45 protein-coding genes (1 of these 45 running past the window's edge) are annotated in these 57,671 nt (G+C 57.2%); 28 read left to right on the top strand and 17 right to left on the bottom strand.

Annotated features, from left to right (window positions below; all coding sequences use genetic code 11):
• The 3 genes in view from I9188_RS16810 to I9188_RS16800 are tightly spaced (at most 34 nt apart) and all read left to right on the top strand, a layout consistent with a single transcriptional unit that may run on beyond the window.
• A protein-coding gene (locus I9188_RS16810; protein ID WP_209507439.1) for a lipopolysaccharide biosynthesis crosses the window boundary here: on the top strand, positions 1-1,118 show its 3' portion. The gene continues 421 nt to the left of window position 1, outside the view; 1,118 of the gene's 1,539 nt are visible here — the last part of the coding sequence; its start codon lies beyond the left edge, outside the window; the stop codon is at positions 1,116-1,118.
• Between the two features lie 34 nt (positions 1,119-1,152).
• Positions 1,153-1,986, top strand: a complete 834-nt coding sequence (locus I9188_RS16805; protein WP_209507440.1) for a CpsD/CapB family tyrosine-protein kinase — start codon at positions 1,153-1,155, stop codon at positions 1,984-1,986.
• Positions 1,967-2,851 carry a glycosyltransferase family A protein gene (locus I9188_RS16800; protein ID WP_209507441.1) on the top strand — a complete coding sequence of 295 codons (885 nt, stop codon included), beginning with the start codon at positions 1,967-1,969 and terminating at the stop codon, positions 2,849-2,851. Before I9188_RS16805 ends, I9188_RS16800 begins: the two co-directional genes overlap by 20 nt.
• A 66-nt stretch (positions 2,852-2,917) precedes the next feature.
• On the opposite strand, the gene I9188_RS20305 is transcribed toward I9188_RS16800, so the two are convergent.
• Positions 2,918-3,427 carry a VPLPA-CTERM sorting domain-containing protein gene (locus I9188_RS20305; RefSeq protein ID WP_245223740.1) on the bottom strand — a complete coding sequence of 170 codons (510 nt, stop codon included), beginning with the start codon at positions 3,425-3,427 and terminating at the stop codon, positions 2,918-2,920.
• Positions 3,428-3,702: 275 nt separating this feature from the next.
• Entirely contained in the window at positions 3,703-5,691 is a 1,989-nt protein-coding gene (locus tag I9188_RS16790; RefSeq protein WP_209507442.1) for an acyltransferase family protein, read from the bottom strand.
• A 953-nt stretch (positions 5,692-6,644) separates the two neighbouring features.
• On the opposite strand from I9188_RS16790, the gene I9188_RS16785 reads away from it, so the two are divergent.
• Positions 6,645-7,886 carry a hypothetical protein gene (locus I9188_RS16785; RefSeq protein WP_209507443.1) on the top strand — a complete coding sequence of 414 codons (1,242 nt, stop codon included), beginning with the start codon at positions 6,645-6,647 and terminating at the stop codon, positions 7,884-7,886.
• Entirely contained in the window at positions 7,883-8,908 is a 1,026-nt protein-coding gene (locus I9188_RS16780; protein WP_209507444.1) for a glycosyltransferase family 2 protein, read from the top strand. Before I9188_RS16785 ends, I9188_RS16780 begins: the two co-directional genes overlap by 4 nt.
• A 36-nt stretch (positions 8,909-8,944) precedes the next feature.
• Here I9188_RS16780 and I9188_RS16775 read toward each other — a convergent pair whose 3' ends face one another.
• From I9188_RS16775 to I9188_RS16760, 4 genes are all read right to left on the bottom strand, one after another.
• Positions 8,945-9,754 (bottom strand): FkbM family methyltransferase, encoded by an 810-nt coding sequence (locus tag I9188_RS16775; protein WP_209507445.1) that lies wholly within the window; start codon positions 9,752-9,754, stop codon positions 8,945-8,947.
• 62 nt (positions 9,755-9,816) lie between these two features.
• Positions 9,817-11,781 (bottom strand): hypothetical protein, encoded by a 1,965-nt coding sequence (locus I9188_RS16770; protein WP_209507446.1) that lies wholly within the window; start codon positions 11,779-11,781, stop codon positions 9,817-9,819.
• Between the two features lie 232 nt (positions 11,782-12,013).
• Complete coding sequence (locus tag I9188_RS16765) at positions 12,014-13,360, bottom strand: sensor histidine kinase (RefSeq protein WP_209507447.1); 1,347 nt, start codon at positions 13,358-13,360, stop codon at positions 12,014-12,016.
• The gene (locus I9188_RS16760; protein WP_209507448.1) at positions 13,350-14,081 is read right to left on the bottom strand and encodes a response regulator transcription factor; all 732 of its coding nucleotides are present in this window, start codon (positions 14,079-14,081) and stop codon (positions 13,350-13,352) included. The genes I9188_RS16765 and I9188_RS16760 overlap by 11 nt, the downstream gene beginning before the upstream one ends.
• 104 nt (positions 14,082-14,185) lie before the next feature.
• Here I9188_RS16760 and asnB point away from each other — a divergent pair, with 104 nt between their 5' ends.
• The gene (gene asnB / locus I9188_RS16755; RefSeq protein WP_209507449.1) at positions 14,186-16,102 is read left to right on the top strand and encodes an asparagine synthase (glutamine-hydrolyzing); all 1,917 of its coding nucleotides are present in this window, start codon (positions 14,186-14,188) and stop codon (positions 16,100-16,102) included.
• A gap of 3 nt (positions 16,103-16,105) precedes the next feature.
• On the opposite strand, the gene I9188_RS16750 is transcribed toward asnB, so the two are convergent.
• The gene (locus tag I9188_RS16750) at positions 16,106-17,590 is read right to left on the bottom strand and encodes an NAD(P)/FAD-dependent oxidoreductase (RefSeq protein WP_245220682.1); all 1,485 of its coding nucleotides are present in this window, start codon (positions 17,588-17,590) and stop codon (positions 16,106-16,108) included.
• A 671-nt stretch (positions 17,591-18,261) separates the two neighbouring features.
• On the opposite strand from I9188_RS16750, the gene rfbF reads away from it, so the two are divergent.
• The 8 genes from rfbF to I9188_RS16710 all read left to right on the top strand — a co-directional run bounded on the left by rfbF (position 18,262) and on the right by I9188_RS16710 (position 27,295).
• Positions 18,262-19,035 (top strand): glucose-1-phosphate cytidylyltransferase, encoded by a 774-nt coding sequence (rfbF, locus tag I9188_RS16745; RefSeq protein WP_209507451.1) that lies wholly within the window; start codon positions 18,262-18,264, stop codon positions 19,033-19,035.
• Complete coding sequence (gene rfbG, locus I9188_RS16740; protein ID WP_209599687.1) at positions 19,017-20,111, top strand: CDP-glucose 4,6-dehydratase; 1,095 nt, start codon at positions 19,017-19,019, stop codon at positions 20,109-20,111. The genes rfbF and rfbG overlap by 19 nt, the downstream gene beginning before the upstream one ends.
• Positions 20,108-21,340, top strand: coding sequence for a class I SAM-dependent methyltransferase (locus tag I9188_RS16735; protein ID WP_209507453.1), 1,233 nt, complete (start codon positions 20,108-20,110; stop codon positions 21,338-21,340). The genes rfbG and I9188_RS16735 overlap by 4 nt, the downstream gene beginning before the upstream one ends.
• A complete protein-coding gene (locus I9188_RS16730; protein ID WP_209507454.1) occupies positions 21,340-22,218 on the top strand; it encodes an NAD(P)-dependent oxidoreductase in 879 nt (292 codons plus the stop codon). The genes I9188_RS16735 and I9188_RS16730 overlap by 1 nt, the downstream gene beginning before the upstream one ends.
• Positions 22,215-22,616, top strand: a complete 402-nt coding sequence (locus I9188_RS16725; protein WP_209507455.1) for a GtrA family protein — start codon at positions 22,215-22,217, stop codon at positions 22,614-22,616. The genes I9188_RS16730 and I9188_RS16725 overlap by 4 nt, the downstream gene beginning before the upstream one ends.
• A 103-nt stretch (positions 22,617-22,719) precedes the next feature.
• A complete protein-coding gene (locus I9188_RS16720; RefSeq protein WP_209507456.1) occupies positions 22,720-24,756 on the top strand; it encodes a B12-binding domain-containing radical SAM protein in 2,037 nt (678 codons plus the stop codon).
• 476 nt (positions 24,757-25,232) lie between these two features.
• Positions 25,233-25,577, top strand: a complete 345-nt coding sequence (locus tag I9188_RS16715; RefSeq protein WP_209507457.1) for a hypothetical protein — start codon at positions 25,233-25,235, stop codon at positions 25,575-25,577.
• A gap of 359 nt (positions 25,578-25,936) precedes the next feature.
• On the top strand, positions 25,937-27,295 hold the full coding sequence (locus I9188_RS16710) for an arylsulfotransferase family protein (RefSeq protein ID WP_209599686.1): 1,359 nt from the start codon (positions 25,937-25,939) through the stop codon (positions 27,293-27,295).
• Between the two features lie 24 nt (positions 27,296-27,319).
• On the opposite strand, the gene I9188_RS16705 is transcribed toward I9188_RS16710, so the two are convergent.
• Together I9188_RS16705 and I9188_RS16700 are read right to left on the bottom strand one after the other, a co-directional pair.
• A complete protein-coding gene (locus tag I9188_RS16705) occupies positions 27,320-29,371 on the bottom strand; it encodes a glycosyltransferase family 39 protein (RefSeq protein WP_209507459.1) in 2,052 nt (683 codons plus the stop codon).
• Complete coding sequence (locus I9188_RS16700) at positions 29,368-30,351, bottom strand: glycosyltransferase family 2 protein (protein ID WP_209507460.1); 984 nt, start codon at positions 30,349-30,351, stop codon at positions 29,368-29,370. The genes I9188_RS16705 and I9188_RS16700 overlap by 4 nt, the downstream gene beginning before the upstream one ends.
• A 243-nt stretch (positions 30,352-30,594) precedes the next feature.
• On the opposite strand from I9188_RS16700, the gene I9188_RS16695 reads away from it, so the two are divergent.
• A complete protein-coding gene (locus tag I9188_RS16695; protein WP_209507461.1) occupies positions 30,595-32,100 on the top strand; it encodes a PepSY-associated TM helix domain-containing protein in 1,506 nt (501 codons plus the stop codon).
• A 47-nt stretch (positions 32,101-32,147) separates the two neighbouring features.
• On the opposite strand, the gene I9188_RS16690 is transcribed toward I9188_RS16695, so the two are convergent.
• Entirely contained in the window at positions 32,148-33,584 is a 1,437-nt protein-coding gene (locus I9188_RS16690) for a lipopolysaccharide biosynthesis protein (RefSeq protein WP_209507462.1), read from the bottom strand.
• Between the two features lie 307 nt (positions 33,585-33,891).
• On the opposite strand from I9188_RS16690, the gene I9188_RS16685 reads away from it, so the two are divergent.
• From I9188_RS16685 to I9188_RS16660, 6 genes are read left to right on the top strand one after another with little or no spacing between them, the layout of a single operon-like run.
• Positions 33,892-34,818 (top strand): glycosyltransferase family 2 protein, encoded by a 927-nt coding sequence (locus I9188_RS16685; protein ID WP_209507463.1) that lies wholly within the window; start codon positions 33,892-33,894, stop codon positions 34,816-34,818.
• A gap of 1 nt (position 34,819) precedes the next feature.
• A complete protein-coding gene (locus I9188_RS16680) occupies positions 34,820-35,794 on the top strand; it encodes a lysylphosphatidylglycerol synthase transmembrane domain-containing protein (RefSeq protein ID WP_209507464.1) in 975 nt (324 codons plus the stop codon).
• Positions 35,791-37,230, top strand: coding sequence for an FAD-dependent oxidoreductase (locus I9188_RS16675; protein ID WP_209507465.1), 1,440 nt, complete (start codon positions 35,791-35,793; stop codon positions 37,228-37,230). The genes I9188_RS16680 and I9188_RS16675 overlap by 4 nt, the downstream gene beginning before the upstream one ends.
• Positions 37,231-37,233: 3 nt before the next feature.
• Positions 37,234-37,977 (top strand): polysaccharide deacetylase family protein, encoded by a 744-nt coding sequence (locus I9188_RS16670; protein ID WP_209507466.1) that lies wholly within the window; start codon positions 37,234-37,236, stop codon positions 37,975-37,977.
• A 33-nt stretch (positions 37,978-38,010) separates the two neighbouring features.
• A complete protein-coding gene (locus tag I9188_RS16665) occupies positions 38,011-38,982 on the top strand; it encodes an NAD-dependent epimerase/dehydratase family protein (protein WP_209507467.1) in 972 nt (323 codons plus the stop codon).
• Positions 38,983-39,016: 34 nt separating this feature from the next.
• Positions 39,017-40,546: a GMC oxidoreductase gene (locus I9188_RS16660; RefSeq protein ID WP_209507468.1), complete on the top strand. Its 1,530-nt coding sequence runs from the start codon at positions 39,017-39,019 to the stop codon at positions 40,544-40,546.
• Positions 40,547-40,561: 15 nt separating this feature from the next.
• Here the strand turns inward: I9188_RS16660 and I9188_RS16655 are convergent, their stop codons facing one another.
• Together I9188_RS16655 and I9188_RS16650 are read right to left on the bottom strand one after the other, a co-directional pair.
• Positions 40,562-41,617 (bottom strand): formylglycine-generating enzyme family protein, encoded by a 1,056-nt coding sequence (locus I9188_RS16655; RefSeq protein ID WP_245220683.1) that lies wholly within the window; start codon positions 41,615-41,617, stop codon positions 40,562-40,564.
• Positions 41,618-41,657: 40 nt separating this feature from the next.
• Positions 41,658-42,959, bottom strand: a complete 1,302-nt coding sequence (locus tag I9188_RS16650) for a glycosyltransferase family 4 protein (RefSeq protein ID WP_209599685.1) — start codon at positions 42,957-42,959, stop codon at positions 41,658-41,660.
• 283 nt (positions 42,960-43,242) lie between these two features.
• On the opposite strand from I9188_RS16650, the gene I9188_RS16645 reads away from it, so the two are divergent.
• Entirely contained in the window at positions 43,243-44,346 is a 1,104-nt protein-coding gene (locus tag I9188_RS16645; RefSeq protein WP_209507470.1) for a glycosyltransferase family 4 protein, read from the top strand.
• A gap of 14 nt (positions 44,347-44,360) precedes the next feature.
• On the opposite strand, the gene I9188_RS16640 is transcribed toward I9188_RS16645, so the two are convergent.
• Genes I9188_RS16640 through I9188_RS16630 form a run of 3 tightly spaced genes read right to left on the bottom strand, consistent with a single transcriptional unit; the run spans position 44,361 to position 48,054 of the window.
• On the bottom strand, positions 44,361-45,992 hold the full coding sequence (locus I9188_RS16640; protein ID WP_209507471.1) for a GMC family oxidoreductase: 1,632 nt from the start codon (positions 45,990-45,992) through the stop codon (positions 44,361-44,363).
• A gap of 3 nt (positions 45,993-45,995) precedes the next feature.
• Entirely contained in the window at positions 45,996-46,988 is a 993-nt protein-coding gene (locus I9188_RS16635) for a glycosyltransferase (protein WP_209599684.1), read from the bottom strand.
• A gap of 25 nt (positions 46,989-47,013) precedes the next feature.
• Complete coding sequence (locus tag I9188_RS16630) at positions 47,014-48,054, bottom strand: Gfo/Idh/MocA family oxidoreductase (protein ID WP_209599683.1); 1,041 nt, start codon at positions 48,052-48,054, stop codon at positions 47,014-47,016.
• A 167-nt stretch (positions 48,055-48,221) separates the two neighbouring features.
• On the opposite strand from I9188_RS16630, the gene I9188_RS16625 reads away from it, so the two are divergent.
• From I9188_RS16625 to I9188_RS16610, 4 genes are all read left to right on the top strand, one after another.
• Positions 48,222-49,310 carry an NAD-dependent epimerase/dehydratase family protein gene (locus tag I9188_RS16625; RefSeq protein WP_209507474.1) on the top strand — a complete coding sequence of 363 codons (1,089 nt, stop codon included), beginning with the start codon at positions 48,222-48,224 and terminating at the stop codon, positions 49,308-49,310.
• 66 nt (positions 49,311-49,376) lie between these two features.
• Positions 49,377-50,552, top strand: a complete 1,176-nt coding sequence (locus I9188_RS16620) for a glycosyltransferase family 1 protein (RefSeq protein ID WP_209507475.1) — start codon at positions 49,377-49,379, stop codon at positions 50,550-50,552.
• A gap of 221 nt (positions 50,553-50,773) precedes the next feature.
• Positions 50,774-52,144, top strand: coding sequence for a nucleotide sugar dehydrogenase (locus I9188_RS16615; RefSeq protein WP_209507476.1), 1,371 nt, complete (start codon positions 50,774-50,776; stop codon positions 52,142-52,144).
• Between the two features lie 380 nt (positions 52,145-52,524).
• Entirely contained in the window at positions 52,525-52,728 is a 204-nt protein-coding gene (locus I9188_RS16610) for a hypothetical protein (RefSeq protein WP_209507477.1), read from the top strand.
• A 3-nt stretch (positions 52,729-52,731) separates the two neighbouring features.
• Here I9188_RS16610 and I9188_RS16605 read toward each other — a convergent pair whose 3' ends face one another.
• A complete protein-coding gene (locus I9188_RS16605; protein WP_209507478.1) occupies positions 52,732-53,739 on the bottom strand; it encodes a replication initiator protein A in 1,008 nt (335 codons plus the stop codon).
• Positions 53,740-54,124: 385 nt separating this feature from the next.
• Between I9188_RS16605 and I9188_RS16600 the strand changes: the two genes are divergently transcribed.
• Both I9188_RS16600 and I9188_RS16595 read left to right on the top strand, forming a co-directional pair.
• Entirely contained in the window at positions 54,125-55,555 is a 1,431-nt protein-coding gene (locus tag I9188_RS16600) for an AAA family ATPase (protein WP_209507479.1), read from the top strand.
• Positions 55,556-55,628: 73 nt separating this feature from the next.
• Positions 55,629-56,645 carry a ParB N-terminal domain-containing protein gene (locus I9188_RS16595; RefSeq protein ID WP_209507480.1) on the top strand — a complete coding sequence of 339 codons (1,017 nt, stop codon included), beginning with the start codon at positions 55,629-55,631 and terminating at the stop codon, positions 56,643-56,645.
• 28 nt (positions 56,646-56,673) lie between these two features.
• Here the strand turns inward: I9188_RS16595 and I9188_RS16590 are convergent.
• On the bottom strand, positions 56,674-57,671 hold a 998-nt coding region (locus I9188_RS16590; RefSeq protein WP_245223739.1), incomplete at its 5' end, for a tyrosine-type recombinase/integrase.

Raw genomic sequence — 57,671 nt, 5'->3', positions numbered from 1 at the left:
TGCTTAACGAGTATCTGACGGAAATTCAGAAGCTTGATGTGGCTTATCGCAAAGAGCGAGCTTCGGATACACTGGAATTCTTCGAGCAAGAGGTAGATCGTTTGGGTGGCGAACTCGACAAGCTCAGTGCGCGGATTCTCCAGTTTCAAAATGAGAATGCTGGTGCTCTGCCTGCCAGCCTACAATTCCGTATGGCGCAGCAAGGCTCATTGCAAGCGAGTCTTCAGCAGGCAGACCAACAGATTTTTTCACTGCAAAACCAACGTGAGAAATTGTTAGAAATTTACAGCACGACCGGTCAGATTACGACCGTCGGGCAGCAGCCTCAGACGCAGGCGCAGCAGCAACTGACCCAGTTGCGCAACCAGCTTGACAATCAACTAGGGATTTACTCCGAAAGTAGCCCGCAGATTAAGCTTCTACGCGCCCGGATTAATCGTTTGGAAGAAGTTGTTGCAGCTGAGCAGACAGCTGGCTCGTCTCCGTCGACTACACAAACAGGAAACTCGTCGCTGGACCTGCAACTGGCCCAACTTGATTCTCAAATAGCGGCACTTGAAGATCAAAGAGCGATTACTCAGGAGAACCTTGAAAAAGTAACGCTGTCAATCGATCAGACTCCGGCGAATGCGATTATACTAGCCGAGCTGCAGCGTGACGAGAATAATATCCAGGCCCAGTACAATACTGCAGTCGCGCGTCTGGCGTCGGCTTCGACTGGTGAGCGGATTGAGGTCACGTCACAGGGCCAACGTATTTCGGTGATTGAACACCCGGCCGTGCCGAGCTCGCCAGCTAAACCCAATCGTCTAATGATTGCGGGTGGAGGAACTTTCGTTGGTTTCGCGATGGGTCTGGCTCTTGTTGTTTTGCTAGAACTTCTAAATCGCGCAGCGCGAAGGCCGGAAGATTTGATCAACAAGCTGGATGTCTGGCCCATCGCGACGATCCCCTATGTGAGGTCCCGGGGCCAGATAATGAGGCAGCGCGTCGCTTGGGTGGCGGTCATTTTGGTGATTATGATTGGTGTGCCTGCAGGCGTTTGGGCTGTGCATACCTATTATCTGCCACTGGATCTGTTCGCTGAAAAAGTGATCGACAAGCTTGGGGTGTTCTAGTGATTTCTGTTCTGATTGAATCAAGGAGGGTGTAATGGACCGTCTTCAGCAGGCGATTCAGAAGGCCCGCAGGGCACGAGACAGCCGTCAACAGCCTCAACCACTGCAGCCAGTAACTGAAGAACAGCTGCATGTTCCCCAGGAAAGCGCGGATGAGGACATCTGGCTGACTGTACCCGAGATCGTGATTGACCCAGGGCTCATCTCCCGCAAGCGTCTGATGTCTTTTAACGGTGGGGCTGATGCAACGCCTTATGACATGTTGCGGACCAAGATGTTGCAGCAGACCTTGTCCAAAGGCTGGCGGAGAGTGGCGCTTACCTCTCCCTATAGCGGGTGCGGTAAAAGTACGGCAGCTGCAAATCTGGCATTCAGCCTGAGCAGACAGGAGGACTTGCGCACGATCGTGATCGATTTCGACATGCGGCGCAGGGGATTGGCAGAGATACTGAAGCAAACCGGAAATTACAGTATGGCTGATGTCATCCAGGGGAAAGTGCCGTTTCACGAACACGCACTGCGCCACGGTAACAACGTGATTTTCGGGTTGAACTTCTCTTCAACACGCAACCCTGCAGAAATTCTGCAAAGCCGGCGGACAATCGAATTTCTGGAGCAGCTCGAAGCGGAATACAAACCCGATGTCATTCTGTTTGACACGCCGCCACTGATGGCCAGCGACGACAGCCATGGTTTTCTTAAGAATGTCGACTGCGCTTTGCTTTTGGCAGCAGCGGAAGAAACAAGCATTGATCATATCGACATCGCCGAGCGGCAATTGGCAGAACTCACGAATGTCATGGGAATTGTTTTGAACAAATGCCGGTATATCAGTGGGGCCTTCGGGAATGAGTACGGCACGTACTGAAGAAGCTCCGGTCGATGCGGTAATCATACCTCATTATAACGACCTTCCAAGGCTGGAACGATGCCTGCACGCACTCAGGAAAAATGACCTGGGTGGAACCGAAGTCGTTGTTGTAGACAACAACTCTCCGATTTCGCTGGATGGCATCCGGCGGGCCTTCCCCGAGGTGCGCTTTCTGGTGGAGCCGCAAAAGGGAGCAGCCCATGCGCGCAATCGTGGCGTAGCGGAAACGACGGCGCCACGTTTGTTTTTTATCGATGCGGATTGTGTTCCTGCGCCGGATTGGCTGACGGTCGGACGCCAGATCGCAGATTTGGCAGATTTGATCGGAGGCCGGGTTGACGTGTTTGATGAAACCCCGTCACCCCGCAGCGGTGCCGAGGCATTTGAGGCTGTATTTGCCTTTAATTTCCGCCGGTACATTGAAGTTCAGGGATGTTCCGGGGCAGGTAACCTGCTGACTCGACGGGATGTATTCGACAAGATCGGTGGGTTCATCAATGGCGTATCCGAGGATCGGGAATGGACCATGCGCGCCGTTGCCCAGGGCTATAGTCTGATTTACCGGGACGAGTTTTGCGTCAGCCATCCATCCCGGCAGGACTGGCCGGCCCTGAAGGCCAAATGGCGACGGACGACGCAAGAGGGATATCAGTTGAACGGAACAAATGCTGCATCGCGTTTGCGGTGGGCTATTCGTGCATTGGCCATGCCAGCAAGCGCAGTCGTACACACCCCGAAAGTTGTATCCAGTAACAAATTGGCCTCAACCGGTGAGGTCTTGCGCGCAATCACCACCTTATTCCGGCTCAGATGTCAGAGGATGGTCTGGATGCTGCGCCAGGCATCGGGCGGTAATATCTGATCAAGCCAATTGAAAAGGGACCGCAAAGCGGCCCCTGGTCATGTAGGTCAGATTTGTGTGTTTTGCTTAGGCAGCCTTGCGGCGACGGGTCAGGGCCAGACCGCCAAGTGCAGTCAGAAGCAGAAGACCACCGGCCGGCAGCGGAACTGCAGCCACATCAAAGTCAAAGGACACGTTTGGTGCAGAAGAAGCCCAGCTAAACACGAGGTTCTGGCTCAGGGTGTTTGGGGACAGGCTGCTGAAGATTGTGCTCAGTGTCGTTGTCACACCGCCCAGGACAGATGTCGAGGCCAATACATTGGAGGGGTTGTTTGCATCGACCCAGCTTACGGTCAGGCCCAGCGGGAAAGCGTTGGTCAGCAGACGAATGCCGATGGTTGCTTGCGCAGATGCGGACAGAGGATCAACCGGCGAAGTGAAATTGACAGAGTAGACACCCGGCCCGCCCGCAGCTGTGTCAACCGCGCCAAAAAACAGGTTATCGGATGTGATGTCATAACTGCCGCCGGCAGATACCTGTGTCAGAGCGCTGGCCGAACTGCTCATAAAGACAGCGGCTACAAGCCCCACAAGCATCATTTTCAAATTTCTAAACATTAAAGGACCCACCTTTTATTTCCACCTAACAGAGTCCATGCATACCCCTAGCACGGCACCTACTGTTAAGATTGATAAATCATTTCTGTTTGATTGCTAAGGTCTTTTTGAGAAATTATGTTTTTTTTGCGGCATCTAGGTGCCCATGAGGGCATAATGTAGTCTTATAGATTAGTTTGTTTCTCTTTTGTGAACATGGGTGGTGTAATTGTTAAGAGAATCAGGGGCTCACGGAACGTCAGGCGCCAAGAGCTTCACTTCCGCTCCAGCCCAAGCACTGCGCGTGCGTTCTGAACAACCTGCATCCTTTTTCCAAATCGTTCTTCACCTGCGTTGCTGAAGTGGTCACCATCCGACCAGAAAAGAACATCACAGGATAAGAAGTCTTCTGGGAAAGACAGTTTGAGCAAGTTGTGTTGTGACATGAATTCCACCGGCGATGCTGAAAGAGTTTCGGCGATCGTAGCTTCGAGTTTCAAAAAGACCTCTTCCGTTCCGGGGCGAAGCATATAAGGGTAATCACATCCCGCCTTCCGGATAAAGGTCGGTTGAATATGTGGCTCGATCCGGGGGGATAGCCAGACTGTCGGAATATGGGATGCGATGCGTTCCAGATACTCCTTTACGGCCTGAACATAACCCATGTGGGGCTCGAAACGGGGTACGGGTTCATTTGGCGACAACCTTTCGAACATACGCCTTCCGCCTAAATCAAACCCGGCCCCGTGCAACAGATAAAACCCCGCCTGTTCATAGACTGCGAATTCAAAAACATCTGGGCGATCTTCAATGAACTGAGCAAGTTCCATGTAAGCACAACCAGGCAAAAGCGTATGTGGACGACACCCGCCTGAGACAACGCCGACTATGAAGGGCTCATTGGCCTGTGATGTGGTTATAACCGCACCGTAAAGGTCAATCGCGTGGCTGTCGCCCAGAACGAGAACACCGGGACCATACTTCTGCGCACAGTTGGTGGCACGCTGACGTGCGGTCTCATCAATCGTGCGGATGTCGAAGACGCAGTCGCCATTATCAAAACGCGACAGCGCATTGGCGAGTTGTTCATTATACGCATGCTCGGTCAGGGTAAGTATGCGTTTCTCCGCTTCAGACATGCGCGCCAGATAGGCGTTGCGCCAGCCTTTCGTCATCTGTCCCCAGCCGCCGAATGCCACAAACAACAATGAGACCGTGACCGCCAGGATGAAAACCGGCCGCCGGGCAATGGAATGCGGCCCCGAAGTGCGGCGGAACGGCGTTTCAACATAGCGCCAGCTTAGATACGCGATCACGAATGTCAGAATGATCAGGCAGATGAGAACGGTTGGCGATGGGGCCCATGGCGTCCAGAGACGGGCGAAGGCAAAGAGCGGTTGATGCCAAAGATAGGCGCTGTAGCTGATAAGCCCGAGACCGACGAAGACGGGCTTGGCCAACAGTTTTCCCGTTGCTGTTGTCGGTCCGGCAAACAGGATTACAAAGACTGTGCCACCGACCGGAAGCAGGGCATAGACCGATGGGAATGGAGTCGTCTCACCAAAGGCAAAAATGGAGACCCCGATCATCACGACACCCAATGCGGCCAGCAAATCATGGGAGGTGGTGCCACGTCGCAGGATCATGGCGCAGAACGATCCGGCCAACAGCTCCCACGCACGCGTCGGCGCAAGAAAGAATGTGGCGCTTGGTGCATTTCGCGCACCCCATTCGCACAGCACAAGGCTGAGCAGGGCCAAAAGCACCAAGATGGGAACAAGCAGTTTTCTTCTATAGGTCCATAACAGCAGCAAAAGCAGCGGGAATACGATATAAAACTGCTCTTCTACCGCGAGACTCCAAGTGTGAAGAAGCGGTTTCTCTTCCGAGTCGAGATCAAAATAACCGCTCTCGACCCAGAACAATACGTTCGAAGCAAAAAGGCCGACGGCCGCGACGCTTTGCGCAAAATTCTTTGCTTCCGTCGGTGTCATCAGGAAAATCGCCACCGGTATGCAGGCGGCGACCATAACTGCCAGAGCGGGAAGAATGCGTCGGGCACGGCGCTCATAGAATTTCAGAAGAGAGAACGTACCAGCTTCGAGTTCCTTAAGAAGGATTGAGGTAATCAGATAACCCGAAATTACGAAAAAGACGTCGACGCCGACAAAACCGCCTTTGAAGAGTGAAAAGCCAGCGTGAAAAAACACAACTGGCACTACCGCGATCGCACGTAATCCATCTACTTCGGGTCTATATTTCATTTTCGAAAACTGGGAACTGATTACTGACGAAGTGGGGTCCGGAGAAATATAAAAACGGTAGATGAACGTGGCGTGGCTGAGGTCGTCATGCTCTGTTCATGTTCATGGTGCGCGCGCTGTTAGAGGCTGGTGAGCGGACCTGCTGACACGTACAGCATAAGGTTTGGCCGCTGTCCTGCCTGCATCACCGCACCAATCGTCTTGCAAAAATAAAATTTGCACCTGAGATCAGGCCCGATCGCACTGCATTTCGGACGGGAAACAATTTCAGCCAAAACGAGACACTGTCTGCGATAAAGCTAATGCATGGCGTCTGTAGACGCCCCCTGCCTGGAAAAAGATATGAACCCCGAAGCTTGTCATATTTCTCCTTCGACGCACCGGAAGTTTCGTGTAGCGTCGAGTTGTTATTGTACTGAGTACAGGCGCTTATTTTCGATCGGATTTTTTTGCAGTTTACCCGTTTGTTTGAAGTGCCTGCCTGTAAGCAGGGAGATAATGCGAATTGATGTTGTGCCTGAGGCGGCAGAAATTGCGAGAACCGCTGATGAATTCGTCCGGGGGTGTAACCAGCGCCATGAAATTGGGCGCTTTGGTTGGGATATGCATCCGGGAAGTGGCTGAAGGTAACAACTGCCTGTTTCAGCCTGCTGCGATGGCGATGAAGGAGCTGTAGGACGGTGATGGCCGCGCAAACTGCATCGGGAAGATCACCCCGAAGGTTCAGAGGGGCTCTGCTGTTTGCAGCGACGGTGGTCATTTGTCTGGCGGTTTTGGTTATCAATCGCGGCCCTCTCTATTACTTTGATACTGGGAGCTATTTTCGACAGGGCAATATAGCGCTCTCACTTATCCTGCCTGCACCAAAACCGGCCGGTGCTCAAAATGGGGCAAGTGGTAACCAGGCAGAACAAAACGGTGAAGAGGATGAGGTAACCGGCGGATCACGCTCGATGGCTTATGCGCTGCTGGTTGCGACTTTCTGGCGGGGCGATGCGCTGGGGGCCGTTGCAGGGGTTCATCTGGCCGCATTGTTGTTCGCAGTCTGGCTGACGATGCGCCTGTTGCAGCGCAGCGCACAAACCGGGCGTAGCACGCTGCAACTGGTGACCATTCCCTTATTAGCGGGGGCAGTGACCTCACTGCCCTTCTATATCGCCTATGTCATGCCGGATATTTTCACATCGGTGATGCTGATCCTGATTGCGGCGGTTGTTGCCGCAGGTCGTTACATGAACTTGATAGAATGGCTGGGCGCGCTGGCCTTGGCAGCGTTCGCGGTGGTCCTGCACCCCTCGCATCTGGGGATTGCCGTACTTATGGTGCCCTTTGTCGTGCTGGCTGCCTTGCTGCGTCTTGGATACGGGCGATGGCTTGCGGCAGGGTTTGTTATATGCCTTGTTGCGCTGGCCATTGCCGAGCGCAAAGCATTTGAGTTCGCAACAGAAACCGTTGCGCGGAAAGAGGTAATCTATACACCCTATATCACGGCACGTCTGATCGTTGACGGCCCCGGCCTGGACTATTTGGATGATGTCTGTCCGCGCACCAATTTGGCAACCTGCGCCCTGCACGAGGCTTTGTCCTGGTCCGATGACCCTTACCGAATGACCGCTACTCATATCATTTTCGAGCAATCCGAAAAGCTGGGGTCTTTCCGGCTGATGCCGATTGAGGACCAGCGGGCCGTAGCAGCCGAACAGCGGGCCTTTTTCCTGCAGGTTCTGGCCGCCCGGCCGTTCGGGACGATATACGCACTTGGCAAAAATGCGTTCACCCAGTTGGGAATGAACAGCATCGAGATGACTATCCCGAACGAGGCTGTCATCCGAAACGCAAAATCGCTTTCGGGACTGCCGGAGGCGCAGCTGGCGGTTCTCGACAAAATTGTCCTGACGCGCGATCAGCCTTGGCTGGGTCCGGTCAATTCCATCCACGCGACAATCTATCTGATCTCGGCGATCATTGTGATCGGGTTGTTGCTATGGCCCGGCCGAGTTGCCCCACCGCTGAAACTGTTCGCCCTGTTCATTCTGATCGGGATTGCAGTGAACGCACTGGTCTGTGGCGGGGTCTCGCAACCCGCAGACCGATATGGTGCGCGCGTGATGTGGCTGCTGCCTTTCACGGCTGCCTTTCTTTTTCTTGTTCAGCGTTCGTCAGTGTCGCAAGGCACGGCCGGAGATACCTCGTGACTTCAGATAAAACCCTTTCCATCAGCGTCGTCATGCCCGCCTACAAGGCCGAGCATCTGCTACCCCGTGTCCTGACACCCCTGATTGAAATGCTGAACACCGACCAGGTGCAACAGGTTTTGGTTGTCGATGACCAGTCTCCGGACGGCACTGCGGCCCTTGCCCGCGAAATGGGGGCCACGGTTCTGACCACGCCGGTCAATGGCGGGCCGGGGGCTGCGCGCAACCTGGCCGCCGAACACGCCACCGGTGACATCCTGTGGTTCGTCGATTCCGACGTCATCGCGTGGCCCGATGGCCCGGAGCATATCCGCCGTGCCATGTCCGAGGATAATGTTGGCGCCGTGTTCGGATCGTATGACGACGCGCCGGATGGGCAATCGTGGTTCTCGCGCTACAAGAACCTTCTGCATCGCTATCACCATCAGCGCGCCCGGCGCGAGGCGCGCACCTTCTGGGCCGGGTGTGGCGCCATCCGACGCGATGTGTTTCTTGAGGTCGGCGGCTTTGATGTGAAAACCTACGAGGTTCCGTCGATCGAGGATATCGAACTGGGCTATCGGATCGCGGGGACCGGTCGCCGTATCCTTGTCGAGCCACAGCTGCAGGGTAAACACCTGAAAGTCTGGACCATCCGCAACAGCCTGAGCACGGATATTTTCTGTCGCGCCCTGCCCTGGGCCCGGCTGATGATCTCGCGCGAGGGGCTGACGGATGACCTGAACACCTCGATGGCCGAGCGGGCACGGGCTGCAATTGCGGGGTTGTTGCTGCTGTCGCTTCTGGTCCTGCCATTCTGGCCGGGGGCATGGCCCCTGCCCTTATTGCTGCTTGCAGTCGCCTTTGTCGCCAATTTCGATCTGGTGCGCGCCATGTCCGGGCATGGCGGACCGTGGTTCGCATTCAAATGCCTGCTGTATCATCAGGTCTATTATGTCTACTCGGCCACCATCTATGTCTGGTGCCTGTTCGAATACCACGTGCTGGGGCAGAAACATAAACTCCATGTCACGCGGAACTGACTGTTCGCGCGACATGGGTGTGTGCCAGAGGCAGGTTCAGAACTGCTTCGCGGGGAGTTGTTCGAACGGTAATTTCTCAACCTGATCGAAGCGCGGGTTGCTTTCATGCACATAGAACGTGTCGTAAAGCGAATTGCGCACGAAATGATAGCCATTGGCGAACAGTAACTCGTTGAGCTCCGGTGTCGGGCGTTCGATTGTCATGGCCAGGAAACGGTATTTGTCGAATGGGAAATTGCGCAGAATCCGCGTTTCCGACCCTTCGACATCCAGACTGAAGTAATCGATATCCTTGGGCGCGTTATAGCGATCGAACACCTCATCCAGAGGTACGGCCTCAACCGTTACAACCTTGCCCTTTTCCCGGAACCGGGCCAGTTTCGAAGCGCGTCGCTCGGTCATATTGTCGGCCTCATCCACCAGCAGGCTGCTGCGCTGACCGTCAATCATGAACTCCAGCTTTCCCGGTTCGGGATCAACCGCCAGCGGAACCGGGGTGGCCGTGCGGTGATGCCAGTTTGTAATCCGATGGTAATTGACCGGGTTGGGTTCAATCAAAAGTCCGGTCCAGCCATAGTGTTTTTCCAGAGCGAACGTGTTTGAGTCTGAGAATCCATCGGCGGCACCAAGCTCGACAAAAAAACCATTGCGCTTGCCATTATAGACTTCGTTGATCACCCACATGTCCTGGCCCCTGTCAGACACACGTTTGGGCAGGTAGCCGAGATTGTTCATGGCGAACCGGCGGCTGACATTCCGGGCGCTGACCACGCCGATATAGGCGAAATAGGCAGGCTTCTGGAGGACCGGGTATGATTCAACCAGTTTTGCAAGATTTTGCTTCATAGAGTTCTCCATTTAACTGCCCGTTTTTCTTCGGGACAAATCTTATATTTCTCAATCGGTGGCTATCTTAGACCCGCTACTTTCGCGATGTCCCAAACCGGGTAGGGTGTCTCACGCGTGCCCTGTCCGAAGATGGTATCAAGTGGTACGCGATAGGCACGTGCAATACTGACCGGAACATCGGTGTTCCCGAGGTCATTTTCGTAAACCGTCTGATCGCGCGCCACCAAAACCCAACCCTCCAAAGCTTCGCCAATTACAGTTTCTCCATCCACCAGAGCTGCTGTTGCCGCGCGTATGAAATAATCTGCGGTCGTAGTGTCAGATGCAGGCATTCTGGCATGAACATAGACCGACAACTGGCCAGCCATATAGCGCTTTTCCAACTCGGCCTGTGTCCAGATGGGCGGGAATGCCCCGGCAATCAGTGCCGGAACAACACGTATCTCGTTCAGGTCAGGGAACGGGCTCTCATCAGTTTCGATAGAGATACGATAGCCAAGATCCCGGGTCTGGGTAAACGGGCGCAGAGTTTCCGGCCAGCTGATCCAGGCGCTGACCGCAAGCCCTGTCAGAGCACAGGCCAGTGCAGAGACCGGAGCAACCTGAACCGGCCGCAAACGCCAGAAGACAATCAGTGGTATGACTGCGGCGGGTGCAAAATGATGGGGCAGGATCCGATAGGCCTGAACATAGAAAAACAGAACATAGGCAATGACCGTCAGCGTCAGTGTTCTGGACAGCTTATCCTGCCAGGGCCAGGCCAGCAGTGCCAGGCCGGGCAGAATCCCGCAAGGTAGCAGCCAGAACAGGAACCGCCCGGTGTCGAAGATCGTCACGAAGCGCAGGCGGCGCAGAATACTGTCAGCCCCAAACTCATCGGACACGTCCATCAGCCCCCACCATGTCAGCATCATCTCAAACAGTGATGCCAGAACCAGGACCCCAAGGGCGACCATCCCTCCGACAATCACCTGCCGGAACGGTAGTGGTCGGGTCAGAAGGAAGTGGGAAATCAGAAAAAACCCGATAAGAAGGGTGCCATTCGGTGCGGTCAGCAAAGCCAGTGTTGACACAAACGCCATCCCGACGAACCTGCGTTCGCTGAAGAACAGGATATAGCCCAGCACCCCCAGCAGGATCATCGGCTCGCGCGCCATGGGCAGCGCAATGTCGGCAAAATACGGATTGTAGGATGGATTGAATGCCATCACGAACGAAAACAGCAGCAGGGCTGCCCCAAGCCCGAAAACGGTTCGTGAGTCAGTATGTCCTTCGGGATCGCGTACAAAGGACAAAATCACCCCAAAAAGGATCGAAACCCCTGGCAAATATGCAAGACGGATAGAGACTTCATAGGGTCCGAAAAACCGCATGAACCCGCTTTGCAGGAAGGTTTCCGTCATCATTTTCGGGGTCGGATATCCCCCGACCCCCCCTGCATCCGGTGGCCAGAACGGCAGGCCACGGGTCATGAACAACATCGCGTTCAGAAAGCTGTGCGCCCCGTCGTCATTCAGCGACTCCCAGTAGAATTTCGGAGCCAGCAGGAGCAGAACAGCCAGCGGCAAGGCAATCATGCCGGCTATATCCCAACCCCTGCCCCGCAAGATATTAGGGTTGGGTCGGGCTGCGATCAGGCCGATGCCGGGCAGGCAAAGCAAAACAAGCAACAGAATGAAGGCCGTCCCGGCCATGGGAACACCGCTGACGGCCTGTACCACAGCAGCGAGCGCAGGCACACCGAACAAGGACAATGTAAACCCCTTGAGCAGCCAGTGCTCAAACCGGTCCCCCTGCGCAGCAATTCCCAAAGCCAGCAGCAACCCCGGTGCCACAAAAAGCGCCGAAGCAGACAGCGCGACCAGAGGAACCCAGACATAGGAAAACAGAACGCCGCTGGCTGCGAAATAGGGCGGTACCTCATCCAGCCGCACCGCATCAGCAGCAAGTGTTGCTGCGACGCCCTGACCGGCCAGTACAATGCCAGCCAACACAATGAGTGAAATAAAAAGGCGCAATACCATCACGTCTTATACAATCTCATCAAATACAGCAGTCGACGATTACCCAATGAAAGGCATACTGGATGTCAGCTGAAAGCATATGTCTTCAATCAACCAATCTACTGATAACATGTAACTCTCATCTGGTTGCGTGTTTTATGCCCAACGGATGGATTGCATGCGCAATGTGATATCAATACTGCAAGCATACCCACATTGGTGATTTCAGGGAAACAAATAGCCGTATAGGTATCTATTTCGGCGTTTCGATCCATCCAGGCAGTATGACCGACACTTTCGCCCCACCCAGAGCGGATGTCCCGATATGGACCATTCCTCCATAAAGCTCGGCTATATCCCGGACAATCAACAGGCCTAACCCGCGTTCACCCCTGTCTTCACCGGTGGACACGTCGGACATCTGCCGACTTTGCTCCATACCCGGGCCATCGTCTTCGATGCAAAGCGTAATCATATCCTTGCTCTCTGCGATCGCTGAAATATGCACGTGGCTTTCAGCCCAGAAACACGCGTTTTCCATCAGGTTGCCAAAAATCTCCTGAATGTCCGCCATCTCGCCGAAAAATATCATTCCGGCATCTATGGTGATTTCCACCTCGGGCATTCGGTCTCTGAAAATAACACCAAGCGCATACATTACGTCTTCGGCGCTGGTGCGAACGGCTGAAGATTTGCCATAAGGACGTTCGGTCCGGGCGCGGCTGAGGTTACGCTTGATGACCCGCGTCATCCGATCGACAAGGCCAATAATCTGATCGCGCCTGTCATCATCCAGCGCTTCGGCAACGCGGATCAGAGCGGCCAGCGGCGTTTTCAATCCATGTGCCAATTCGGCATTCTTCCTACGAGTTTTTTCAAGATTTGTGTTGTTGCGACGATGCAGCTCTCGCAACTCATCAACCACTGGGATCAAGTCTGGCGGCCAGTTTTGCCCATCAATGATCGTATCGTGCTGGCGCATGGCTTTGACAGATTCGCTGAGCCGTTTGAGCGGTCTGAGACCCCGGTTTACTGTAAAATAGACTGAAACCGAAACCGTCAGGGCGATACCGAAGAAAACCAGTGCAACCAGCTGGGTCGCGCTGCGAATTCCTTCGCTTACACGTCGCATGGGCGCCGCAATCCGAAAGCTCAGCCCTTCTTCGGGCGCGGCTCCCGGAAAGGGGGCAGATATACCGCGCACAAAGCCTCCGTTAGGGCTTATGAAATCACCTTTGCCCGAGGGCGGTACGGCAAGGACCGCGCTGTTCGCGGTGACCGGGCCAAGTGACGGAGATTGAAACAGAATCCTGGAGCCCCCCCCCTCCTGATCTTCGATAAGCTGCCAAACCCAGTTTACTTCTGCCAGGTCATAAATTCCGCGCCCGACTCCTTCGGACAGCTCTATGTCGGTCCCATTCAAAGTGATCCGGCTGGATTCGATCAACAAATCCTGGGCCAGAAGCAATTCCAGTTCGCGGATTTCCTGAACGCGATAGAGCTGAATGAAAATAGCCGCGCCAAGTCCAAGTACGGCACAACATATCGCGATTGACGCAATCGATACGCGACGTGGAATCGTGGCCCAGTCACCGATCATCTGTGGGAATCCGATAACCTTGCCTGCGCACGGTTTCCACCAAAGAGGCCGCCATCTTGCGGCGCAAGCGCGAGATCAAAACGTCGATGACGTTTGAATTCAAGTCTATCTCCTCGGCATAGATATGCTCAATCAGGTCTGCCCGGCTGACGACCGAACCCGCATGCCGGGCAAGATGCTCCAGAGCGCGAAATTCAAACGCGGTCAGAGGAATAGTCCGACCCTTGAAATAGGCTGTCTTTTCATCGGGCAAAACTGACAGGTCCCCGACTTCAATCGAGGGCGCACCGCGTCCACTTGCGCGCCGCACCAAGGCTTCGAGCCGTGCCATGAGTTCTTCGGAGTGAAAGGGTTTTGCCAGATAGTCGTCAGCCCCGCTGCGTAGCCCGGATACGATATCATTCCAACTGTCACGTGCCGACAGGATCAAAACCGGGGTCGCCATATTGCGACTGCGCCATTCGTGCAGAACCGAAAGCCCGTCCAGTCCCGGCAACCCCAGATCCAGAACGATGACGTCCCAATCTTCGGTCTCCCCCAGAAATAGCGCGTCATTACCGTTATCAGTCAGCCTTACGACATCGCCACGCGCTCGCATCAGGCAACCAAGATTATCGCGCAGCGTATCGTCGTCTTCGGCAACAAGTATTTTCATCAGACCCTCATAGCTGACACGCGCAGCGAACATGAACAGGGCATGACAAAGGCTGACATGTGCCATTCATTCCGCTCTTTCTATAGTGCATCTGACCCGCCGTCGAAAGCGATCAGAATCTGATGTGGTGGGTTTTGCCTCGCTAACCTACTGTAATACCGGAGTTCCGAATGTGTGGCCTGTTTGGTATCTTCCCAGAGGATGCAGCACAAACCCCTGACAATCTGCGGCTGCGCAAAAGCGCGTTTTCCATACGTTATCGCGGCCCGGATGCCAGCCATATCCTGATAGAACCCGGTCTTGGGTTGACGCACCGACGCCTGTCCCTTGTCGATACCGATATACGGTCGGATCAGCCTTTCAAGGATCCAACGGGCCGTTACACCCTTGCCTACACTGGTGAAGTCTACAACTTCAGGTCCTTGCGGTCTGAGTTGGAAGCGTTGGGGATTTCCTTCCGGACAACTTCCGATACCGAAGTTGTTTTACACAGTCTGATCCAATGGGGTTCGAGCGCACTGATCCGGTTCGAAGGCATGTTCGGACTTGCCTTTGTCGACCGCAGCACGCGGCAGGTCCTGCTGGCAAGGGATCGCTTCGGAATGAAGCCGCTTTATTGGGTGCAAGGCCCGACCAAAGAAGGGCCCGCCTTTCTGTTTGCGTCGGAAATAAAAGCTTTCGAGCCGTGGATGACAGTACAGCCGGACATCAACTCGGTAACAGCTTATCTGATGAATTCCGGAGAACCGGATCCGGGTCAGACCTTCTATAATGGCATCCAGAGCCTGGCCCCAGGGACTTGCCTGCAGTTTGACGGATCGGACAAGATCAAGATTTCATCTTTCTTCCGATTGAACGATTTCTTCGACCCCGATGAAATGATCAGGCTTGACGGCTTGCCCACGCCCGAAATTGTCGATGAGTTTGCGGATCTGATGCACAAATCCTTGGCCGCGCATTTGTTCGCCGAAGCGCCTGTTGGGGCTTTTTGTTCAGGCGGTGTGGATTCGTCACTGATTGCTGCCATAGCAGCAGCACAACATCAAAACCTGCCGTTGTTCCATGCCAATGTGAAAGGTGAACGCAGTGAAGTTGATGCGGCTCGCAACCTAGCCAGAAGTCTTAAACTGGAGTTGCACGTTACCGATGTCGATGAGTGCGATTTTATTGACATGCTTCCCCGAGTCATTCGGCACTATGAACGCCCCCCCTCAGAACCTGCAAATTGCACGCCACTGATGATGGCGGCCCGGCTTGCAACTGATTCTGGAATGAAAGGTCTGATTTCTGGTGCAGGCGCAGATGAATTGTTCCTCGGAAATCCCCGGTTTGGGCGAAAGCGTTTGAACGATGGATACAGACGGCTGATGCGCCGGGTGCAGGCAATGTCGGGCATAGGGTCCATCCTGACTACGAAGCGCGCAAAAAAGCTGGTGCATGACCATGCAAAACAGAGGGAGCCGCAGGAGATCTCCTGCCATCACAACGCATCGCCACAAAACCCCAGGGATCACGGCAGACAATGGACGCTGGATCGCATGCGCCATCCCCTGTCAGAGCTTTTGCATCTCAATGACACGATGGGCATGGCCGCAGGTATCGAAGTGCGGCTTCCGTTTTTGGATACCCGATTGGCCCGGTTTTCCGTCAATCTTCCGACCCGGCATAAACTCCGGCTTTCGCTCTTTGCCTTCGGGAACGCTCATCCGTTTGCTCGCAACAAATGGGTCGTTGAAGAAGTCGCCAATCGTTATGTCCCGCGCAACCTGAGCCCCCGTATCAAGAACGCGACACAGACGACGGTGTTTCAGCGGTTGGAAGTTCGTCCTGAATACTTCAGGAGCGCCCATCTGCGGGACCTGATCGGCCTGACCCGGACCCAAATGCACGACGTAATCACCGAAACGGCCCCGGACCTTCGGTTGCGGCTTTTGCTGGCCGAAGTTTGGCTACGATGCGGACTGAACCATCAGGACGAAGGCCGGGAAGTCGCCAGATTACGCGATCACATCACCATCTGGCCGGACACATATCATCCCAACCCGTCAATCAGAAACAAACCCACAAGCACCGCGGTCCCTGGCTAAGGATCAGAGCGCCGTGCTTTTACGAAAGTTTTTTTTTGGCGCAGCCGTTTTCTTGGGGTTGGCTTCAAACTCTTCATGGTAAGAGCGTTCCACATTCACGTCCCAGACGTCGTAGTTCTCGCCCATGATATTGCGGGCGGCATATATAGCAGACAGCATCGAATGATCCTGATTGTTATAGCGATGCAGACCATTGCGACCCACGGTCTGGAAATTTTCCAGCGTCTTCAGCCAACCGCTGACAGTGTCCAGAGCCTCTTTGTACTCAGTGTCATAAACCGGGTAGGCTTTGGGTTGCCGGATCACGGCAAAATCTATGACATCACTCGCTTTAGCCAGCCCAAGCTGCTCAAGCTCTTCGCTGGCAAGTTTCCTGAGTTCTTCGTCCGAGGAAGACCACAGCCCGTCACCCTTCTGGCAGAAATACTCCATCCCTATTGACGCGGTATTCTGGTCGGGCAGCATTTCCTTGGACCAGGCGCGGAAATTCTGAATGCGGCCGACCTTCACCTTGGGGCTGTGGATGTAAATCCAGTTGTCCGGGAACGGATCGGCGTGATCCAAGATCAGGGTCACGATCAGGAAATCGCGATATCTCAAACGATCTGCGGCTTCAACGACCTGGAGCGGAGGTGGCGGGTCAAACGTGTGGATCAGATCGCGCACGGCCATTGAATTGATGAACTCTGCACCCTTGATCCGTTCGATGCTTATCTCGCCGTCTTCATTCCAGTTTCGCACATCAACCGACGTGACGTGGTTGCCGTCACGATACACCTTTATCACTTCCGAACGTGTCTCGACGCTGCCGCCTTTTTCCTGAATCAGATCGCGTGTCTTTTCCCACATCATGCCAGGACCCAAGCGAGGGTACTGGAATTCTTCAATCAAGCTAGCGGTGTCATTGGCGCCGGAAATTGCATTCCAAACTGCCTTGGGTAAAGACAGGTTCTTGATCCTTTGCGCCGCCCAGTCGGCCCGGATTTGCGACGGTGGAATGCCCCAGACCTTTCTCGTGTAGCTACGGAAGAAGTGCATATAGAGCCGACCGCCAAAGCGGTTGATCACCCATTCTTCAAATGTATCTTCCTGCGGCTTGGGGCGGAGCTTCCATTTAATGAAGCTACCGATGATTTTATAAGTCTCGTATGGGCCAATATTTCCAAGGGCGTTGAAAATCCGTAACGGATAATCATAGAACTTGCCACGGTAGAAGATGCGGCTCAAGCGCTGCACAGTGATGAAATCATCACCCATCACCTCGTGCCACATGTCCTCGACCTCACGCACCTTGGTGAAGAACCGGTGCCCGCCTATGTCAAAGCGGTAACCTTTATGCGTTTCAGTTCGTGAAATGCCACCAACCATGTCCGAGGCCTCAAAGACCCGGGGAACATGTGTGTCGCTCAGCTTCTGAAGTTCATAGGCAGCTGTCAGCCCGGCTGGGCCGCCACCGATGACTACAACGGGAACAATATCTTTTTTCAAATGACTAACACCCATACCAAAACACTTACCTAAGGCTACAAGAGGTTATCCGGGATTAACAACAAAATCCTGTCAGCCCCCTAAACAGAGTGCCTGAGTTTTGAAGCCCGGCCTTCCGTACAGAAAATCGGCACCCTGATTAGACGAACCGCACCGGCTGTCCATCCCACAGAGAGAGGGGACAGATGCGAACCAGATCGCCTGTGTCGAAAACCGGTTCAAAATTGGTGAAAACCTCTGTCTCCTGCATAGCCCTAAACTGCATGTGCTTTTCCCAATAATTTGAATCGTAACGATGTTTTCCGACCGGTATAGCTTTGTCAAAATTTCCCGCAGGTGTGAAACGTACATTTGATCTGCGCAATTCTGATACAACATGTGCAGCCCTGAATATGACCTCTTTTAAGCGCTGTCTCTGTGATGTTCTTCACTGGATTGCCCGGCTGAAAGAGCGCGTCAACAATATCGCCTCTTTCCCCCCATTGTGTATGGTTGAGCGCCAAGGCAACAGGAAATTCAGTGCCTCACGACTCGTGGCTTTGTGAATCTTGACAGGGTGGCGGCGCTGTCGTCCTAATGCGTGCGAATGTTTGCAATAACCCGGATGCCCAGATCCGGGTTAAGACGAGTGTATTGGTAGCCAGTCTCGTTGTTAACGAGGGAGCAATTTTATGAAGTGCGTTATTCTGGCCGGCGGCTTAGGCACGCGGCTCAGCGAAGAAACCGTCAAGATTCCAAAACCCATGGTCGAGATCGGTGGTAAGCCAATCATCTGGCACATCATGAAAATCTACGCGGCCCATGGCGTCACGGATTTCATCGTCTGCCTGGGGTACAAAGGTTATGTCATCAAGGAATTCTTCGCGAATTTCTTTCTGCACAACTCGGACGTTACGATCGACCTGGCCAATGGCGGTCTTGAAATTGCAAACAGCAAGTCAGAACCGTGGCGCGTGACATTGATCGACACCGGAGACAACAGCCAGACTGGCGGGCGACTTCGCCGGGTCATGCATCTGCTCAAGGATGAAGAAGCGTTCTGCCTGACCTATGGCGACGGTGTTGGTGATATCGACATTCGGGCCGGGATCGATTTTCACCGGGCGCATGGCAAGCTCGCAACCGTCACGGCAGTTCCTCCGCCCCGCCGCTTCGGCCAGCTCGAGCTGCAGAGCAATCAGGTCCTGAATTTCTCTGAAAAACCCGTCGGGGATGGTGGGCTGATCAATGGCGGGTTTTTCGTGCTGTCCCCCAAAGTGGGCGATTATATTGACGGCGACGATACCGCCTGGGAACGCAGCCCCCTGATGAACCTGACACGCGATGGCGAGCTGATGGCCTTTGAACATAAAGGCTTCTGGCAGCCCATGGACACTATTCGCGAACGCCAGGAACTGGAAGAACACTGGGCCACAGGCAATGCGCCGTGGAAAATCTGGGAATGAGTGCGAGCGCGTTTTCCGGACGCAGGGTGCTTGTAACCGGGCATACCGGCTTCAAAGGCGCCTGGCTGGCTGCCTGGCTGGCCGAGGCTGGAGCAGAAGTCGCCGGATACGCCCTTGCCCCCGAAACTAAACCCAATCTCTGGGCATTGCTGGATCAGCGCAAAATAAGGTCGGTCACTGGCGACCTGAATGATCGTGCGGCCCTAGACCGGATCATCGCGGAAACCGACCCTGAATTCGTCTTTCACCTGGCGGCGCAATCCCTGGTCCGGCGCTCCTATCGCACTCCGGTTGAGACCTTCGCTACCAATGTTCTGGGCACAGTTCAGCTTTTGGACGCACTGCGTGCAGCCCCGAGCCTGCGCGCGGTGGTGGTGGCAACCTCTGACAAGGCCTACGAGAATGTCGAACAGGTCTGGGGCTATCGCGAAACCGACCCGATGGGCGGGCATGATCCGTATTCCGCATCGAAGGGTGCGACCGAAATAGCGGTCGCAGCAATGCGGCGCAGCTATTATTCACCGGATGCTGCCGATCCACATCCGGCCCGGATTGCCAGCGCACGCGCGGGCAATGTCATTGGTGGTGGTGACTGGGCCGAAGACCGTTTGGTTCCCGATATCGTGCGCGGCTGTCTGAGCGATGAAGGACGCGTCGTATTACGCTATCCCGGCGCAATCCGCCCCTGGCAACATGTTCTGGAACCTCTCAGGGGGTACATGATGCTGGCCCAGAAGCTCGAACAGGACGCCGCCTTCGCAGCTGGTTGGAATTTTGGCCCCGAACGTGACGATGAACGCCCGGTTCTGGATGTAGCCCAGGCGGTCATCAAGGCGCTTGGGCAGGGCCGGATCGATATCGACACCCCGGCGGATACGCCGCATGAGGCCAAGATGCTTCGGCTGGATGTATCGCAGGCGCGAGCACTGCTTAGCTGGCGCCCAGTCCTGAGTTTTGACGACACCGTCAGGCTAACGGCAGACTGGTATGCGGGCTGGGCCCGCGGCACTCCGGCAACCGAGCTGTGCCACGCCCAGATTGCCGAATTCGAAACACTGAGTATGAGACAGGTATGACCGGCACGACCCATCCCACCTGCCGCCATTGCGGCGCGGATCTTGAGATGACGCTTGTCGATCTCGGACTGTCCCCTCTGGCCAATTCCTATGTCGACCCCGCGAAAGCGGACAAACCGGACCCGGTCTATCCGTTGCACGCCCGCGTCTGCACCGAATGCTGGTTGGTTCAGGTGGATGATGTCGTACCGGCGGAAGAGATTTTTTCGACCGATTACGCCTATTTCTCCAGCTTCTCGGACAGCTGGCTGGCCCATTGCCGGGATTACGTGGAAAAAATGGTCGACCGGTTCGATCTCGGGCCGGATGATCTGGTGATCGAGATCGCCTCGAATGACGGGTATCTGCTGCAGTACTTCGTTGAAAAAGGCATCCCCGTTCTGGGGATCGAACCTTCAGGCAATGTGGCGGCGACGGCACAGGAAAGGGGTGTGCGCACGCTGGTCGATTATTTCGGCGAGGCGCTGGCCCGAAAGGTTGCTGCGGTCGAGAAACCTCCGGCCCTGATCGCCTCGGCCAATGTGCTGGCGCATGTGCCTGATATCAACGATTTCGTTGCCGGCATCGCCACACTGCTGACGGGGGACGCGGTCTATACAGTTGAATTTCCGCACCTTCTGAACCTGATCAAAAGCGTGCAGTTCGACACGATCTATCACGAACATTATTCCTATCTGTCGCTGCTGGCGGTCGAGACAATCTTTGCCAAGGCGGGTTTGCGCGTCTTCGACGTCGAAGAGCTGCCGACCCACGGCGGATCGCTGCGGGTTTATGCCTGCCTTGAAGGGGCCAGCCACCCCGAAGGGCCCGGCTTGGCCAAGGTCCGCGCGGACGAGGCGGCGGCGCAGTTCGACCGGCCTGAAGGTTACATGAATTTCACCACTCAGGTCGAAGCGCTGCGCGATGGGTTGCTTGCCTTCCTGCGTGAAACAAAGGCGCGGGGCGACACGGTTGCCGCCTACGGTGCCGCTGCCAAGGGCAATACGCTGCTGAACTATGCCGGGATCGGCCCCGATCTGATCTCTTACTGCGTCGACCGCAACCCGGCCAAGCAGAACACGCTGCTGCCCGGCAGCCATATCCCCGTGCATGGGGTCGAAGCCCTGCGCGAGGCGCCGCCGGATTACGTGCTGATCCTGCCCTGGAACATCCGGGATGAGGTCATCGGGCAACTGTCCGACCTGAAGGTACGGTTCGTGACCGCCGTGCCGGAAGTCAGGATCAGCTGATGGCACGGGTTCTGCTGACCGGCGCAACCGGATTGATCGGACGCGCGACGGTTCCGGCTCTGACACAGGCGGGCCATGAGGTGGTGACGCTGGGCCGCAACCCGGCAAGCGACATCCCTTGTGACCTGCTGGACCCCAGGGCCACCACAGCAGCCCTTGAAACAACCCGCGCCAGCCATCTGGTTCATCTGGCCTGGCATGACGGGCCACGCGACCGCTGGGCTTCCCCGGCCAATCTGGACTGGATGGCCACCACGCTGCACTTGGTGCGGGAGTTTGCGCGCATCGGCGGGCGGCGTGTGATCTGCGCCGGAAGCTGTGCCGAATATGACTGGTCGGTGCCGGAGCTGACCGAAGCAACACCTTTGCGGCCACGCACCTTGTACGGGGCCGCAAAGGCTGCGACCGGTCTGGCGCTAAGCGCAGGCCAGGATGCGCTTGGCTTGTCTCTGGCCTGGGCCCGCATTTTCTTTGTCTACGGACCGGATGAACCGCCGGGCCGGTTGTTTGGCGATCTGATTTCAAATCTGAAGATAGGTGAGCCCGTAAATTGCACCGATGGACGACAGGAACGGGATTTCCTGCATGTCGATGATCTGGCGCGCGCGCTGGCGCTTTTGCTGGAAACCAATGTCACCGGTGCGATCAATATAGCAAGCGGCACCGCCGTCCCGGTCCGGCAGTTGATTGAAGAGGTCGCAAACCAGATGCATCACCCTGACCTGATCCGGCTGGGGGCTATCTCCCGCGCGGCAAATGATCCCGACCGGCTGGCAGCGGATGTAACCCGGCTGCGGAACGAAGCCGGATTTACCCCGCAACATGATATCGTCTCAGGGGTGGCGGACATTCTTTGTACAGAAGGGGCCCGCTTATGAAAAAGCTGCTTATCCCCCGAAAGAAATCATTCATGCGCTTCGCTTTGGTCGGGGTACTGAATACGGCGTTTGGCTATGTGCTGTTTACCGGCCTCAGCCTGTCAGGCCTGCCACCGCAAGCCGCACTGGCGATTTCGTTTTCTGGTGGAGTTTTGTGGAACTTCATGACCCACGCCCGGCTTGTCTTCGACACCAAGGGTTTTGGGCGTTTGCCCTATTACGTGCTGTCCTATCTGTTCGTTTACGCGTTCAACGCCCTTTCGCTTGAGGGTTTGCTGTCCGCTGGTCTGCAACCGATCATCGCGCAGGGGTTACTTGTTTTGCCCACCGCCATCCTGGCCTTCATCATGATCTCCAGGGTGTTGACGGGTCACTTCCCCTGGCAGCAGAGTGTTTGAAGATGATTAAAAATAACATTCCGGCACATTGGCCATCGAAGTCCAAACCGACCGTGGAGCCTAAAATTTGACATAAGAACTGTACCGCGAGGATAGTTAACTAATGCGTCTTTACCTTGCCGATCTCGGCCATAACCTCGTTACCGCTACGTCGGACACCTATCCGCTGGGTGTCGGCAATCTTGCTACTTTTGCCAAAACCTATGCCAAAAGCCCGACACCGTTGGAGGTTGCAATCTTCCGCGACCCTCAGGAATTGAAGGCAGCCATTGATGCGGCGGCACCCGACATCATTGGTTTCTCAAGCTATTCCTGGAACCACCACCTAGCCTTGTCCTTTGCGGATTACGTCAAGGCGATCAATCCCAATGTTCTGACCCTCATGGGCGGCCCCAATTTTCCACTGACCGAAGAAGAACAGGACAGCTGGATCCGGACCATGCCACAGATCGACATGCATGTGCGCGGCCCCACCTATGAGGGCGAGCGCGCATTCCTCAGTACACTGCAACGGTTCATCGATGTTGGCGCCCGCCGCGAAGGCATGTGGGAAGAGACCGTCGATGGCGCGCTTTACGTGCATCCGAAAACCGGAGAGATCCTGCGCGGGAGCGAGCCGCCCCGCATCCGCGATCTGGACGAAATCCCGTCACCCTATCTTGCCGGGCTGATGGACAAGTTCTTTGATACCGGCCTGTTTGCACTGATGCAGCTGGCCCGCGGCTGTCCGTTCACCTGTGCCTTCTGCAACTCGGCGGTCAAATCGAACTCGAAAGTTTTCCGCCATTCGTTTGAGCGTACCAAGGCCGATCTGGATTACATCGTGGCCCGCATCAACCACGCCAGCCCCTTGTGTTTTGCTGACGACAATTTCGGCATGTATGTGCAGGACGAAGAGGTGGCCGACTATCTGGGCCATCTGATGGATAAATACGACTGGCCCAAATATATCCGGACAACCACCGGCAAAAACCGCGGCGACCGGATCATCAAGGTGATGCGCAAGGCCAAGGGCCGGTTGCCAATGACCTCGTCGGTCCAGTCCCTGAATCCGGTAGTTCTGAAGAACATCAAACGCGACAACATCAGCCTGGATACTTATACCGAGGTACAGCAGGAGCTTCATTCAAAGGGCATGCAATCCTATGGCGAGCTGATCCTGTGTATGCCGGGTGAGACCAAGGAATCCTTTATGGATGCGGTCGACAAGCTGATCGAAACCGGTGTCAGCCGGGTAGCGGCACACCAATTGATGCTGCTGCATGGCGCGCCACTGGCCAATCCTGACAGCCGCGAGAAATTCGGATTCAAGACCCTACACCGGGTCGTTGCCCGATGCCTGGGCAAATATAACGGCCCAACCGTGGTCGAGACCGAGGAAATGGTGGTCCAGTCCGAGAACTTCTCGTTCCAGGATTATCTGGACACCCGTGTTTTCCATCTGCTTCTGACGATCTTCTATTATGAAGACAATTTCGAAGAAGCCTTCCGGCTGGCGCGTTCTCTGGACATCCGACCGTTCCAGATCATCAAACATATGCAAAAGATTCTGGATCAGGCACCGGAGCCGTTCCGCAATGCATTGGCTGGTTATCTGGAAGAGAACCAGGCTGAGCTGTTTGAAACCCGCGCCGATTGCGTGGCTTGGGCGCAGAACAATTACGATGACCTGATCAGCGGTGAACTGGGGGGCAATCTGCTCAGCAAATACTCGATGATTGGCCGGTTCATTGTACTGGACGAAGCGCTTGTTTTCCTGAAACGGGCCATTTCGGATCTGCTGGATGAAGGTGATCACGAAGCGCATGCGATGCTTGATACGATCATCAACTATTACAGCGCCGTGATGCTGCATGCTCCCTTTTCACAGAGTCTGGAGCATGAACCGGTCTGGAGTTCGTCATTCGATGTCGAGGCCTGGCGAAATTCGGGGTATGAAGGCTCCTTGCGTGATTATCAGTTTGACACCCCGCGTGAGTTCCAGACGCAGGTCGATCCTCGTGTGAAAACGACCCTGCTGTCCCGGATCGACACCTTTGGCGAGCATGCCTCGGGGTTGGGCCGGTTCACGCGCACGATGTTTGCCAATGATTTCAGACGCAACTTTGTGGCCGCCGAAAACCAGCATGCTGCTGAGTAATCTCCTCATTTTGAGAGAGTGGAGGACCACTCAGGTGAGACCAATCAATGTCACCTGCCGCTCGGAAATCAAATTGTGCGTCTATGAGTTTGCAGATGTTAATCCTTGCTAAATGATACAACCTTGGTCTGGTATCACGTGATGAATTACTGGTATTAATGCAAAGACTGTTAGGTGTGTTGTTTAACTAGTGTTAGAGGAGCGTCAGGTTATGCGTGTAATTGCATTCCTTATTATTAGCATGTTTATGCCCACAGCTGCGTTTGCATATGTAGGGCCTGGGGCCGGACTGGGAGCTATTGGAACACTTATCGCTTTAATTGGCGCAATCCTGTTCGCCATCATTGGGTTTGTCTGGTACCCGCTTAAGCGTCTGCTTCGAAAACGTCAGGCCCGGACCGAAAATTCTACTGGCAACAATACACATCTAAACGAGTGACTGTGGCCGTTGCATTGGTTTCGACTGCGGTTTTTTCATGGCCATAACCATGTTTAAGGTCACTCCGATCACCGCAAGCACATTGGCTGTCGCAAAAAAAGCGCTTGGAATTATACGGCAATCCGACTTGGGCAGTGACGCAAAAGAGGTGTTTGCACAGAAAGCCGCGCTCCCCCTCTTTTGGCATTTTAGCGAGATTCTTTGGAGGTTTTTAGCTGTTGTCGCAGTTGCCTTTCTGCCGATCTTGATCTCCGATGCCGTCGAATTGGCCTCGGCTGATACAGTGAAGGTCTTTCCGCTTCGTAGGGACATTATCGTAATTCTGTCCACCGTACTGATTGCCGGATGGTGCCAAAAGGGTCGGGTATGGTATTCGAAGTGAGATATTCACGCACTGAGCGTCGATTCCGTCGTCTTACTTTCTCCAGCTATGCAATTCAGATGATCGCTTTCGACATTGAAAACGCGGCATTCAGGCGGAAATACTCTGATGCCAATAGTCGCAATCCAATATTAATTATACCGCTAGCACGTGCTGGCACCACTTTGATGTTGAACTTACTAACCCAGCACCCGAATTTTGCTACACACACCTTTCGCGACATATCTTTTGTCTTGGCATCCGTGTTCTGGAAAGCGTTTAGCTCCGGATTGGTTGGTAAAAACCCAGACACAGTATGCATCTCTTCGCCTAGAAACCGGTTTTAGATAAGGTAAAGGTCATATATGTTTTCAAAAGTAATGTTTTCTTTCAGCGCCTTGGCTCTATCCTTTGTTTATGGTTTAGCCACAGTAGAATTCCAAGTTTTTCCTTATAGCGTAATCAAAAAGGCCAAGGCCGCATATGATGCGCTACAGGCTATTGATACAAAAGAGGAACCTCCGCATTTCATTCGCTATGAACCCGACGCAGACGTGCCAGGGCCAACAGTTAGTGGAGCTACCGCAGACGCAGACGACCTGATTGTCATGACAGGGGGGTTTTTCTACCGTCAGGACCTATGCCCAGATTTTGGATGCATGGCGTGGATCATGTCCCGTGATGGAAACGTCCTTAAGACTTGGGAATATGATCCAAAAATTCTTTTCTCTGAAACTGAGTTCAAGGCATTTTTCGGGTATACTGATGAGCGAGCAATTTACATTCAAGGCAGTGAAATAGACAGCAAAGGCAACCTGATTGTTACCTTTCAGGGGACTAATACGTTTCCCTATCATGTCGGTGTCGCGAAGTTCGATAAAGAAAGCAATCTTCTATGGAAGCATATCGACAATAGCCACCATTGGCCCACAGTTGGTCCGGACGGGCGGGTGTATCTTCCTTCAGCGAAACTTGATCCTGTAAGCGAAACCATCCTAGATCTGGATGAGCCTATGAAGTGTACCTATGGAGCAGTATACCAAGAAGGCGTGCGGATTCGTGATGTAGACGGTGCAAATTTGGCGGTTCACAATCTGGACACGTTAGTTCGCGATTCAAATATGCGCGGGCTAGCCTTTTCTGTCAGAGACGACTGCGATCCCTACCATGTCAACGGTATCGATCTTTTGAACGAAGCGTCCGCAGCCATGATTGACGGGGCTAATCCGGGTGATCTGGTAGTTTCATTGCGATCAAGCAGTACGTTGATTATCATGAACTCGCAGACCGGCAAGATAATCAAAGTCTTCTTTGGTCCGATGGTCGCTCAACACTCACCATCTGTAATGCCAAATGGTGAAATTCTGATTTTCGACAACTTGGGAGCGGGGGCCGGGGAAGAACGTGTAGGAACACGAATTCTTGCACTTGACCCACTGACGGAGAACTATCGAACCATTTTCCCGATTAAAGACAAGGACGCAACACCACCATTCAGCAGTATCGCAGAAGGGGCGGTCAATGTGAGTCCAGACGGTTCGCGAATTCTGGTGGCTGAGACATTGGGCGGGCGGGTGTTTGAGGTGAACATCAAAACAGGCGATATTCTCTGGAAATATGACGAGATCAGCGATATCGCACCCTTTTTGGGTGAGGAAGGCCCAAAACTTGCTCGGCTCCAGACACAAGGGGCAGATTTCATGACACTTGAAGCGTTTACGCGCAATTACGGAGAGTAACGATCGATCCGGCTTAAAGCCGCGTCAGTCTGCGTCGCTCAGGTAAACAACCTCGCGTCCGGGAAAGGCAGCGATAATGGCCGCGTTCTGATCCGGCCCCAGATCGTTGAGGAAAATCGGCTTGTCCGGCGACAGGAACGGATCGTTGAGATAAAGCGCAGACCCGATGTCTCCTTTTGTCGAGACAAAAATCAACGCATTGCTCAGATCAGCGGCTTCAACCTGTCGCCTGATGTCACCGCTATACCCGCCATATCCGTCATATTTCGAAACACCGCGCCAAGATGTGAAACTGACAACCGAAATGGCGCAGAGCAACAGAACAACACAGTGCAAGCGGCCGCGATACTGCTCGGGCAACCGGTCATTGATCGCCTCGATCCCAGCCGCGGACAAAACCAGGATAGGCAGCAATGCCGTGTGCCAATAACGCGGTCCGAGGTAGAAGGTGCCTGTAAACCAATAGAAGAACAGAACTGCCACGAGGGCAGCAAAGATCACCAGCATCGCACGGTCAAACCCGGTCAGCTTTTTGCGCCAGATAAAGACGATCCAGAGTGGAACCAGAGATCCGAATGTCCAGCCCAAAAGTTCGAGGTTAAGCGAGGCAATCGCATTGATCAGGTTCAACACGGCTTCGGCAGGACTGTGACCGATCCAGATATCCAGCGCGCCCCAGCTCTGGGCGGGCGGGCCCACATTCTCCCCAAATCCAAATGCGTTTTGCGTGTCCGGCCACAGACGGCTGAGATAGTCGGCTTGTGCGGTCAACAACGGATCGCCCGTGATCGCGTGATTGACCAGAAAAACGACAGACCCGGACAAGATGCCCCCGACACCACAGGCAAGCACTTGCCTGATCCCGGCAGGCAGTCGGCGAAGCACCCACAGGCCTGTCAGACCACCCACGATCAACCCGTCCAACGGTCGGGTGACAAATCCCCATCCCAAGGCCAACCCGGCGGCAAATGCCAGGAATACCGCCCGGCGGGCAGACCCCTCTCCGGCCCGGATCAAACACCACCAGGCCAGCAAGATCGTCACCAGCATAAGCGCGTGGTTCATCAGCGTGGCACCAACAGCCAGCACCCAGGGTGAGGTTGCCATAAGCAACGCGACCATATCCGCGCGTTCCCGGCTGATTGCCCGGCGGACAATGTCATGGGCCAGCCAAACCGATATCCCGGTCAGGATCGGATTGATCACCCATGGCGCCCCGACCAGCACCCCAAGGCTCAAAACCATGGCCCAGCCCTGTGCCGGAACACTGATCCATTTGCCCTTATGTATTTCGAGAAGATAATATTCCAGCGCGGGGTGTGCCGCTTCGGGCGGGGCCGGAGCCCAGAGCGTGCCAGCCGCAAAGGTCCGTGCCTGAAAAAGATAGGCCAGCTCATCCTCGACATGGGGCACCCGATCGAACGCCGTCCAAGCCAGTATGGCGCTGACCAAAGTCGCAAACACCGCCAAACCAGCCGCCGGGATACGCGGCATGTGGTCTGGCCCAACCACAACAAACATGGCCAATAGCGTGGCCAGTTGAACCAGTGACAACACACCGCCAACACCGATCTGCAAGCCATAGGCCACATGATAGCCATAGGCGATATAAGGAGTTGCCGACAGGCTGAAAACCGCAACCAGAACCATCAGCTGAAACAGGCGAAATATCCCCGCTTTGGCGAAAAGACCGCCGATGGCTGCGCGCCCTGCAGGCCGTATGAGAACAACGCCGATCACCGCCGCCTGCATCGTCAGTATCGCCAGCATGATCAGGTTCTCAGGCGGGTCTGCAGAGATCTCAAGGCGTGGAAACCAAAGCGGTTGCGTCAGCCACAGCCGGGCTGCGCCGCCCAAAAGAGCCATTGCACTCAGAATGCCAAACAGAACCTGACCACGCAGCCAGAAGAAGCCCAGAAAAATCACCGAGGCCACCACCATGCACCCAAACCATATGCGCAGCTCGGGCAGAGTTGCATTGGTGGTCGGTGCGTCAACAGCCCAGGCCGGGCTGGCGCAGAGCACCACCACAAGCGGAAGGCCGCACCATTTGCCGCGACTCAAACCGGCAATCATGCCAGACGCTCGTCTCTAGTCAGTGCCGGGTCCCGCGCAGGGCCTTCAATGTTGATGCGCTCCTGCTCGGTCACGATGGGGCCGCCGCGTACCTGATTGTGGATCGAGGTGATGTATTCCCCCAACATTCCAATAAACAGCATCTGGATACCTGACAGGAAAAACAGGGATACGATGATGGTTGTCGTCCCGCGTGGTGCCTGATCGGGATTAAAGAAAAACAGAACCGCGGAAATGAGCGAAAACAGAATACAGCCGGCCGCAATCACCAGTCCGCTGATCGTGCAGAACCGCATCGGGGCACGCGTGAAAGAAAAAATAGCATTCAGTGCCTGATCGGTCAGCGCCATCAAGCTGTGCTTGGTCAAGCCGCTTTTCCGCGCCTGCCAGACATAAGGTTTGATGATCCGGCGGAAGCCGCAGCTGGCAATGATGCCGCGGATATAAGGGTAGTGGTCATTGTGGGCCAGCACTGCCTCAAGCACTTTGCGGTCAATCAGTTGAAACTCTCCGACCGATGGTTCCAGCCAGACGTCCGACAGACCATTGACGATCCGATAGAAAAGGCCGCGTGCGTTGCGCATCACGAACCCTTCCTCTCGGGTACTGCGGGCACCGGCCACCACGTCATAGCCGCTTTCCCACAACTCGACGAACTCCGGGATCAGCTCGGGCGGGTCCTGCAGGTCAACAGGCAGCATGACAACAACCCCGTCACCAGTGGCATAGCGCAACCCGTTGAAGGTTGACCGGAACACCCCGAAATTGCGGGCATTGACCACCACTTTCACGTCCGAATCCTTTGCGGCGATCTCGCGCAGGATATCCACGGTCCGGTCCGTGGAGGCATTGTCGATGAAAATATGCTCGCGCCTGTAGCCCGGCAGTTCCTTGTCGAAAATCGACTTTACGGTTTCATAACAATTCGCCACGTTGTCTTCTTCATTGAAGCATGGCGAGACAATGGAAATTGTTTTCATAGCTCTATTTAACATCAAACAGCACCGCTTACCCCAACAATACCCGGGTATAATTATATCATCCCGCGAAGTTCGGGATTCGCACAACACCTAACCTGCGGGAATATCATGAAATAACGTGTGCTCATCGCAACATCAAAAGCCCAATTCGCTCCTCTTCTATGACAAGACTATCTTGCCATTGTTTCCAGCACGATTACTCGGCTTAGTGCCCCCAGACATTGTAGACAGATAAACATTCAGATGAACCGAAAAATCCGCAATTCACTTTTCAAACTCCACACCTGGCTGGGGCTGCATCTGTCGCTTTTCTTCGCATTCATGTTTCTGACCGGCACATTGCTTGTTGCCGGTTTCGAACTTGAATCGGTTGGTCGTACGGCAATCTGGACCACCGCCACCAAGGAAGAACGCACCGCCAGCTTTGGCGCAATTTACGGCAGTATCAAAGAGACCCACTCTGAAAGTCGCATCTTTATCATCCACAAGCGACCGGCCCCCTGGTTCGTGGACCGTACGGCAGCCCACACAGGCTGGGGAGAGAAAGTCAGCTTTTGGACCGACCCGACCACTGGCGCGGTTGTCGCGGAAACACGACCATTGGGCTTTCGCAACATCCTGCGTGATCTTCATGACACGTTCCTGACCGAACAGCGGATCGTATTCATGCTGGTCTGCGCCATGTCGGTCGTGCTTTTGTTTCAGCTTGTCAGCGGCCTCATTACCTATCGGCGCTTCTGGAAAGGGTTTTTCCGCTGGCCTAGCCGCGCAGCCGGCATTCGGTCCTGGGCTGGCAGCACGCATCGACTGACGGCCCTCTGGGCCGCGCCGCTGCTGTTTCTGACCGCCGTTACCAGCTTCTATTTCCTGCTGGGCAGTCTGGGGTTCGATGGCACCAGACCGCATCCCAAGCCCCCCGTTCCCCGCGATGTTGCTCTGCCCGCCAATCTTGACGCGACCCTTATCGACCAGGCGGAAGCCCGGGCCCGGGAAGCACTGCCTGGGTTTGATCCGTTTCTTGTATTCCTGCCGGACAAGAAGACCGATAGTATAAACTTTTTCGGAAACCTGGATGGCCATTCAGGCTTTTTCGGACCAGGCAGCGTGTTCATAGATCCTGTCACGCTTGACGTTTTGGGGGCATTTACGCCGGATGATATTGGAGGGTTCACCTATTGGAAGCCCTTGATGGACATGCTGCATTTCGGCACCTGGGGTGGCGCGTTCTCGATGGCGCTATGGATTATTCTCGGCCTGATTGCCACCGGCCTTGCCCTTACAGGCGCCCTGATTTTCGCGGCCAGAATTGCCCCTGATGCCACACAAAATGGCCCACTTAGGCGCATCTGGCGTGGTATGGAATGGACCCGGTGGGGATACCTTCTGTTATTGGCAGGTATTCTGTTTACCGCGTATTACCGTTTTGGCCCCAATTCCCACGACAGGACCAGAGCTTTTGCAATCGACGCCCCACCGTCGGTTGCCCGATTGATTATGGATGCCCCACTCCGGCGCGACACCGCCCTTGATATCCAACTTCGGATCGGTGAGCCTGATGTTCAGGCTGCAGCGATCACGATCAATGGCGATGAGGTGCAGGCGGTCAAATTCACACAGAACGGTGACAGGGCCATCGCCAGTTTTGAGCTGCTCCCTTCGGAGACAGAGAATAACATCACCGCTCATCTCAAAAAATCCAACGGCGCGGAAAAGACTGTCAATTTCCGCCTCGGCGCACCGATTTGGTAGCTGCCTGTCCCGCTCATCAACCAGGATGGGTAGCGCATTAATATGTGCTATCCACTGACCTCTTGCGGGTCAATCTCGGGACCTGTTTCCTCTTTCCTGCGCACCATTGCGATCAGCAGACGCAACCTGTCGCGCAAAAACAAAGCAGCCAACAGGCAATAAACAACAATTCCGGTCACAGTGCCGATCAAAAGACGCAAAACCTGAGACATCCCATCCAGTTGCCGTGTAATTCCAAACACTGCGAAAGCCATTCCTGCAGATAGCAGAAATGGTGCGAGATGCTGCCGCATCAAAGCCGGGCCGGGCAGCCCTGCAATATGTCCCAGATTGGCGAATTTGAGCGGCCAGATCAGCAGAAAGACCGCCACGAAACCAGCTGTGACAACCGGTAAGCCATAAGGGGCCAGTACTACAATCGCTGCCGCCGCCAGCGCCACTTCGACCCAGGACAGAACCGCCAGACGCCCGGCCTGACCTGCCGCCAGACAAAAGGTCTGCTGCACCTTTTCGGCGCACAGATACATGCCGAACACCGACATCAGGCTCAGGACCGGAGCCGCCGGAGCCCATTTTTGACCAAACAGCAAGACCAGCGCGGGCTCTGACAGAACCGCCAGACCGGCAAAGGCGGGAAAAGCCAGAAACCCGGTCAAGCGCATGACGTCGATCAGCAAATCCGCCGCTTGACCTCCATCGCGCGCCGCGGCGCCAAAGGCAGGCTGCGCCACGGTGCGCAGCGGCGTGATCATGAGGAACGAGGCCGTCTCGATCACCCGCCAGGCAATTGCGTAATACCCCGCCTGCACCGGCCCCAGCATCGCGCCAATGATTACCGCGGGGGATTGCACCGCCGCCAGTTCCGCCGCACGCAGGCCCAGAATCCGGTGGCTGAAATGCAAAATCCTGCGCATGTGATCCCGGGACGCGTGGAATGCCGGACGCCAGGACACTGCGCCCCAGGCCATCACGATATTGGTCGCTGTCATCGCCAGCCGCTGACCGACCAGGCTCCAGACCCCGTAGCCGGTCAGCGCCATGCCAATTCCCACAACCCCTCCGACCGCCGCGCCAAGTGCTGCGCGGATGGCCAGAACACGGAACTTCATTTCCCGGCGCAGGATCGCAACAGGCACTGCCGTCAGCGAAATCATCAGCACTGTTGGGGACAATCCTATCAACAATTCGCCCGCAATCGGTTCATTGTAGAATTTCGAGACCAGCCCTGCGCCCAGATAAAGCGCAATTGTCAACACACCCCCGAGCAGCGCCAGCAACCAGAAAACCGAATTCAGCCGCTCTGGTGACAGCGCATCACGGGTCAGCAGAATGTCGGAAATCGTTTCGCGGACCAGAAATTCGGAAAACAGCACAAAGGCCGCAACCATCGCCAGCAGGCCAAAGGCTTCGACCCCTAAAATACGGGCAAGAATGGCAAAAATGATGAAGTTGAACGCCTGTTCGACCCAGATACCAGCCGACATCCAGGCAACTCCGCTGCTGAAACTCTGCCGCCCTGACATCCGTTTCCTTCCTGCTGCCCGCACCCCGCCATGTTCCAGGCGGCACATGCCTCAAACACTTGCACCTGCTGCGTGCAGTATATGTAATTACAAACTTGACGCCTTAACGGTCGAATTTGGTCAAATTTATTGTCTATGTTCAGTCTGTACGTGTTCGAATACTATACGCAATACAGGGAATTATGCCCGTTACGTTCCATGCGCCACGCAAATCTTGCAGCGGGGGCTGGGGCTGGGACTATTAAGTGAATAAAAGGTTTTCATTTTCATGAACAAAGTCGCAGAGCCGATGGTGACGAACAGCACCACATCTGAAGAGCTGATCGCATCGGAAACCGCCGGCATGAGCCTGAGCGTGGTCATCCCCGCCTATAACGAGGAAAATGCCGTGCGTCACACCGTCGAGGACGTGCGCGCCCATCTCGAGCCGCTGAATATCCCGTACGAAATTATCGTGGTAGACGATGCAAGCCAGGACAACACCCGCGCCGAGGCCGAGGCCAGCGGTGCCACCGTTACCTTCAACGACGTCAATTCCGGCTATGGTGCCAGTCTAAAGCGCGGGGTGCGGATGGCGCAGCATGAATATGTGGCCATTCTGGATGCCGACAGCACATACCCTGCGCGCTATCTGCCAAGCATGCTGGCCATGTGCCGCGATCAGGACATGGTGGTGGGCGATCGGGGTGCTGCGATGAAAAACGTGCCGCTGCTGCGCAGGCCGGCCAAGAAATTCCTGTTTGCCTTCGCTTCATTTCTAGCCGAGCGCAAGATCAACGATCTGAACTCGGGCCTGCGCGTGTTCCGCAAATCCGAGCTGATCCCATTCCTGCCGCTGCTGCCTCAGAACTTTTCGTTCACCACCACAATCACGCTGTGCATGACGTCGAATGGCAAGCGGATGATCTATACGCCCATCGAATACGGCAAACGGGTGGGCAAATCGAAAATCCGACCGATTGATTTCCTGAACTTCATCATCCTGATCCTGCGCATCAGCACGCTCTTCAATCCTCTGCGGGTGTTCATTCCGCTGGGTCTGGCATTTTTCACGTTGGGCACGGTGAAGTTCATTATCGACATGTTCTACTGGAACCTCAGCGAAACTGCAGTGTTCTCATTCCTGGCCGCGATCATGATCTGGTCACTGGGGCTGATCGCCGACATGATCTCGCGGCTGCATCTCAGACCGTGACATGAGCGGCAGGCTGCTTTCCGACCCAAGTCAACGGCGTTGGCTGATCCGGGTGGCCGGGTCGGTCGTGGTGCTGGCGATCCTGTTCTGGTTGCTTCCCGCTGAGGCCATCGTGGAGGCACTGAAGTCGATCCCGATCTGGGTCTTTCTATGCGTGCTGGCCCTGTTCCTGCTGGCCCATGTGGGGGCCGCGCTGAAATGGTGGCTGCTGCTGAACCGAGCGCTTCCGCCCCTGCTGGCCATCCGGGCCCATTTTGCCGGACTGGCCGCCAATCTGTGCCTGCCCGGCGCAATTGGCGGTGATACGGTGCGGGCCGGTCTGGCGCAGGCTGCGATGAAAGACGGCGCGCAGGTCGTCGCGGGCGCAACCGTTGACCGGCTGATCGACATGGTCGCCCTGCTGACCCTGTCCTGTCTGGGTCTGATGCTGACATGGGAAAGCGCTGCGGGCGGGCATATGATCTGGCCGGTTGCGCTGATCCTGCTGGCCGCACTGGCGGGGATGGTCGCGATGCCGCGCCTGCTGCCTCTGCCCTGGCGCTATGTGCCGTCCCTGCCCGGCAAAGGCTTTGCTCATCGTCTGTCCGATGCGTTGGCCGGGATGGGCCGCAAGCCCGGAACGCTGGCCATTGCCTTTGTCGCATCGGTCCTGATCCAGCTGGTGCTGGTCCTGCTGGCCTGGTGGCTGGCCATCGCGGCAGGTGTCGATGTGGCAGCCGGGCCGTGGATTTTCGCTTGGCCGCTGGCCAAGATCATCGCCGTGCTGCCCGTGTCCTTGAACGGGCTGGGCCTGCGCGAGGCCACATTGGCCGGGTTTCTGGCCCCATTTGGCGCCAGCGCGCCTGCGGTCGTGGCCGCCGGGCTGGTCTGGCAGGTTGTGTTGTTTACGGCAGGCGGGCTTGGCGCGCTGGTTCTGACCCTGTCCGGGATGCGGTTCAGCGCCCCGGCAAATTCCCAAAAGGAAGAGTGCAAGTGACGGATGTTTTCCGACCCAACGGCGACGACAAGCCCCATATCATCATACTGGGTGCCGGACCGGCCGGGCTGGCCGCGGCCCATGCGTTAACCGGGCAGGCCCGCGTGACGGTAATCGAACGCGCCGCTATTGCCGGTGGCAATTCGGCTTCCTTCCCGGTTGAAGGTGTGATCTGCGATTATGGCTCGCATCGGTTCCACCCGGCGGCAGAGCCCGAGGTTCTGGCCGATGTAAAAGCCCTGCTGGGGGACGATCTGCTGCTGCGCCCGCGTCATGGGCGCATCCGGCTGGGCGGAAAATGGATCCACTTCCCGCTGAAACTGACCGACGCGCTGATGCGCTTGCCCAAACCCTTTGCCCTGTCGCTGATCGGGGACATGGTGCTGAAGCCGTTCCGCAAGAAAAGCACCGGGCCCGAGACATTCTCGACCGTGCTTTATGACGGGCTGGGGCCGACGATTTCGGACAATTTCTATTTCCCCTACGTGCGCAAACTGTGGGGGCTGGACCCGGACAAGCTGGCCGTGAAACTGGCTGAGCGCCGGGTCGGCAGCGGATCGGTCGGAAAGATCCTGATGAAGATGCTGCGCCTGCTGCCAGGGCTGCGCAGTGAAACCGCCGGGCGGTTCTTTTATCCACGCAAGGGGTTCGGGCAGATCTCGGACGCGATGTGGGACAGCGCGGAAAGCAACGGGGCCACTTTCCTGTTCAACACCGAAATCACCGCCATCAAGCGGGACGGCAACCACATCACTGGCCTGACGATCCGCGAGGGCGAGGGTGAACGGCACCTGACCGGCGATCTGATCCTGTCGACCATCCCGCTGACCGGGCTGACCCGCCTGATCGGCGCGCCGCCGCCCGAGGTGGTCGAAGCCGCCCGTGCGATCCGATTCCGCGGCATGATCCTGCTGTATCTGGTGCTGGAGACTGACCAGTTCACCGAGTTCGATGCACATTACTTCCCGGAACTCTCGATCCCGATCAGCCGGATGTCAGAGCCCAAGAACTATAACGCCAGCGGCGCGCCAAAGGGCGTCACCGTGCTGTGCGCCGAACTGCCCTGCGACCCGGATGAGAAATGGTGGTCCATGTCCGACGAGGAGCTGGGGCAGGAATTCACCAAATGGCTGGGTCAGCTGGGCCTGCCGGTCACGGTTCCGGTGCGCCGCTGTGAAACCCGGCGGCTAAGCCACGCCTATCCGGTTTACGATATGGGCTATGAAGAGCGTTTCGATACGGTGGATCAGTGGCTCTCAAATCTGGACGGATTGCTCGTATTTGGGCGGCAGGGCCTGTTCGCCCACGATAATACCCATCACGCCTTTGCCATGGCCTATGGCGCGGCGGATTGCATCGACGGCAAGGGCCATGTCGACCGCGCGAAATGGAACCGGTATCGCGAAGTCTTTGCCACCCATGTGGTGGAAGACTGACCTATGTCCACCTGGCAGGCCGATATCCTGATGTATCATTCGATTTCGGATGCGCCGGGACCGACCTCGATCGCACCCGAGGTGTTCAAGGCACAGATGAAGGCGCTTGCGGACTCGGGTCTGCCGGTGGTCACACCTGATGCGCTGGCCAACCCGCCTGCCCCCCGCGTGGTCATCATCAGTTTCGATGACGGGTTTGAAGATTTCGCCGACACCGCCTGGCCGATCCTGCGCGATCACGACTTCTGCCCGATCGTCTATTTGCCCTCGGGCCTGATGGGCGGCAGCGACAGCTGGGCCGGAGGCAATATCCCTGCCCGCCCGCTGATGAGCTGGGACAGGGTCGAGGCGCTGGCAGCTGAAGGGGTCTGTTTTGGCGCGCATAGTGTCACTCATCCCGATCTCACCACGCTGGATGCGCTCATGCTGGAAGAGGAAGTCAGCGGATCCGGTCAGGACATTGCCGCCCGGCTTGGCCAGCCCACCCGGCATTTCGCACCGCCTTATGGCGCGTCGAACTCTAGCGTTCTCAGACAGATCGCGCAGCATTACGACACCTCGGTCGGCACAAGGCTGGGCGTGGCCAAAGCGGGGGATGATATGCACGACCTGCCCCGGCTCGAGATGTTCTATTTCAACAACATCGCCCGCTGGAAGGCACATCTTGCCGGGCGCGGCGGGCCCTATTTGGCAGCCCGCAAGGCAATGCGCGGCATCCGTGCGATGGTGCGAGGAAAATCGTGGTAAAGTTGGTTCTTACACAGTGACTGGTACAAACAAATGCATATTCTGATTACCGGCGGCGCCGGGTTTATAGGCTCCCATTTAACGGAACGGCTGATCGGTGAAGGGCATCGGGTCACGATCCTTGACGATCTGTCGACCGGGCTGATGTCCAATCTGGCTTCTGTTGCGGATCACCCGGGCTTCACTTTTGTCAAAGGCAGTATTCTTGACAGGGGGCTGGTCGCCGAACTGGTCGATCCGGCGGATGTGGTGTTCCACCTGGCGGCGGCCGTCGGGGTCAAGCTGATCATGGACGAACCCAGCCGGTCGATCCTGACCAATGTGGCGGGGACAGAGAACGTGCTGGATGCCGCGCTGGTGAACAAGACGCATACGTTCATCGCCTCCAGTTCCGAGGTTTATGGCAAAAGCACCAATTTCCCCTTTCAGGAAGAAGGCGATCTGACCATCGGCGCCACCCGCAATCTGCGCTGGTCCTATGCCTGTGCCAAGACACTCGACGAGTTTCTGGCACTGGCCCACGCGCGTGAATCCGACCTGCCGGTCACGGTGCTGCGGTTCTTCAACACCACCGGTCCGCGTCAGACCGGGCGCTATGGGATGGTGCTACCGAATTTCGTCAAGTCAGCACTGGAAGGCGCGCCGCTGATGGTCCACGGCACTGGTGAACAATCACGCTGTTTCGGCCATGTCGCCGATGTGGTCGAGGCCATGTGCCGTCTGATGACCCTGCCCGAGGCGCGCGGCGACGTCTTCAATGTCGGCACCGATCAGGAGGTCACGATCCGCGAGCTGGCCGAACAGGTCATCCGAACGACCGGCTCTGCCTCGGAAGTTCAATGTATTCCTTACGACACGGTCTATCCCGAAGGCTTCGAAGATATGCAGCGCCGCCTGCCCGATGTCTCGAAACTGCAACGTGTCACCGGGTTCCGCCCGATGCGAACGCTGCAGCAGATCATCGATGACATCGTCGCCGAGATGAAGCGCCCGGTTCCCGCATGAGGCCGCATACCCCGGCACAGACGGGCCCAACCTCGTGACCGATCTGGTCATCGGATCGGGGCCATCGGGCGTGTCCGTGGCCAAGGCCCTATTGGCGCGGGGACGACAGGTTTTGATGCTGGATGGAGGGCGCAGACTGGAAGGCTCGGCGCAGGCCCGCCGTGACAGGCTGGCCGCGGCCGGTCCCGAAAGCTGGTCAGGCGATGATGTAAAAGCCTGGCAAGCTCCTCAGTTCGACACGCCACCCGGGCAAGTCCGCCGGTTCGGGTCGGATTTTGCCATGGTGCCGGGGGCGGAAACGCTGGTATCGCCTGACCGGATCGGATTGCGCGCCTCACACGCCACAGGTGGGCTGTCCAATCTCTGGGGCTCGGCCGTTTTGCCCAACCGCGCCGAAGATATCGCCGACTGGCCGATCGGAATTGACGATCTGTCACCGCATTACCGCGCGGTTGCGGAATTCCTTCCCATCAGCGGTCGGGTGGACGCATTACAGACTCTGTTCCCCACCCTTTCCATGCAGGATCGCGCCCCTCTGACCCCATCGCCGCAAGCCGAACGGATGCTGACGCATCTGGATCGCCAAGCAGCGAGGCTTGCGAAACTGGGGGCCCATGCCGGTGCCGCGCGGCTGGCTGTTGAACCCGGTTGCCAATATTGCGGCCAGTGCCTGCATGGCTGTCCCTGGGGTCTGATTTATACGTCCGGGCAAACGCTTGACGTCCTGCGTCACAATCCGGATTTCCACTATCGCACCGGTCTTGTCCGCCAGTTCGAGGAACGCCCAGGTCATGTCACGGTCACGCTGGAGGACGGCGAAACCCTGCAAGCCGATCGTATCTTTGTCGCCGCCGGGGTTCTGGAAACCGCGCGGCTGATGCTGGCGTCCTCTCCGAACTCCGCAGCCCGCTTGCAACTACAGGACAGTCAGCATTTCTTTCTGCCCAGCCTGCACCACTGGCGCGCGCCGCGTCGCCCGGACCGAAGGCCCTATCACACCCTGCCGCAGATCTTCATTGAACTGGATGACCCCGCGGTCTCACCGCATCTGGTCCACGCGCAGATCTATACCTGGAACGAGTTCTATGCCCATGATCTGATCAATACTTATGGCTCGAAACTGCCCGGATCGGCCCCGCTATGGAGGCTGCTGGCGCAACGGCTGGTCGTGGCGCAGGCGTTTTTACATTCTGCCCATTCCGCCCGGATCGATCTGACGATGGCCGCAGACGGGCGGCTGACCCCGACCGCGCAAGGTAATGACGAAACCGAACAGATCATGGCGCGCGCCACGGCACGCATGGGGCAGGTCCTGAAGCTGGCAGGGCTTGTGCCGCTGAGTTTTGCCCGTCGTCTCGGCGATGTGGGATCCAGCTTTCACGTGGGCGGCTCGGTTCCCATGACTAAAACGCCTGGTGCGGGGCAGTCGGATATTCTGGGGCGGCCGAAAGGGCTGTCACGGGTACATCTGGTCGATGCCTCATGCCTGCCAAGCATCCCGGCCACAACCATCACTTTCTCGGTCATGGCCAACGCCCACCGGATCGGAATGCTGGCCCCCTGACACCATACCATTCGTCTAGTTCAACTCTCGAACAAGGCGAATGGCATGGCCATGACCACGATTGTAATAGTGCGGACCAACCCGAAATCCAGACCGGTTCTGCCAGGCCGGTGACGACGGACCACCCCCTCGGACGGTTCGAAACTCACAAGCTTCCCGCACAAACGCAGAGCCATCGATCGTTACAGGATCATGATAGGCTTCATAACAATCCTCGACCCATTCAAAGCCATTGCCATGCATATCATAAAGACCGAAGTCGTTGGGTGGGTGCAGACCAACAGGCCCCGGCTTACGATCCGGCCAAAGAGACGAGCAATTGATACAGTTAGCGTTGTTTTTTCCGATGTCGTTCCCCCATGGGAACCGCGTCACAGTTCCAGCCCGGGCTGCATATTCCCATTCCGCGTCTGTTGGCAGGCGGTAGGTTTGCCCGGTCTTGGCGCTCAGATAATCCGCATAGGCGTTCGCGTCGCTCCAATCGATCAGGGTCATGGGCTGGTCGTCACGATAGCCTGCGTCCAAATCGGGCAAATACGGATCTTGCCCGGTTATCGCCGCCCATTCCGGATCTTCCTGCGCCTGGCGCCATTGCCCATACGTGATCTCGTAACGGGAAAATGCCAATGCGCGCGGAATGCGTACCAAACGCCGCGGACCTTCCCGATTTGCCAATTTCAGCTGTGCCCGAAGAGGTGTGTGACTAAACAGGTGCGCATATCTCCCCTCTTCGAAAATCGGAGAACCTAACAGGAAATACCCTTTGGGAACCTCAGCCATTTCCGGGCAGTCCACGCAATCCCGGAAAATCCGGCCAGGCGTGACCATCTGAAATCCTGGTTGATGCAACGGAAGAAACTGCGCCGTTGCGAAAAGCGCCGCCCGTTGCAAGCCTGACAGATTGGGTTCAGGCAGTTGCTCCTGTTCTGTGGTTGCCCGCATTGTGACCTCAAGATCTCGCAGCGCCGTGTTCGCAATCACAAGCAGCAGCAGAAAGCCAGCCAGCAGCGCGAAGATCACCAGCACACCAGACAGGATGGCCCAGAACAGTCGCAGCACCCATCGGAGCATTCCTCCTGCAAATGAACCCCTCTCTGATCTGCCCGAAGTTCTACCGTACGCCATTTGAAAATCCTTCCTGCGTGCACGCAAGCCCGGTGGGCATTTGATTCATCGCTCCAAACTCAAACGCCCCGGCCTCCAACGCCGCGCCCAACGCGCGATTGCCTTTGCCGTGTGCCGCACGGGCCAATGCCGCTCCATACGCCTCAAGCACCCGGGTTTCGTGCCAGATATCCAGAAACGCCTTGCGCGCAGCGGTCCCCTGCCGTGCGCGTCGGTCGGGTTGGTGTTGCAGATCGCGCATAGCCGCGATCAGGTCACCCTCGGTCTCGAACAGTTCCCCGCCCCCTGCCCGCTCCACGATCTCGGGGAACGGACCCAGTCGCCGGGCAATCACCGGCGTGCCCAGCCGGAAGCTTTCGATCAGGATGATGCCGAATGTCTCGTAACAGACCGACGGCACAATCAATCCAAGTGCACCGCGATAATAGGCGTTCAACTCGTCAGGTGTCTTGCGGCCCAGGAATTTGATCCGGTCATTGCCTGCGGCTTGTGCCTTCAGCTCATCCGCGTAATCGCCATCACCGAGGATCAGCAGATCGGCATCCGGGTAACGATCAAAGGCCGGGAACACATCCTGCAACCCTTTGATTTTTTCCAGCCGTCCGACAAACAGGAAATAGGGACGGTCATGCGCGGCGGGTTCCGGCAAAGCGTCCTGGCCCAGATCGGGCAGGAAATAGGGCAGCACCTGCATCTCCTGCCGCAGGCCGAACTCGCGATGTTTGGCCCGGCTGAATTCGCTTTTGGCGATGATCAGGTCCATGTGATCCAATGCCCGGTCCAGCGCACCGGTATAGCGCCACAGCTGAGGCGGGCGTTTGTAGTTCAGCACGCAACGCAGGCACTGGCGGTCATCGCACAGCTCGCGCCCGTGCCGCCACAGCACATGCGTGGGGCAGACCAGCCAGTGCTCATGCGCCTCATAGATCTTCAACCCCTCGCCCATCGGCAACAGGCCGGGACCGCCGATCAGCGAAGTATTGTTGTGCCAGATGATATCCGGCTTCCGCTCGGCCAATATCGCGCGGATGCGGGCAGCGTGGACAACCGGGCGGCCAAGCTGCTGGGTCAGCAGGTTCGACATCATGCCATTGCGACTGCGCAACCCGATCCGCCGGACCCCGTCAGGGGTCCCTTCGGGCTGTGGTTTTCCGCCCAGGATCAGATAGCTGTCCTCGTCATGCACCACCGTCACGTCATGTCCCCGCGCCACCAGCGCCCGAGCCATGCGCTGAATACCAATAGCATCGCCGCCGAAGGAATATGGCGGGTAAAATGTGGTGAACATCAGAATGCGTAACGACTGCATGCGAATTGTACCAGATTACCAATAACTTTCCGGTATCAAACACGATCCTCGTCACAATCGAAAGACACAAGCCACGCAGTTGCCCGGTTCGCGCCCGGTGTTGCGGGCTTGCTTCAGATGATTGCAAGCTGCCGTGATCCGCCTTCATGACATGGGCAAATACCATGCGCGTGTTATGATTGTCCGATTGTTGAGAAATTTGGCTCAGACCTACACAAAAATGCAGACCGCCCCTTCTTCAAATCCCCTCCATGTTGTCGAAATGGGTTCCCAGTTTGGCATGGGCGGCATCACCCGGCATATCCTCGGGCTGAGCGACTGGCTGGAAGCAAGGAACCATCGCATCACGCTGGCGGGCACCGCCGATATCTGGGCGGGTCCGGATCGGGGCGCCGGATTTCTGGACCTGCCCACCCGCTATGTCGCGGGCGAAGGCGGCAGCATCGCCAACCGGCTGCGCCATACAGCAGTCGCGGCCTGGCGGTTGCGGCGCTGGCTGTCGGACAATCCGGTCGATCTGATCCATTGCCATGAATCCGCCCCTGCGCTGGTTGCCAATCTGGCTCGCACCGGGCGGCGGATTCCGGTTGCCGTCACCTATCACGGATCGGAACCCGAGCGGATTGCCGCCTTTGGCCAGATTGCCGCTAAATGCGATCTGGTAATCACACCCAGTCATCGCTCGGCTGAGGATCTGGCGACCATCGGCAACGTGCCAAAGGAAAAGTTAAAGGTGATCGGCTTGGGCGTCTCGCCTCCGCCCGAGGACAGCGCGGAGGATATCGCCGAATTGCGAGCCAAGCTGCTTGGGGATGGCGAGCGGGTGATCCTAACGCTGGCCCGTCTGCAACCGCAGAAGGGGATCGATATCCTGATCGATTGTGTCGCCCGGATGAAACAGACCCACCCCGGCTATCGCTTTGTCGTCGCCGGCGACGGGCCGGATGAGGTAAAACTGCATGCTCTGGCGCAGGAAAAAGGTGTTGGCAAGCACCTACAATTCATCGGCCGAACAGACAAGCCGATCCGTCATCTTCGGGCGGCTGATCTATTCCTGCTGACCTCTCGGTGGGAGGCGTTGCCTTTCACCATCGCCGAGGCCTTTCAGGCCGGAACACCCGCCGTGGCCACTGCCTGTTCCGGCGTGGTCGAACTGATCGACAACAGCGTCGGTGCAGTGGTGCCTATCGGTGATGTCGCTGCGATCTGCATGGCTGTTGCAGATGTCCTGTCAGACGAAGGGCACCGGAAAACCCTTGCGAAAAACGCCTTGAAACGCAGCAGGGAAGATCGGTTCGACCCGGATTGGGTGCATCATCAGTTTGAAAAAACCTATTACGATCTGGTGGGACGGTTACGCGGCTGACGCCTGTTCCTCCGTCAAATACCGCGCTCCCGTTCTGTTGCTATTTTTTCGGCGATCCGCGCGCCTGCACGGGCGGACAAGGCCATGATGGTCAGACCCGGATTCTGGAAAGGATTGGTCGGAAAAGACGCCGAATCCGTGACATGGACATTGGGGCAGTCATAGACTTCGAGATCTTTGTTCAGCACATGTCGAGCTGGGTCATCACCCATACATGCCCCTCCGGTTTCGTGGATCGACGACCCCGGCTGCAAGGCTCCGTCGGGGGTATAGACCAGCGGCCCGGCCATTTTATAGGCCAGTTTCGATATCAGGCTTTCACGCCCCAGCAGGTCATCGGGCAGACCAAAGGTCTGTGACACGTCCTTCAGCGTGTCTTTCATGTCCTGCACCATTGCACGTTCATTATCGGAATGGCGCAGCGTGACCTTTGGCGCGGGGATGCCCCAAGTATCGCGTTTGGTTGGGTCAAGCTCCACCCGGTTTTCAACACGCGGCAGAACCTCTCCGATTGCCATGAAAAACCAGCCGGGCTCGATCCGCCCAACGGACCCCAGCAAAGAGTAGCTGCGCAGGAACCCACAATCCTCTTGGCCCCCACGGTTACGGAAACCGGGAATATAAATGCCGGACTGGGCACCGAAATCATACGGATCATGATCCGGCCCCAGACCTTCGATTTCAGGCAGGGTGCCCGCCCGGAAAACCATCAGATGATCCGACAGGTAGCGACCCAGATTGCCCGATGAATTACCCAGCCCCCGCTCATGTCGTGGCCCGTGAGAATTCAGTAGAAGCCGCACAGATTCAATGGTCGAGGCGCAAACCGCAATCACCCGCGCCGTCACGGTGTGTTCCTGACCTCTGGCTGCGTCGATGTACCGGACGCCAGTTGCCAGGCCCGTCTGTGCATCGGTTTCTATCTTTGAAACCACCGCCCCGCTGCGCAGTTCGAAATTCCCGGTTGCCTGTGCCGCCATCAGAGGCAAAGGCGTTCGCGCGGGCACATGTCGGATGATCCGGCAAGTGGTGGCTGGCCGATCCGGCCATTTCTGCGCAAGCTCGACCATGATCCGGCGTTCCGCTTTGGTCAGCGGGTGAGGGGCGTCGTAGATACCGTCAGGCAGATTTTCAATCTGCGCCGCCTCCCCCGCAACACCCAGAAACTGCTCAACCCGACCGTACCAGGGATCGAGATCGGCATAGGAAATTGGCCAGCTGTCGCCAAAACCATCCTGCTCGGCCGCCTTGAATTCCTGATCCGAAAGGCGTAGCGCGTTACGCCCCCAAAGATGCAGCCGCCCACCCACCTGACGGGAGCGGAACCAGTTGAATTGGGCCCCGGACGGTGTGGTGTAGGGGTTCTGCCGGTCATTGACGAACAGATGTTCGGTCAGAGGTGTGAAGGACATGCAGCGCGCCTGCACATGCTGCCCCCGCAGGATCGCCATGACACGGCTGAGGATGCTGACACGGGATCCGCCCGTGCGGTCGCTGTCGGGAAAATCACCCTGAGGATCCAGCGCGCGCCCGGCCTCCAGCATCAATGTCCGGCAACCGCGCTCGCTTGTTTCCTTCGCAACCCATCCACCGGCTGCGCCGGAGCCAATGACGATGACATCGTATTCTGGTCCGGGTGCCTGCATCGTTCAGGGTCTGCGCGTGATGTAGCCCCAGACCTCGCCACAGGTCCAGGCGATGGTCAGGATGATGATATAGGGCAGCGCCGCTAGGTATCGCAAGAGCCGCCCCTTGCCCGCCTGTGTCAGACCGTGACGCACCCACAGCACCGGTGGGATCAGCGGGCTGGACAGGATATAGACCAGCCGTTTCGGACCGCTCATATGCATCGCCCGGATATGGCCGAACAGGCGGCCCCAGTGAAACCGTTCCGGCAACAGCCGACCCAGCGTGGCCGGCGGGCGCACATGGTCGACAACTAGCTCATTGGACAGCAACAGCTCTTCGCCCTGCTCGATCAGGAACCAGTGCACGACCGGCTCGCGGAACCGTTCCTTCCACAGATGGCGGGTCGCCTCGAGCGCTTTCCGGTTGTAGGTCACGTTCACGTCCGAGACCCATTCCGCCGGGCCGCTGTCGAACGGCAGGCCGTAGCGACCGAAATCGGTCACATAGAACGCCCAGTTGAGCAGCGAAACCGGTTCCTTGCAGTCGATGGCCCCGCCAATGACATTCTTGCCGGTTTCCGCATGCAGGCGCATGACGGTGCGGGCCCAGTCAGGATGCGGATGCCCGCGATCTTCGAGGATCGCGATCACATCGCCGGTGGCAGCGGCCAGCCCAGCGGCACGGCGGCGGTCAAACAACTCATGCTGGCCCGCTTCGGAGGTAATCGGGCGGGCGGGCGTGATGATCCCGAGGTCCAAAAAATTCACATCCGGGAACTCAGCCGCGTAATCAGCGGCGTCTGAGACGCTCGCGTCATATGGCACGATGATGTCCAGCGGCGGCGGGTCTTCGAATGCGGCAACCGACAGCAGGAAGTCACGCAGGTAAGAGCCGCCATCGACAATCGTCACGACAATGGAAAGCGTTGGATGAACTGTCACCGCAAGCTCCTGCAACTGGAAAAACCCTGCCCCTTCACGGCAGATACTGACAAGGCCCGGTCGGGATGCCAAGCGTCGTCTGGAAACCGGTCAGTGGTCATGCGGCCATGTCCCCCAGCGCCTTGAGCGTCACAGGCTGGCCGGTTGCACTGCTTTCGCGCACCGCATCGGCAACCTCGATCGCCCGCAGGGCGGCGTGACCATCGGAAATGCGCAAACCTGTCCGACCCGCACAAAGGCCAACGAACTCCTGCAGTTCATCTGCAAAAGACAGCAAGGCCGTAGTTTTCCAGGATTTCAGTTTTTCCCGCAGCATGATGCCGGGATAGCGGCGATGCTGGCGGCTGGGCTTGCCACTCGGACGATCCATGGTGATCAGCAATGTTTCCATCGGCGCATAGGCCCCGCGCACCATGCCTTTGCTGCCGTAGACCTCGACCTGACTTTTGTAACCTTTCCAGTCTGTCCAGGTCGCCTGATAGATCGCCGGAATGCCCTCGGGGTTTTTGAAGATCGCCATCGCGTTGTCCTCAGACCCGGGCTCGTTCCAGACCTTTTCGGTGGCGACACCATAAACGCTGGTGATTTCACCCAGCATATGGCGGGCCATGTCGGTCATGTGAATCCCCACATCCCACAGCGCGCCACCCCCGGATATCTCGGATTTGTATTCCCAGTCATGCACGAATTTCGTCAGCCCCTCATGCCCGCCATAGATGCGCATATGATCGACCTCTCCGATCTGGCCCGATCCGATGATATCTTTCACGTAAGAGAAGGCTGGGTAATAGCGCATGTTGAATCCGCCGCCCAGAGCCCTGCCCGCCTCCCGGGCCGCCGCGACGATCCTGCGGCTGGCCTCGGCCGTGGTGGCCAGTGGCTTTTCCGCCAGCACGTGCAACCCCCGCTCGAACGCGGTCAGGCACAAAGGTTCGCGCACATGTGCCGGAGTCGAAATAATGACCGCGTCCATGTCGGCATCAAAAAACCTGTCTGCATCGGTAAAGGCTGGCGCACCACTGGCCACGGCTTCGGCGCGATCCATGTCCATATCCATAACGGCGGCAAGCGTGGTGTCAGGGTTGTCGATAATGGTCTGCACGCGCATCTGCCCGATCTTGCCGGCTGCGCCGATCACACCGATCCTCATAAAATTCCTCACTCAAAACCTTGGGGTGTTACACCCCGGACATCTATAACAGCAGATCATCTGTTAGCGGAGTAGCATGCGCAACCACCCTGCGCTAGGCTTCTGAGGCGCAACGATTTCATGCCTAGATTTGAATTGAAGAAGGATTGGCAACAGTGAACTTCACCGGATCAGAAAAACTGCAGGGGCAGGCAGTCTTTGTCACCGGCGCGACAGGGTTTCTCGGGGGGCGCCTGATTTCGGCCCTTCTGGAAAGCGGGGCGCGGGTTACAGCCCTGTTGCGCAGCCGCCATGGCGCGAAGGACCTAGAGGCAAAGGGCGCCACTGTCGTCACCGCAGCACTTGGTGATCGGAAGGCGATTGCAGACGCCCTGCGCGGCCACGACATACTGGTGCATCTGGCCTATGACGTGCGGGCCACTTCCGAGAAGAACCTGTCAGATTTTGCCGCACTGTTCAGCGCGGCACAGGATGCTGGCATCGGCAGGATCGTCCATACCAGTTCCATCGTGGTTTATGATGTCTGGCCCAACGCGGATCTGGATGAAACCAGTCCGGTGCAACGCTCTGGTGGCAGCCCGTACCGCCAGGCCAAGATCGAGATGGAGAAACAGCTGTTGGCTGGATCCATCCCGGCCGCCATCCTTCAACCCACCTTGATTTATGGGCCCGGCAGCGCCTTGTGGACGGATCAGTTGACGGAAAACCTGGCCACAGGAACACAAGTCCTGCCGAAGCCCCTGGGCCTGTGTAACGGTGTGTTCGTCGACGATGTGGTACAGGCCATTCTCAGAGCGGCAGTTCTCGCGGATCTGGGGCAGGAACGCTTTATCATCTCCGGGCCTGAACCGGTGGCTTGGTCCGACCTTTTATCCGGCTATTCGCGGATCATCGGCAAAGGCGAGCTCCGCCTGGAACCGTATCAAACCCTCTCGGACCGATTGGGCCCCGAACCCGATCATGATGCGGGTCCCGAGACCCTCTCGGTTGCGGCCCGGATCGGAGCGCTTGGCCGTACGCTGCTGGGGCGGGAACGGTTCGAAGCGCTGGTGCGTGCCATCAAAAGACGCGTGTCCTCCGGCGATGGTGCCGCCTATCCCGACCGGCACCTGCTGGAACTTTTTGCTGCCAAGGGCAGGTGCAGCATCGTACATGCACAGGAGCGATTGGGTTATCAGCCCGACTACTCGCTTGAAAAAGGTCTGGCGGCGACAGCAGACTATTTGCGGGGCCGGTTTGGCTAACGCCATGCCATTATTTAAAACGCAACCGCATGGCCCGGATTTCGGGGTCGCTATCAAGGCAAAAACATGCTGCATATTGGTGTAGACGCCAGTTCCTGGGAAAATGAACGTGGCTTTGGACGTTTCACCCGCAATCTGATCCCTGCCCTGGCGGCCCGGAAATCGGGCTTTCGCTATACGTTGCTGTTCGATCAGGAACCGACGCGGCCTGTACCCGAAGGTGTCGATATCCGGATTGCCGGGTCGGACAAGTCGATGTCAGAGGCCTCCTCCGGGGCCTCGGCGCGCGGCGGGGCCGATCTGATCACCATGGCCCGATCCGCACAGCGGATGGAATGCGATCTGTTCTTCTATCCGGCGGTCTACTCCTATTTTCCGCAACTGATCCGACGGCCCTCGGTCGTGTGTTTTCATGACACCATTCCTGAACGGTTTCCCGATCTCATCTTCCCCAAGAAACTGAACTTCCGCCTGTGGCAGGTGAAATGCTGGCTGGCCAAGAAACAGGCAACGCGGATCATGACAATCTCGCAGGCGTCCGCCAATGATCTGGAACGTATTCTGCGCATCCCCGCAGATCGCACCGACATTATCACCGAAGGGGCTGAGCCGGTCTTTCGGCAAATCCACGACGCACAGCTTCTGGCGCAGACGCGTCAGACATACGATATCCCGCCCGACGCGCCCTTGCTGGTCTATGTGGGCGGCTTCAACCGGCACAAGAATGTGCTGCGCCTGATCGAGGCGATGCCTGAAATCCTGGCGCGTGTGCCAAATGCACGCCTGGCCATTGTCGGGCGCACCACCGGCGCGCGGTTCTGGGACAATGTCGAAGACCTCAAGGCCAGCGCTGCTGCCGATGCGGCGCGGTCCGAGAGCATCATCTTCACCGGTGAGATCGACGACGAGCAGCTTGCATTGCTTCTCAACACAGCCGATGCGCTGGTCTTCCCCTCGCTCTGGGAGGGGTTTGGTCTGCCGGCGCTTGAGGCGATGTCCTGCGGTACCCCCGTTTTATCCTCGGATTGCGGCAGCCTGCCCGAGGTGGTGGGCGATGGCGGGCTGTATTTCGACCCCCTGTCCAGCCAGGCACTGGCAAATCAGACCGTCCGGCTGCTGACTGAACCGGGCCTGCGGACCGACCTTTCGCAAAAGGCGCTGGCGCAAGCCACCCAGTTCAGCTGGGACAAGGGCGCGGAACTGGCCGAGGCGTCGTTTCGGCAAGCATTACGCCCTAAATGACAAAAATTATCCTGACTTGGACATATCAAAAATACCCTCAACAATACCACAAATGGCCAAAGATTGAGGCGTTTTGGGAAACACGGTACTGCAGTCTCGGACCGGGCCGACAAATATATTGGATTCGCCCCCGTTCCGCCCTATCCGTGGAAAGAGCCTGAATTTCCGACGGCCAAACCGCACATTGATTTCAGTCTGACTTTGTACGATCAGGATAGATTATGAACTACGAAACCTCGCACCATCTTTCCCTCAAGCAGCTTATCGCGGCGCGCGATGCGCGGGTTGCTGTGGTTGGGCTGGGCTATGTCGGGCTGCCACTGGCGCTGACTGCCTATGATGAGGGGTTCGATACCACCGGCGTTGATCTCAACCCTGACCGGGTAGCACGGATCAATCAGGGCGATCAGGTCATATCGTATCTGGCGTCAGACCGGATCGCACAAGCGGTAGACAGCGGCAGGTTCCGCGCAACGCAGGACGCCGCGGCACTGGCCGAGGCCGATATCATCCTGATCTGCGTGCCGACCCCGCTGACCGATGCACAAGACCCGGACATGCGCTTTGTCGCCGCCGCCGCCGAAACCATCGCGCAGATTCTGCGCCCCGGTCAGATGGTGGTGCTGGAAAGCAGCGTCTGGCCCGGCGCCACGACCACACTGGTTCAGCCGATCCTTGAGGCGGGCGGTCTGCGCGCGGGCAGTGATTTCTTCCTGGCGTTTTCGCCCGAGCGCGAAGACCCCGGCAATGACAAGTTCGACACGCACAGCATCCCGAAGGTGGTGGGTGCCGACGATCCGCTGTCGCGGCAACTGGTCGAGGATTTCTACCGCGCTATCGTCACCAGCGCCGTTCCGGTCAGCTCGGCCGCCACAGCCGAAGCGGTGAAGCTGGTAGAAAACAGCTTTCGCACCGTCAATATCGCGCTGGTCAACGAGTTGAAGACCGCGCTTGAAGCAATGGACGTGGATGTCTGGGAAGTGATTGAGGCCGCGGCCACCAAACCGTTTGGCTTCATGCCCTTCTATCCCGGTCCCGGAATTGGTGGGGCCTGCATCCCGGTGTCTCCGGCCTATCTGGCCTGGCGTGCTGCGGATGCAGGATCTGATACGCCGATCATCAATCTGGCGCGCTCCAGCAACGACGCCGTGCCATCCATGCTGGCGGCACGGATGGCGGCCGAACTGGCGGCGCGTAACGGCTCGGCCATCGCCGAGACCGGGCAACCCCTGACCGGACAGCGCATCCTGCTGATGGGCATCGCCTATAAGCGCGATGTCGAGGATACCCGCCGCAGCCCGGCGCTGGTGTTGCTGGACGAGCTCGAGAAGCTGGGGGCCGAAGTGGACTATCACGACCCATATTTCCCCCGCCTGCCCGAAGGCGGCGAATATCCGCAGCTTGCGGGTCGCACATCCCAGCCGCTAACCGCAGAAAACCTGAAACGCTATGCGGCGGTGGCCGTAATCTCCGATCACAGCGCCCCGGATTACGGTCTGGTCGCGCGCGAGGCGGCACTGGTTTTTGATACGCGCAATGTTTTTGAAAAAGCGGGGATCAGGGTGACGGACGGGCGTCTGGTCAAGATGTGACCCCTTCAGCCCCCTGCCATTCGGCGGCCGAAACGCACGCTCATCTGGCATTCCATCCAATCAACCGCGGATCGACAGAGCGGTGCCATAGGCGAACCTTTGCACATTTTCAGGGATGCGGGCGTTCCATGTTGCTGTCACAAAAGTTTTGAGAAACTATCCACTCAGACATTCCTATGTCTCAATAAATTATAAAGCAGTGTGGCACGAGTAGTGGAGCAAAGCTCCTCCCGGTAAAAATAACCAAATTTTAACCCTCTGTAGTTCAAAGTTTTGCCATGATTTCACCGCGAAATCATTATGGGCATCTGCCCAATGGCTGAACTGCAACCACTTGAGGGCTGGCCAGACCAAGACCATAGCCGGAGGACTTGGAGAACATGATCGGAGTTATCGGAATAGCCATTCTTGTCGGCTTGTGCGCCGCCGGGATTGCTTTGTTCTCCGGTGCGTCCATCCTGATGGCTCTTGGCAGCTATGTCCTCTTCGGCTGGCTGGTCATCATTGCCGCTCTCATCGTCATCGGTGCTGTCAAAGCCGTGAAGACACGCGTGCAGAAACAAAACCCCGCCTATTCCAGCTAAGCGCTAATCCCGCCCGGCGACCCTCTTGGCCACATAGCCCAGAAACGCCCGCTGCGGGTTTCTGATCTGCGGGCGACCGGACGCGGCCCAATAGGCCAGCCAGTCCGCTTCCAGCGCATAGACATCGCGGCCCGGTGCCATTGCCCGGGCTTCCTCCAGCGCCTGTGACGGCAGGATCGGCTTGTCCGGTCCCTCGACCACCTGGCCACGGCGCGAAAAGCGGATCAGGTCGCCCGGCTCTTCGATCATCTCGTAGTCGGGCAGATGATCGGCTGCGATCATGTCGCGGATCATTTTGCGGAACACCCGCCGGGGCGAGGCCGAGCCCGATTTCTTCAACAGCACCTCGACCGAGATCCGCCATTCAGGCTGACGGCCGCAATGTTTGCGCGCCAACTCATAGATCCGCCGCTCGAGCGGTTTGCGCAGGCGGAAGTAATCGCGGCTGAGGGTCAGGACCGATTTCGCCAGCACCGCCCGAAACAGCCAGTCCGACAGTTTCACGCTGACGCTGACCATCCGGCCCGCCCTTGTGTGGCGGACGATTTCCCAGCTTTCGATCAGGCCAAAGCCGGTGGTGGTTTCCTTTTCACCCGTCACAATGTTGGTGGTGATCCTTGTGCCGGCCAGCCGCTCGAACGCTTCGCGCAGGCGTTTGTATCCATCGCCGCTGGTTTCGCGGTTGGTGGCCACCAGCAGATCATGCGCCTTCAGATGCAACACCCGGCTGACCGTCCGGCCCGCATTGATCGCCGCCATCAACTGGCTGATGCAAAAGATCAGGATGTCCTTGTCGTGGATCGTCGCCAGACCGCGCACCGAAGGCGTCACCGTGATCTCGACCCCGTTATGCTCGTAATTGAGGATCCGCCGGTCCGGCCGGGTCGAGAGCGAAAACATAGGATGCTCCATCGAACCCATATCTGTCTTGGGCAGCGCATCGAAGATATCGCATACAAAAAAATCGCCCGTTGGGTGCCGGTCAGGCAACAACGCCCCTGACCCGCTCATACTGCCCTGCCCATATGTCCTGCCCGAATCTTTGTTCGTGGTTTTATTGACGCTTACCGTAGAGTTATCCACAGGAGGCGTAAAGCCGCCGGAACGTGGGTTCAGAGTCACTTCAACGTGGGATCAGAGTCACCCTATCGTGGGATCAGATTCAGTATGATCTGCAAGAAATACAAAAACCTCTTTTTTTTCTTATACTTAATAGAACTCGAATTCAGCTGTAACTAAAAAATAACAGGATTCTAACTGAACATTTTTTTGCTATATGCTCAAAAGCAGCGTCTCGAAGGCTTTCTACCCCTTAATTTTACTTAGAAAATTCAGTTTTGTGCTCATAATACTTTCACATGCTTACTTTTGTGGTATATTGGCGAAAACATAGCACATGGGCAGTATTTCAATGCGCGCAGCAACGTCCGACGGGCTTCCCCCGTATTTCAATATCGACCCGGATCTGGCCTATGCTGAACTGGGCGATCCAACCGGAACACATGAGTTCTCGCAAATCGCGGATGCATGTGCGCGGGGGCGTAGCGACCTGGCGAACCGGGGGCTGGAAGAAAACGGTCAGAAAAAGCTGCGCCTGTTTTCAACCTGGGAAATCACCAAATATCTGATCCCTGTCGCGCCTGCTCATTTTCGCCGGGTCCTGAAGGGCAACCCGGATCTGCCGCAGGGACAGTCCGAAACCGAAGGCGGTGCCAAGTGGTTCTCGCTGGATGAGGTTCTGCGGCTGCGGGCGCATTTCGCCTCGGAAGGATCCAAGGCAAAAGAATACCGTCCCTACCGACCCGAGGGTCTGCCCGCAAAGATCGTGTCCGTGGCCAATTTCAAGGGCGGTGTTGGCAAAACCTCGACCTGCGCGCATCTGGCCATGTCGGCGGCTCTGGACGGTTACAAGGTGCTGGTCATCGACCTGGACAGCCAGGGTTCGATGACGTCGATCTTTGGCGGCAAGGTGAGCGATGAATGGCAGACGGTGTTCCCCTTACTCGCCCGTCATTACGCCACCCATCTGCGCCGCGACAATCAGGGGCGTCTTGACCGGGGTGAGGCACCGCATCCGATCGACGACACCCTGTCCGAGGCGCTGAAGACCCGCAGCAGCGATCTGATCCAGACCACCCATTGGCCGAATATCGACCTGATTGGCGCGCAGCTGAACCTCTACTGGGCGGAATTCCAGATTCCCGTCTGGCGGATGCAGGGCCGCAGCTGGAAGCTGTGGGATGCGCTGACAGATACGCTGGACGAAGATGGGGTGCTGGACGACTATGACATCATTTTCATCGATACCCCCCCTGCCCTTGGCTATCTGACGATCAATGGGCTGGCCGCCTCGGATATCCTTCTGGTGCCCATGGGGGCCTCGTTCCTGGAGTTTGATTCCACTGGCCGGTTCTTTGACATGCTGCATTCCACCTTCCAGTCCATCGAAGACGGAGAGAACATGGCTGCCCGTGCCCTGGGGCGGCCCGAGATGGCGTTTCAGTGGGATGCGGTGCGCACGATCATCACCCGCTATGACGGCAGCCAGCAGGCGGAACTGGCCGGGCTGATGCAGGCCTATCTGGGCCGGACCCTGTCGCCGCACTGGCAGGGCTACACGGCGCTGATCGGGCAGGCGGGGGAACAGGTCAACGGTATCTACGAGGCCGATTACCGCGATTTCAACCGCGAGACTTATGTGCGCGGGCGGGAAACCTTCGATGCCACCTATGCCTCGTTCAAGAAGCTGCTGATCGGCGTTTGGCGAGGTGAGGAACTGGCGCAGCAGGCCGAAGCGGCGGGGACGCCGGAACTGGCGCTAAGGTGATCATGTTTCGCGCGCGAAACACATCAGTGGCGCCCGAAACAGGGTCTGATCCGCGCTGGAAAAGGAGAAAGTGATGGCAAAACGCAAACGGTTGACCCCTGCCCGGCCGGATTATCTGGAAGACGCCCGCCCTGGTCTCGGGTTGAACCCCATGTTCCCTGCGGATACGCCCCGCGCTGCGCCTCCGGTTGCACAGGTGGCCGGAGCCACGGCGGCTCAGGCGGCACTGGAGGAGCTGTCCGGAGAATTGCGTGCGGCCCGTGCCGAGGGGCGGTTGGTGCAGGACCTGCCGCTGGATTCAATCGAGGAAACCTATCTGGTACGCGACCGGCTGGCGGCTGATGACGCGGATATGGAGGCGTTGAAGGAAAGCCTGAAAGCGCGCGGTCAGCAAACCCCGATTGAGGTCGTGGAGCTGCCAGAAGGGCGTTATGGGCTGATCTCTGGCTGGCGTCGGATGACAGCGCTGCGGGCCTTGGCGCAGAACACGGGCGAGGCGCGCTTTGCAACCGTGCGTGCCTTTCTCAGGCAACCACAGAGCGCATCTGACGCTTACGTGGCCATGGTCGAGGAAAACGAGATCCGCGTCGGGCTGAGCTATTATGAGCGCGCCCGGATCGTGGCGCGCGCGGCAGAGCAGGGGGTTTACCCGGATGAAGCCGCCGCCCTGCGCGGGCTGTTTGCCTCGGCCAGCCGGGCCAAACGATCCAAGATCGGGTCCTTCATCGCGATCTATCACGCGCTGGACGATCATCTACGGTTTGCCTCGGCCATCCCCGAGCGGTTGGGATTGTCTATTGCGAAGGTTTTGAAGGAGGAGTCGAAAGCGGCTGCTTTGATCGCCAAAGCTTTGCAAGGGGCCTCGCCCGAGACATCGGAAACTGAGATATCGGCTCTGACCCGCGCGGCAAACAGCCTGTCATCAAGGGATGCGAAATCGCCCGCTCCCGAGACGGCCTCGAAAGAGACATTCGGTGACATTCACTTGAAACAGAGTCGAAACGGTTCACAAGTCATCCTGTCCGGTCGAGGGATGTCTGAAGAATTTCTTATGGAACTGAAAGCCTGGCTATACGCACGCAGCACCTGATGTTTCGCGCGCGAAACCGCCCTTTCTTTCACCCCAACAGGTCTGCGGCCGGGTTTTCGGCGATATCGACGTCATCGTAGTATTTCTGCGCCTGTGCCATGGAGCGGTGCAGGGACAGGCGCATGGCGGCCTGGATCGGGGCGCCGTCCAGTGCGGCCTGGGTCAGAAAGCCGGAGCGTAGCCCGTGGGGCGAGGCGAAGCCTTCGGGCAGCCCCGCCAGTTTCAACCGGTGCCGAACAATCTGGTAGATCGCATCAGGGGACAGGCGGCGTTTGAGCACGTGGTCGGCCTTGGAGATGGGGCGGAAGAGCGGCCCATCTCTGATCTGGCCGACCTCGATCCAATGCACCAGCGCCTGCGCGGCGCGGGTCTTGAGCACCAGCCGCGGGGTTTCCCCTTTTTGGGTGGTCTTGGTTTCCAGCAGCGAGATCCACACCAGGCCCTTGGTCTCGAACTCTTTCAACGACACATCTTCCCGCATCAACCCGGTGATCTCCGAGCGCCGTCTACCACCAGAAGCCCAACCCAGCATCAGGATCGCCCGGTCGCGGCAATCGCGCCGCGACCCCCGACAGGTGGCCAGCAGCTGCTCGAGAACATCGCGGGTGATGGGATGGGCGGATTTCGGGGCAGGGGGCCGGGCGGCGGCGCGGCGGGCCTTGGATCGGGCCTGTTTGACCTGCGGGGCGTCAAAGGGTGAGGCGAGGTTCTTCATCCGGTGAAAGGCCAGCCAGGAGGCGATGCGCCGGTCCAGCGTTGAGGGGGCCGGGCAGGCCGACGACTTGCGCAACCCCTGCGCGATCAGTGCCTCGACCGTCTGGCGGGCGCGATCGTCCACCGGCGCGCCCGTCAGGTCGCGCGCATGATCGAGGATAAAGGCCAGTGCGGTGGCTTCGCTTTCGGGCCAGTCCAGAGTCGTGCCAAAGCGCGCAGCCTTCCACGCGGTGATATAGAGCAGGTCGCGCTCATAAGCGCGCAGCGTATTGGCTGGCGTGCCGCGCACATAAAGATCGGTGAGCGCCTCCT

The sequence above is a fragment of the Ruegeria sp. HKCCSA071 genome, assembly GCF_017872555.1.
In the GTDB taxonomy this organism is placed as follows: domain Bacteria; phylum Pseudomonadota; class Alphaproteobacteria; order Rhodobacterales; family Rhodobacteraceae; genus Ruegeria.
This window is presented reverse-complemented; position numbering and strand designations above follow the sequence as displayed.

Excerpts from the sequence above, each read along its gene's own strand:
- I9188_RS16805 (WP_209507440.1), top strand. The coding sequence starts at position 1,153 with ATGGACCGTCTTCAGCAGGCGATTCAGAAGGCCCGCAGGGCACGAGAC.
- I9188_RS16800 (WP_209507441.1), top strand. The coding sequence starts at position 1,967 with ATGAGTACGGCACGTACTGAAGAAGCTCCGGTCGATGCGGTAATCATA.
- I9188_RS20305 (WP_245223740.1), bottom strand. The coding sequence starts at position 3,427 with ATGCTTGTGGGGCTTGTAGCCGCTGTCTTTATGAGCAGTTCGGCCAGC.
- I9188_RS16790 (WP_209507442.1), bottom strand. The coding sequence starts at position 5,691 with ATGAAATATAGACCCGAAGTAGATGGATTACGTGCGATCGCGGTAGTG.
- I9188_RS16785 (WP_209507443.1), top strand. The coding sequence starts at position 6,645 with ATGGCTTATGCGCTGCTGGTTGCGACTTTCTGGCGGGGCGATGCGCTG.
- I9188_RS16775 (WP_209507445.1), bottom strand. The coding sequence starts at position 9,754 with ATGAAGCAAAATCTTGCAAAACTGGTTGAATCATACCCGGTCCTCCAG.
- I9188_RS16770 (WP_209507446.1), bottom strand. The coding sequence starts at position 11,781 with ATGGTATTGCGCCTTTTTATTTCACTCATTGTGTTGGCTGGCATTGTA.
- I9188_RS16765 (WP_209507447.1), bottom strand. The coding sequence starts at position 13,360 with ATGATCGGTGACTGGGCCACGATTCCACGTCGCGTATCGATTGCGTCA.
- I9188_RS16760 (WP_209507448.1), bottom strand. The coding sequence starts at position 14,081 with ATGGCACATGTCAGCCTTTGTCATGCCCTGTTCATGTTCGCTGCGCGT.
- asnB (WP_209507449.1), top strand. The coding sequence starts at position 14,186 with ATGTGTGGCCTGTTTGGTATCTTCCCAGAGGATGCAGCACAAACCCCT.
- rfbF (WP_209507451.1), top strand. The coding sequence starts at position 18,262 with ATGAAGTGCGTTATTCTGGCCGGCGGCTTAGGCACGCGGCTCAGCGAA.
- I9188_RS16735 (WP_209507453.1), top strand. The coding sequence starts at position 20,108 with ATGACCGGCACGACCCATCCCACCTGCCGCCATTGCGGCGCGGATCTT.
- I9188_RS16730 (WP_209507454.1), top strand. The coding sequence starts at position 21,340 with ATGGCACGGGTTCTGCTGACCGGCGCAACCGGATTGATCGGACGCGCG.
- I9188_RS16725 (WP_209507455.1), top strand. The coding sequence starts at position 22,215 with ATGAAAAAGCTGCTTATCCCCCGAAAGAAATCATTCATGCGCTTCGCT.
- I9188_RS16720 (WP_209507456.1), top strand. The coding sequence starts at position 22,720 with ATGCGTCTTTACCTTGCCGATCTCGGCCATAACCTCGTTACCGCTACG.
- I9188_RS16715 (WP_209507457.1), top strand. The coding sequence starts at position 25,233 with ATGGCCATAACCATGTTTAAGGTCACTCCGATCACCGCAAGCACATTG.
- I9188_RS16710 (WP_209599686.1), top strand. The coding sequence starts at position 25,937 with ATGTTTTCTTTCAGCGCCTTGGCTCTATCCTTTGTTTATGGTTTAGCC.
- I9188_RS16705 (WP_209507459.1), bottom strand. The coding sequence starts at position 29,371 with ATGATTGCCGGTTTGAGTCGCGGCAAATGGTGCGGCCTTCCGCTTGTG.
- I9188_RS16700 (WP_209507460.1), bottom strand. The coding sequence starts at position 30,351 with ATGAAAACAATTTCCATTGTCTCGCCATGCTTCAATGAAGAAGACAAC.
- I9188_RS16695 (WP_209507461.1), top strand. The coding sequence starts at position 30,595 with ATGAACCGAAAAATCCGCAATTCACTTTTCAAACTCCACACCTGGCTG.
- I9188_RS16690 (WP_209507462.1), bottom strand. The coding sequence starts at position 33,584 with ATGTCGGCTGGTATCTGGGTCGAACAGGCGTTCAACTTCATCATTTTT.
- I9188_RS16685 (WP_209507463.1), top strand. The coding sequence starts at position 33,892 with ATGAACAAAGTCGCAGAGCCGATGGTGACGAACAGCACCACATCTGAA.
- I9188_RS16680 (WP_209507464.1), top strand. The coding sequence starts at position 34,820 with ATGAGCGGCAGGCTGCTTTCCGACCCAAGTCAACGGCGTTGGCTGATC.
- I9188_RS16670 (WP_209507466.1), top strand. The coding sequence starts at position 37,234 with ATGTCCACCTGGCAGGCCGATATCCTGATGTATCATTCGATTTCGGAT.
- I9188_RS16665 (WP_209507467.1), top strand. The coding sequence starts at position 38,011 with ATGCATATTCTGATTACCGGCGGCGCCGGGTTTATAGGCTCCCATTTA.
- I9188_RS16655 (WP_245220683.1), bottom strand. The coding sequence starts at position 41,617 with ATGCTCCGATGGGTGCTGCGACTGTTCTGGGCCATCCTGTCTGGTGTG.
- I9188_RS16650 (WP_209599685.1), bottom strand. The coding sequence starts at position 42,959 with ATGTTCACCACATTTTACCCGCCATATTCCTTCGGCGGCGATGCTATT.
- I9188_RS16645 (WP_209507470.1), top strand. The coding sequence starts at position 43,243 with ATGGGTTCCCAGTTTGGCATGGGCGGCATCACCCGGCATATCCTCGGG.
- I9188_RS16640 (WP_209507471.1), bottom strand. The coding sequence starts at position 45,992 with ATGCAGGCACCCGGACCAGAATACGATGTCATCGTCATTGGCTCCGGC.
- I9188_RS16620 (WP_209507475.1), top strand. The coding sequence starts at position 49,377 with ATGCTGCATATTGGTGTAGACGCCAGTTCCTGGGAAAATGAACGTGGC.
- I9188_RS16615 (WP_209507476.1), top strand. The coding sequence starts at position 50,774 with ATGAACTACGAAACCTCGCACCATCTTTCCCTCAAGCAGCTTATCGCG.
- I9188_RS16610 (WP_209507477.1), top strand. The coding sequence starts at position 52,525 with ATGATCGGAGTTATCGGAATAGCCATTCTTGTCGGCTTGTGCGCCGCC.
- I9188_RS16605 (WP_209507478.1), bottom strand. The coding sequence starts at position 53,739 with ATGAGCGGGTCAGGGGCGTTGTTGCCTGACCGGCACCCAACGGGCGAT.
- I9188_RS16600 (WP_209507479.1), top strand. The coding sequence starts at position 54,125 with ATGGGCAGTATTTCAATGCGCGCAGCAACGTCCGACGGGCTTCCCCCG.
- I9188_RS16595 (WP_209507480.1), top strand. The coding sequence starts at position 55,629 with ATGGCAAAACGCAAACGGTTGACCCCTGCCCGGCCGGATTATCTGGAA.